55 protein-coding genes and 1 pseudogene (1 of these 56 running past the window's edge) are annotated in these 57,671 nt (G+C 27.2%); 42 read left to right on the top strand and 14 right to left on the bottom strand.

From position 1 onward, the window contains the following. The 3 genes in view from CQA44_RS00275 to CQA44_RS00265 are tightly spaced (at most 40 nt apart) and all read right to left on the bottom strand, a layout consistent with a single transcriptional unit that may run on beyond the window. Positions 1-190: the 5' end (the start) of an LPP20 family lipoprotein gene (locus CQA44_RS00275; RefSeq protein ID WP_115545289.1), read on the bottom strand. It extends 386 nt beyond the left edge of the window; only the first 190 of its 576 coding nucleotides appear in the window; the start codon lies at positions 188-190; its stop codon lies off the left edge, out of view. 40 nt (positions 191-230) lie between these two features. After that, positions 231-842 (bottom strand): penicillin-binding protein activator LpoB, encoded by a 612-nt coding sequence (gene lpoB / locus CQA44_RS00270; protein WP_115545288.1) that lies wholly within the window; start codon positions 840-842, stop codon positions 231-233. A 9-nt stretch (positions 843-851) separates the two neighbouring features. Next, on the bottom strand, positions 852-2,219 hold the full coding sequence (locus CQA44_RS00265; protein WP_115545287.1) for a hypothetical protein: 1,368 nt from the start codon (positions 2,217-2,219) through the stop codon (positions 852-854). A gap of 92 nt (positions 2,220-2,311) precedes the next feature. On the opposite strand from CQA44_RS00265, the gene rplI reads away from it, so the two are divergent. Genes rplI through era form a run of 4 tightly spaced genes read left to right on the top strand, consistent with a single transcriptional unit; the run spans position 2,312 to position 5,488 of the window. Continuing rightward, positions 2,312-2,758 (top strand): 50S ribosomal protein L9, encoded by a 447-nt coding sequence (rplI, locus tag CQA44_RS00260; protein WP_115545286.1) that lies wholly within the window; start codon positions 2,312-2,314, stop codon positions 2,756-2,758. Between the two features lie 10 nt (positions 2,759-2,768). Beyond that, positions 2,769-3,302, top strand: coding sequence for an ATP-dependent protease subunit HslV (gene hslV, locus CQA44_RS00255; protein ID WP_115545285.1), 534 nt, complete (start codon positions 2,769-2,771; stop codon positions 3,300-3,302). Further along, positions 3,299-4,600, top strand: coding sequence for an ATP-dependent protease ATPase subunit HslU (hslU, locus tag CQA44_RS00250; protein ID WP_115545284.1), 1,302 nt, complete (start codon positions 3,299-3,301; stop codon positions 4,598-4,600). Before hslV ends, hslU begins: the two co-directional genes overlap by 4 nt. 6 nt (positions 4,601-4,606) lie before the next feature. After that, on the top strand, positions 4,607-5,488 hold the full coding sequence (gene era / locus CQA44_RS00245; RefSeq protein ID WP_115545283.1) for a GTPase Era: 882 nt from the start codon (positions 4,607-4,609) through the stop codon (positions 5,486-5,488). Here the strand turns inward: era and coaE are convergent. Both coaE and CQA44_RS00235 read right to left on the bottom strand, forming a co-directional pair. Beyond that, positions 5,485-6,078 (bottom strand): dephospho-CoA kinase, encoded by a 594-nt coding sequence (gene coaE, locus CQA44_RS00240; protein WP_115545282.1) that lies wholly within the window; start codon positions 6,076-6,078, stop codon positions 5,485-5,487. The two genes, era and coaE, sit on opposite strands and share 4 nt — an antisense overlap. After that, positions 6,079-6,303: a hypothetical protein gene (locus tag CQA44_RS00235; RefSeq protein ID WP_115545281.1), complete on the bottom strand. Its 225-nt coding sequence runs from the start codon at positions 6,301-6,303 to the stop codon at positions 6,079-6,081. Between the two features lie 144 nt (positions 6,304-6,447). On the opposite strand from CQA44_RS00235, the gene CQA44_RS00230 reads away from it, so the two are divergent. The 10 genes and pseudogenes from CQA44_RS00230 to CQA44_RS00190 form a co-directional block, all read left to right on the top strand. After that, a complete protein-coding gene (locus tag CQA44_RS00230) occupies positions 6,448-8,256 on the top strand; it encodes a menaquinone biosynthesis decarboxylase (RefSeq protein ID WP_115545280.1) in 1,809 nt (602 codons plus the stop codon). Positions 8,257-8,287: 31 nt separating this feature from the next. Continuing rightward, complete coding sequence (locus CQA44_RS00225; RefSeq protein ID WP_258864847.1) at positions 8,288-8,776, top strand: c-type cytochrome; 489 nt, start codon at positions 8,288-8,290, stop codon at positions 8,774-8,776. A 7-nt stretch (positions 8,777-8,783) separates the two neighbouring features. Beyond that, positions 8,784-9,359 carry a YigZ family protein gene (locus CQA44_RS00220; RefSeq protein ID WP_115545279.1) on the top strand — a complete coding sequence of 192 codons (576 nt, stop codon included), beginning with the start codon at positions 8,784-8,786 and terminating at the stop codon, positions 9,357-9,359. A gap of 115 nt (positions 9,360-9,474) precedes the next feature. Beyond that, positions 9,475-9,906, top strand: a complete 432-nt coding sequence (gene hemJ / locus CQA44_RS00215) for a protoporphyrinogen oxidase HemJ (protein WP_115545278.1) — start codon at positions 9,475-9,477, stop codon at positions 9,904-9,906. 13 nt (positions 9,907-9,919) lie between these two features. Next, the gene (argH, locus tag CQA44_RS00210) at positions 9,920-11,305 is read left to right on the top strand and encodes an argininosuccinate lyase (RefSeq protein WP_115545277.1); all 1,386 of its coding nucleotides are present in this window, start codon (positions 9,920-9,922) and stop codon (positions 11,303-11,305) included. Then, the gene (ubiE, locus tag CQA44_RS00205; RefSeq protein ID WP_115545276.1) at positions 11,289-11,987 is read left to right on the top strand and encodes a bifunctional demethylmenaquinone methyltransferase/2-methoxy-6-polyprenyl-1,4-benzoquinol methylase UbiE; all 699 of its coding nucleotides are present in this window, start codon (positions 11,289-11,291) and stop codon (positions 11,985-11,987) included. The genes argH and ubiE overlap by 17 nt, the downstream gene beginning before the upstream one ends. A 7-nt stretch (positions 11,988-11,994) precedes the next feature. Continuing rightward, on the top strand, positions 11,995-13,527 hold the full coding sequence (locus CQA44_RS00200) for a Na+/H+ antiporter NhaC family protein (RefSeq protein ID WP_408941365.1): 1,533 nt from the start codon (positions 11,995-11,997) through the stop codon (positions 13,525-13,527). An 11-nt stretch (positions 13,528-13,538) separates the two neighbouring features. After that, entirely contained in the window at positions 13,539-13,799 is a 261-nt protein-coding gene (locus CQA44_RS13065; RefSeq protein ID WP_258864846.1) for a hypothetical protein, read from the top strand. A gap of 111 nt (positions 13,800-13,910) precedes the next feature. Next, positions 13,911-16,739, top strand: coding sequence for a type ISP restriction/modification enzyme (locus tag CQA44_RS00195; RefSeq protein WP_258864845.1), 2,829 nt, complete (start codon positions 13,911-13,913; stop codon positions 16,737-16,739). Between the two features lie 54 nt (positions 16,740-16,793). Beyond that, positions 16,794-17,666: pseudogene (locus CQA44_RS00190) on the top strand (alpha-1,2-fucosyltransferase); the annotation flags it as partial. Here the strand turns inward: CQA44_RS00190 and CQA44_RS00185 are convergent. Beyond that, entirely contained in the window at positions 17,667-18,641 is a 975-nt protein-coding gene (locus CQA44_RS00185; RefSeq protein ID WP_115545273.1) for a murein L,D-transpeptidase family protein, read from the bottom strand. A gap of 154 nt (positions 18,642-18,795) precedes the next feature. On the opposite strand from CQA44_RS00185, the gene rplU reads away from it, so the two are divergent. The 19 genes from rplU to CQA44_RS00090 are packed head-to-tail and all read left to right on the top strand — an operon-like array spanning position 18,796 to position 39,018. Then, complete coding sequence (rplU, locus tag CQA44_RS00180) at positions 18,796-19,107, top strand: 50S ribosomal protein L21 (protein ID WP_115545272.1); 312 nt, start codon at positions 18,796-18,798, stop codon at positions 19,105-19,107. A gap of 35 nt (positions 19,108-19,142) precedes the next feature. Continuing rightward, on the top strand, positions 19,143-19,397 hold the full coding sequence (gene rpmA / locus CQA44_RS00175; protein WP_115545271.1) for a 50S ribosomal protein L27: 255 nt from the start codon (positions 19,143-19,145) through the stop codon (positions 19,395-19,397). Between the two features lie 56 nt (positions 19,398-19,453). Next, positions 19,454-19,909, top strand: a complete 456-nt coding sequence (locus tag CQA44_RS00170; RefSeq protein WP_115545270.1) for a DUF2059 domain-containing protein — start codon at positions 19,454-19,456, stop codon at positions 19,907-19,909. A 15-nt stretch (positions 19,910-19,924) separates the two neighbouring features. Then, entirely contained in the window at positions 19,925-21,010 is a 1,086-nt protein-coding gene (obgE, locus tag CQA44_RS00165; protein ID WP_115545269.1) for a GTPase ObgE, read from the top strand. After that, complete coding sequence (locus CQA44_RS00160; protein WP_115545268.1) at positions 21,003-23,714, top strand: RecB-like helicase; 2,712 nt, start codon at positions 21,003-21,005, stop codon at positions 23,712-23,714. The genes obgE and CQA44_RS00160 overlap by 8 nt, the downstream gene beginning before the upstream one ends. Before the next feature lie 50 nt (positions 23,715-23,764). Then, entirely contained in the window at positions 23,765-25,081 is a 1,317-nt protein-coding gene (nhaA, locus tag CQA44_RS00155) for a sodium/proton antiporter NhaA (protein ID WP_115545267.1), read from the top strand. Between the two features lie 55 nt (positions 25,082-25,136). Beyond that, positions 25,137-25,412 (top strand): preprotein translocase subunit YajC, encoded by a 276-nt coding sequence (gene yajC, locus CQA44_RS00150; RefSeq protein ID WP_115545266.1) that lies wholly within the window; start codon positions 25,137-25,139, stop codon positions 25,410-25,412. Between the two features lie 5 nt (positions 25,413-25,417). Then, positions 25,418-27,007: a protein translocase subunit SecD gene (gene secD, locus CQA44_RS00145; protein ID WP_115545265.1), complete on the top strand. Its 1,590-nt coding sequence runs from the start codon at positions 25,418-25,420 to the stop codon at positions 27,005-27,007. Next, positions 27,007-27,978: a protein translocase subunit SecF gene (gene secF / locus CQA44_RS00140; RefSeq protein ID WP_115545264.1), complete on the top strand. Its 972-nt coding sequence runs from the start codon at positions 27,007-27,009 to the stop codon at positions 27,976-27,978. Before secD ends, secF begins: the two co-directional genes overlap by 1 nt. Before the next feature lie 9 nt (positions 27,979-27,987). After that, positions 27,988-28,329, top strand: coding sequence for a DUF6394 family protein (locus tag CQA44_RS00135; RefSeq protein ID WP_115545263.1), 342 nt, complete (start codon positions 27,988-27,990; stop codon positions 28,327-28,329). A gap of 8 nt (positions 28,330-28,337) precedes the next feature. Then, a complete protein-coding gene (leuS, locus tag CQA44_RS00130) occupies positions 28,338-30,734 on the top strand; it encodes a leucine--tRNA ligase (RefSeq protein ID WP_115545262.1) in 2,397 nt (798 codons plus the stop codon). Further along, on the top strand, positions 30,731-31,225 hold the full coding sequence (gene lptE, locus CQA44_RS00125; RefSeq protein ID WP_115545261.1) for an LPS assembly lipoprotein LptE: 495 nt from the start codon (positions 30,731-30,733) through the stop codon (positions 31,223-31,225). Before leuS ends, lptE begins: the two co-directional genes overlap by 4 nt. Then, positions 31,222-31,959, top strand: coding sequence for a hypothetical protein (locus tag CQA44_RS00120; RefSeq protein WP_115545260.1), 738 nt, complete (start codon positions 31,222-31,224; stop codon positions 31,957-31,959). The genes lptE and CQA44_RS00120 overlap by 4 nt, the downstream gene beginning before the upstream one ends. Next, complete coding sequence (locus CQA44_RS00115; RefSeq protein ID WP_115545259.1) at positions 31,956-33,092, top strand: bifunctional folylpolyglutamate synthase/dihydrofolate synthase; 1,137 nt, start codon at positions 31,956-31,958, stop codon at positions 33,090-33,092. The genes CQA44_RS00120 and CQA44_RS00115 overlap by 4 nt, the downstream gene beginning before the upstream one ends. Further along, complete coding sequence (locus CQA44_RS00110; protein WP_115545258.1) at positions 33,089-33,988, top strand: M23 family metallopeptidase; 900 nt, start codon at positions 33,089-33,091, stop codon at positions 33,986-33,988. Before CQA44_RS00115 ends, CQA44_RS00110 begins: the two co-directional genes overlap by 4 nt. Positions 33,989-34,014: 26 nt before the next feature. After that, a complete protein-coding gene (locus tag CQA44_RS00105; protein WP_258864844.1) occupies positions 34,015-34,932 on the top strand; it encodes a M23 family metallopeptidase in 918 nt (305 codons plus the stop codon). After that, on the top strand, positions 34,836-35,219 hold the full coding sequence (locus CQA44_RS00100) for a polymer-forming cytoskeletal protein (RefSeq protein WP_115545256.1): 384 nt from the start codon (positions 34,836-34,838) through the stop codon (positions 35,217-35,219). The genes CQA44_RS00105 and CQA44_RS00100 overlap by 97 nt, the downstream gene beginning before the upstream one ends. 17 nt (positions 35,220-35,236) lie before the next feature. After that, a complete protein-coding gene (gene mfd / locus CQA44_RS00095; RefSeq protein WP_115545255.1) occupies positions 35,237-38,218 on the top strand; it encodes a transcription-repair coupling factor in 2,982 nt (993 codons plus the stop codon). Further along, a complete protein-coding gene (locus CQA44_RS00090) occupies positions 38,215-39,018 on the top strand; it encodes a TIGR00282 family metallophosphoesterase (protein ID WP_115545254.1) in 804 nt (267 codons plus the stop codon). Before mfd ends, CQA44_RS00090 begins: the two co-directional genes overlap by 4 nt. Here the strand turns inward: CQA44_RS00090 and CQA44_RS00085 are convergent. From CQA44_RS00085 to tsaD, 5 genes are all read right to left on the bottom strand, one after another. Beyond that, positions 39,013-39,261, bottom strand: coding sequence for an RNA-binding S4 domain-containing protein (locus CQA44_RS00085; RefSeq protein WP_115545253.1), 249 nt, complete (start codon positions 39,259-39,261; stop codon positions 39,013-39,015). The genes CQA44_RS00090 and CQA44_RS00085 overlap by 6 nt on opposite strands. Continuing rightward, positions 39,248-39,685: a hypothetical protein gene (locus CQA44_RS00080; protein ID WP_115545252.1), complete on the bottom strand. Its 438-nt coding sequence runs from the start codon at positions 39,683-39,685 to the stop codon at positions 39,248-39,250. Before CQA44_RS00080 ends, CQA44_RS00085 begins: the two co-directional genes overlap by 14 nt. Beyond that, positions 39,682-40,116, bottom strand: coding sequence for a Sua5/YciO/YrdC/YwlC family protein (locus CQA44_RS00075; protein WP_115545251.1), 435 nt, complete (start codon positions 40,114-40,116; stop codon positions 39,682-39,684). The genes CQA44_RS00080 and CQA44_RS00075 overlap by 4 nt, the downstream gene beginning before the upstream one ends. Beyond that, positions 40,113-43,382 (bottom strand): carbamoyl-phosphate synthase large subunit, encoded by a 3,270-nt coding sequence (carB, locus tag CQA44_RS00070; protein WP_115545250.1) that lies wholly within the window; start codon positions 43,380-43,382, stop codon positions 40,113-40,115. The genes CQA44_RS00075 and carB overlap by 4 nt, the downstream gene beginning before the upstream one ends. Positions 43,383-43,451: 69 nt before the next feature. Further along, positions 43,452-44,447: a tRNA (adenosine(37)-N6)-threonylcarbamoyltransferase complex transferase subunit TsaD gene (gene tsaD / locus CQA44_RS00065; protein WP_115545249.1), complete on the bottom strand. Its 996-nt coding sequence runs from the start codon at positions 44,445-44,447 to the stop codon at positions 43,452-43,454. A 94-nt stretch (positions 44,448-44,541) separates the two neighbouring features. Between tsaD and CQA44_RS00060 the strand changes: the two genes are divergently transcribed. The 7 genes from CQA44_RS00060 to CQA44_RS00030 all read left to right on the top strand — a co-directional run bounded on the left by CQA44_RS00060 (position 44,542) and on the right by CQA44_RS00030 (position 53,263). After that, positions 44,542-45,519, top strand: coding sequence for an agmatine deiminase family protein (locus CQA44_RS00060; protein ID WP_115545248.1), 978 nt, complete (start codon positions 44,542-44,544; stop codon positions 45,517-45,519). Positions 45,520-45,615: 96 nt separating this feature from the next. Next, on the top strand, positions 45,616-46,281 hold the full coding sequence (locus CQA44_RS00055; RefSeq protein WP_115545247.1) for a response regulator transcription factor: 666 nt from the start codon (positions 45,616-45,618) through the stop codon (positions 46,279-46,281). A 56-nt stretch (positions 46,282-46,337) separates the two neighbouring features. After that, positions 46,338-47,471 (top strand): ATP-binding protein, encoded by a 1,134-nt coding sequence (locus tag CQA44_RS00050; protein ID WP_147289735.1) that lies wholly within the window; start codon positions 46,338-46,340, stop codon positions 47,469-47,471. Beyond that, on the top strand, positions 47,468-50,080 hold the full coding sequence (locus CQA44_RS00045; protein ID WP_115545245.1) for an HD domain-containing phosphohydrolase: 2,613 nt from the start codon (positions 47,468-47,470) through the stop codon (positions 50,078-50,080). Before CQA44_RS00050 ends, CQA44_RS00045 begins: the two co-directional genes overlap by 4 nt. A 9-nt stretch (positions 50,081-50,089) precedes the next feature. Then, a complete protein-coding gene (gltX, locus tag CQA44_RS00040; RefSeq protein WP_115545244.1) occupies positions 50,090-51,403 on the top strand; it encodes a glutamate--tRNA ligase in 1,314 nt (437 codons plus the stop codon). A 2-nt stretch (positions 51,404-51,405) separates the two neighbouring features. Next, positions 51,406-51,696, top strand: a complete 291-nt coding sequence (locus CQA44_RS00035) for a YggT family protein (protein WP_115545243.1) — start codon at positions 51,406-51,408, stop codon at positions 51,694-51,696. Beyond that, positions 51,683-53,263: a lytic transglycosylase domain-containing protein gene (locus tag CQA44_RS00030; RefSeq protein ID WP_115545242.1), complete on the top strand. Its 1,581-nt coding sequence runs from the start codon at positions 51,683-51,685 to the stop codon at positions 53,261-53,263. Before CQA44_RS00035 ends, CQA44_RS00030 begins: the two co-directional genes overlap by 14 nt. Positions 53,264-53,265: 2 nt before the next feature. Here the strand turns inward: CQA44_RS00030 and CQA44_RS00025 are convergent, their stop codons facing one another. The 3 genes from CQA44_RS00025 to galE form a co-directional block, all read right to left on the bottom strand. After that, entirely contained in the window at positions 53,266-53,715 is a 450-nt protein-coding gene (locus CQA44_RS00025; RefSeq protein ID WP_115545241.1) for a Spy/CpxP family protein refolding chaperone, read from the bottom strand. 123 nt (positions 53,716-53,838) lie between these two features. Then, positions 53,839-54,882 carry a glycosyltransferase family 4 protein gene (locus CQA44_RS00020; protein WP_115545240.1) on the bottom strand — a complete coding sequence of 348 codons (1,044 nt, stop codon included), beginning with the start codon at positions 54,880-54,882 and terminating at the stop codon, positions 53,839-53,841. Positions 54,883-54,887: 5 nt separating this feature from the next. Continuing rightward, a complete protein-coding gene (galE, locus tag CQA44_RS00015) occupies positions 54,888-55,916 on the bottom strand; it encodes a UDP-glucose 4-epimerase GalE (RefSeq protein ID WP_115545239.1) in 1,029 nt (342 codons plus the stop codon). Positions 55,917-56,027: 111 nt separating this feature from the next. Here galE and CQA44_RS00010 point away from each other — a divergent pair, with 111 nt between their 5' ends. Further along, positions 56,028-56,483: an acyl-CoA thioesterase gene (locus CQA44_RS00010; RefSeq protein WP_115545238.1), complete on the top strand. Its 456-nt coding sequence runs from the start codon at positions 56,028-56,030 to the stop codon at positions 56,481-56,483. 19 nt (positions 56,484-56,502) lie between these two features. Then, the coding region (locus CQA44_RS00005) for a sulfatase-like hydrolase/transferase (RefSeq protein ID WP_147289734.1) at positions 56,503-57,671 on the top strand (1,169 nt) is incomplete at its 3' end.

The following is a 57,671-nucleotide window of genomic DNA, read 5'->3' as shown; positions in this document are numbered from 1 at the left end:
TTGATATATTAGCACTACCAATAGCACTTAATCCATTACTTCCACCATTTAGCACCCAAGATGGTGCTCCTATTAGGTTATTTGCCTCTAGTGCCGAATTTTCAATACTACTTGCCCCTTCATTTAGTCCATTTTTAGATGAACAACCAATTATCAATAATACAACTAGAAATGACAAAAATATTTTCATTTTATTTCTCCTGTTTTTTAATATTAAAATTATAGCTAAATTACCAAGCTACATTATTATTACTGCCTACCTTTATGATATTTATCTCATCATCCCATAAAACTAATCCACTTTTTATATCAGTTAGGGTTAATAAAAAATAGTAATCAATTCTTTGTTTTGAAGATGATAGTTTTGTATTTTTTTGTATGATTTTTCCAGATAATGATAATTCAGGTGAGATTAACTCACCTTTTTCAATAGTGGTGTATTGATTAAATTCATCATTATCTCTAGTATTTCTAGCTTTATTAATCATAGTATCTTCCATAGCGCCATTTCCTGTTATGGCTAGTGTTAGAATGTATTTTCCACTATTCCTCATTTCTCTTGTTACTTTTCTAGTTAATTGTTCTGTATCAATTAGCTGCATAGTGTCATTTATCACATCAGATATTGCCAATACTTTTGGTTTATTAGAATTAATGCTTTTTGTATATTTGCTTGAAAGTAGAGATTCCACACCTTTTTGTGCAGCATCTTCTATATCGTGATAGTCCAATCCAGAGGTTGTGTATTCTTTAGAATCTTTTAAAGATATGTATTCCACCTTATTAGAACAGCCAGCAAAAATACTTAAAATTATACTAAACCATAATAAATAAATTTTCATTCTATTTCCTTACTTGAAGTGATGAATAAGGCTAATTACCTTATTTGTAAATACTCTAATATAAATCATATTATCACTATTTAGGCATAAGTCCTTGCAATCATTATTAATTATGAAATTATATATAATTTTATTATTTGCGTATATGTAAAAATTATTTTTGCTATTTTTTATTCTAAATGCTATAAATTTAAGTGGTAAAATCCTTGAGCTTCTAATATCTGCATTTGTAGTAATTTTACTAAACAATGCTCCACCAATTAGTCCTAAAATACCAATTTTTTCTGATAAAAGATATTGTAAATATGCTTTATATGAAGATGATATAAGCGAAGTTGTGATCATATAAGGTAGTTCAATACTAAATTCATTCTCAACTATCATTTGTAAGCTACTTATCTCAAATCCATTATATTCTATATCTCCCTTTAGATAATAGTTTTTATAAAACTCTTCTCCAGAATCTAGATTTGGCAAGGCTATATTTAAATATATCATATTCTTAGAAAATAAAAATAATGGAAAATCAATTCTAAATTCATATTTCTTAGGACTTCTGCCATCTTCTATAAGAATCCAAGTATAATTTGCTTTATCTCCATTTTTGCGTTTGCTTAGAATCTCCAAGTCTTTCAAAATTTCTTCTTTTTTGCTTATTGAATAGGATTGCCTTAATAAATCATTTGCTTTATTAAAGTCGTTTTGTGTTAAGAAAAATATCCCAGATACATAAGGAATAAGAGGGTTTATATAGCCATCATAAGCTCTAAATGATGATATATTTGTGTAATTTTTAAGTAGTATGGAGTTCATACCTTTTGAAATTTCATTAGAATCAATTCCACTTATTTCATTTTGAAAATCAGCATTATTTTTTTCTATGGATTGTTTTGCTTGATTTATATATGATGAAAAGTAATCAGCAGACCTTCTTTGTCTATCATTTGCACGATTGAATTCTACTCTAGCACTCTTATAGTCATTAATAAATATTGCGCTTAAAGCTTTATAGTAGTTTATAAACACTGCTTCATAATATTTTCCACTATATTCAAAGATATTATTGCTAACTAAAATTGTAGCTAATGTCTTAAATGTAGAATTTATAGCGGTTTCACCGCTAATATTTTCAAAAAATTGCTCACTTATATTAAAGTAATTTATACTTTCTTCAAAATCACCCATTTGATATGCTAAAATCCCACTTTGAAAAGCCCACAGAAAGTCGCTATTGGAGTATTTTTTAACATAATTATATGAGCTTATAATCTCATCATTTTTATAATACATTTCATCTAATTTTTGAATATCACCCATGCTAGAACAGGCACTAAATAATATAGCAAATATTATATTTATAGAAATATTCTTTAGCAACACAAACCTTAAATTAAATTTTATTTTGATAGAATTTTGCAATTATATATTAAAACAATAAATTTTAATTATCTTAATTTTAAGGAATAAAAATGAAAGTTTTATTGCTACAAGATGTAAAATCTTTAGGGAAAGCAGGTCAAATTTGTGAGGTAAAAGACGGCTATGGAAGGAATTTTTTGATAGCTAAAGGCTTTGGGCAATTAGCCACAAATGAAACAATAAATAGATATAAAAGTAAAGAAAAAAAGAGATTAGAAGAGGAAGCAGCTTTAATCCAAGATTTAAAAAATACTGCTAAAACATTGCAGAATCTAACTTTAAAAATAAATAAAAAAGTAGGTGCAAATGGTTCTCTTTATGGTGCAATCACAAAAGAAGAGATTGTGCAAAGCTTTAAAGAAAATCATAATATTGATATTGATAAAAAAGCTCTAGAGCTAAAAACCCCTATTAAAAGCACAGGAATCTATGAGTTAGATTTGAAATTAGGCTTTGGTATTCACGCAGTTTGTAAGATTGACATTCAAGCAGAATAAGGAAATAATTATGTTTGAAGCAACCACAATTCTTGCATATAGGGGAGTAAATAAGTCTGTTATTGGTGGAGATGGGCAGGTTACATTTGGTAATTGTGTATTAAAGTCAAATGCCACAAAGATTCGCTCTTTATATGAAGGGAAAATTTTAAGTGGTTTTGCTGGAAGCACAGCAGATGCTTTTAGTCTATTTGATATGTTTGAAAATATTTTAGAAACTAAAAGAGGTGATTTAGAGAGATCAGTAGTTGATTTTAGCAAGGAGTGGAGAAAGGATAAATATCTTCGCAAATTAGAAGCAATGATGTTAGTTCTTAATCGCTCTAAAATATATATATTAAGTGGGAGTGGTGATGTTGTAGAGCCAGAAGATGGCAAAATTGCTGCTATTGGCAGTGGCGGTAATTTTGCACTTTCTGCTGCTAGAGCACTAGATAGAAATGCTTCATTAGCTGAAGATGTATTAGTGAGGCAATCACTTCAAATAGCAGGCGAACTTTGTATTTACACAAATATGAATATTAAATTATTGGAGATTCAATGACTTATAAAACACCAAAAGAAATTGTAGAATATTTAGATGAATATATAATTGGGCAAGATAAGGCAAAAAAAGCTATTGCTATTGCCCTTAGAAATAGATTTAGAAGAATACAGCTTCCAAAAGAAGTTCAAGATGAAATTGTCCCTAAAAATATTCTAATGATAGGAAATACAGGTGTTGGTAAAACAGAGATTTCTCGTAGAATGGCAAAAATTTTAGGACTTCCATTTATCAAAGTTGAAGCAAGTAAATATACAGAAGTTGGATTTGTTGGAAGAGATGTAGAATCTATGGTTAGAGACTTAGTTAATGCCTCAATGAATCTTATTAAAAGTGATTATAGAAAAAAAAATGCTGATAAAATAGAAGATTATATAATTAGCAAAATTACAAATAGTCTAATTCCACCTCTACCAAACACTGCTAGTGAGACAAAAAAAGAAGAATATAGGATTTCATCAAATAAAATGAAACAAAAAGTAAAAGATGGATTGGTTGATAATTTAGAAATTGAAATTGAAGTAACAGATGCTCCAATTAATCCATTTCCAATTCCGAATATAGGCATAGTTGAGATTTTTCCAAAACAACAAAAAACAAAAAAAATAAAAACAAGCGTTAAAGAAGCAAAAGAGTTGCTAAAAAATGAAGCAATAGAAAATATTACAAATATTGATGAGCTTAAGAGCGAGGCTTTAAAAAGGGCTGAAGAAAGTGGGATAATATTTATTGATGAGATTGATAAAACAGCAAGTGCAGAAAGCAGTCTAAGACAGAATCCAAACAAAGAGGGTGTTCAAAGAGACTTATTGCCTATTGTTGAGGGAAGTATTGTTGATACTAAATACGGACAAATTAAAACTGATTATATTTTATTTATTGCAGCAGGTGCTTTTCAACTCAGTAAGCCTAGTGATTTAATACCGGAATTGCAGGGTAGATTCCCTATTCGTGTGGAACTTGATGCGTTGAGCGAAGAGGATTTATATAAGATTTTAACACAGACTAAAAATTCAATTATTAAGCAATATATTTTATTACTAGGCACAGAGGGCTTAAGATTAGAATTTGATGAAGAAGCTTTAAGGGCAATTGCTAAATTTGCCTATATTGCTAATGAAAAGACAGAAGATATTGGAGCAAGGAGGCTTCATACTATAGTTGAAAAAGTGCTGGAAGATATTAGTTTTAAAGCACCTGAAATGAGTGGAGAGAGCATTATAATAACCAAAAAGGATATAGAAGATAAATTAGATTCTATTATTCAAAGTGCAGATATAACAAGATATATTTTGTAATATTTTATGACTAAAGCTGGATTTGTAGCAATAATAGGGCGCCCAAATGCTGGAAAAAGCACTCTATTAAATGTATTGATAAATGAGCAAATAGCCCTTGTATCACATAAAATCAATGCTACTAGAAAAAGAATGAATATTATTGTAATGCATAATAATGCACAGATTATTTTTATAGACACCCCTGGAATCCATAATAGACAAAAATTATTAAACCAATTTATGTTAAAAGAATCTCTAAAAGCAATAGATGATTGTGATATTGCTATATTTCTGTCTCCATCTACTGATAATCTAAGTTATTATGAGGATTTTTTAGCATTAAGCAAGGGTAAAAAACACATTGTTTTACTTAGTAAAGCTGATTTATTAAGTAAAGATGAGATTCTAGTAAAATTAAGTGAGTATGAAAAATATAAAAATTCTTATGAGGCAATAATCCCAATATCTTCTTTTAAGGGAATAAAAGATATATCAATTATTTTTGATGAGATAGTTAAGTATATTCCACATTCCCCTTATCTTTATGATGTTGACATTATTAGCACACAAAATTTAAAAGAAATTTATAAAGAAAAAATTAGAGAATCTCTCTTTAAATTTGTAAATAAAGAGATTCCATATCAAAGTGATGTGATAGTTAAAAAAATTGATGAATTAGAAGATTTAGATAGGGTTTTTGCACAAATTATTGTTGAAAAAGAAAGCCAAAAGCCAATTTTAATAGGAAAGGATGCAGCCAATATTAAAAATATAGGAATATTTGCTAGAAAAAAAATTGAGCAATTTAGCAACAAAAAGGTATTTTTAAAGTTAGATGTTGTTGTAAAAAAAGGTTGGAGTAAAGATAAGAAATTATTAAAAGAAATTGGATATGAGCTAGATTAGGATATAGTCTTTAAAAAGGTTTCTATATTTGTTTGCAGGGCTGCTAGACTTGCTGTATTTTCTATTGTGTATGTAGCTAACTTCTTTTTTTCTTCAATATCAATTTGATTTTCAATCCTTTTTACTGCATCTTCATAAGATAGATTATCTCTTTTAATTATTCGCTTTATTTGTAAATCTTTTGGGGCGTAAATTAATAAAATATTATAAATATCAAAAGCATTATTTTTAGCTTTCATTTCAAAGAAAATTGGTATATCAATAAAGTATTTTGTATTATTAGATTCTAGTTTTCTTGTTTCTTTATAAATTTCTTCTTTAATCTTTGGGTGTAATATATTTTCTAAGATTTGAAGCTTGTTTTTATCATTAAATACTATTTGTCCTAGCTTTTTTCTATCTATGTTACCATTTTTCAAAATCTCACTGCCAAAATATGCAATTACCTCGTTTTTACTAGCTTCTAGTTGTAAGTGAGATATATTATCTGCATCAATTATAGTATAACCATATAATTTTAAGAGATTACAGACAGTGCTTTTACCACTTCCAATTCCTCCTGTAATAACTATTGCATTTTTAAATGACATTTATTTATTTGTAATTGCTCTCAAAGATGGGTCATCTTGAAGCACAGAGGCATTTTTATCTGCAATTTGAGCTTCGTAGCGTGTTTGATGTTTTATATAATCTTTATTAGCTTTTTTTACAGGATTGCTCCAAAATTGTTCTAATGGGTTTCTTTTTTCTATAAAGGTGTAATAACTAAGAACGCCTACTACTCCTATAACTACTACTTTTCCAATATTACTCATATTTTCTCCTCTTTTTAAATACAAATATATTGTAAAATTCAATTATAAAGATAATGTTAGATTACGATTGTATAATAATTTTACTAAAATTATTATACAATAAGTAACATTTTAATTTAAATCTTTAAATTAAAGGCATTTTTTATGCAAACTATTATAGATATTTTGAAAAAGCATAATGAATTAAAAATTATTAACGAAAGCCTAGATATTGAGCTTGAGATTCCACATATTGCTTATATTGAAGTTAAAAAGCCAGATTCTAAAGCATTATTTTTTACAAATCCAATATGTAAGAAAACTAATACAAAATTTGATATACCAGTTTTGATGAATATTTTTGGCTCTTTTAAGAGGCTTGAAATTCTAGGATTAGATAGTGAGTTTATATCAAAAGAGATTGAAGCTTTTATAAAATTATCAGCACCAAGAAATTTTTTAGATTTATTTTTAAAATTTAAAACACTCTCAAAACTAATATATTTATTTCCTAAGAAAGTAAAATATATTCCACATAAAAGTTTTACTGGGAAAAATGTTGATTTATTTTCTCTACCTATTACTAAAACTTGGGAAAAAGATGGTGGTAGATTTATCACTATGGGTCAGGTTTATACTCAAAGTCTTAACAAAGAGATTAAAAATTTAGGTATGTATAGGTTGCAGGTATATGATAAAAATCATTTAGGAATGCATTGGCAGATACATAAAGATTCTAATCATTTTTTTAGTGATTATAAAAAAGCAGGTATTAAAATGCCTGTATCAATAGCAATAGGAGGTGATCCAATATATACTTGGTGTGGTCAGGCACCGCTTCCTTATGGAATGTATGAGCTTATGTTATATGGTTTTATTAAAAAAAAGCGTCCAAAAGTTAGAAAATGCTTAAGTAATGATTTATTTGTGCCGAGTGATAGTGATATTGTAATTGAAGGGTTTGTAGATGTGGATAGATTGGTAGATGAAGGACCTTTTGGAGACCATACAGGATATTATACACCAATAGAGCCATATCCTATTATGGAAGTTAGTGTAATTAGCCTTAAGAAAAATCCAATTTACTTATCAAGTGTAGTTGGAAAACCTCCATTAGAAGATAAATATATGGGATATGTAACAGAGAGAGTTTTTTTACCTCTTTTAAGGATGACTATACCAGCTTTAATTGATTATTATATGCCAGAAAATGGGGTGTTTCATAATTTAATACTAGCTAAAATTGATACTTTGTATCCTTCACATGCAGAACAAATTATGCATAGTTTTTGGAGTGCTGGACAAATGAGCTTTGTAAAACATGCCATTTTTGTCCCAAAAGATGCTCCAAATTTAAGAGATACTAAAAATATTACAGAATATATATTAAATAACTTAGACATTAATAATTTATTTTTTTCAAGCGGAATCTGTGATGCACTAGATCATTCTTCGCCATATTTTGCAAAGGGTGGTAAATTAGGCATAAATTGCACTAATGGTATTCCTAAATATAAAAATCTTACAATTTTGGATAATGATGTTTTATTGGAGCAAATTAAACAAAAATATAATGAGATTATTGCCCTAAGGCAGTATTTTATTAATACTAAAAATCCTATCACATTAATTACTATTGATAAAAATAGTAGAGTTTTAGAACATATCAATTCCTTTAATCCTAATCACATTAGGATAGTTTTTGTTCTAGATTCTAATAATGACCTAGATAATTTATATATGTGTCTTTGGAGGATTGTAAATAATATTGATGCAAATAGGGATATTTTAGTGCAAAATAATATTGTATTAATTGATGCAACTAAAAAAGGAGAACTAGAAAGTCACAAGAGAGAGTGGCCAGATGATGTTGATTGTAGTATTGATGTGTTAAATTATCTAGTAAAACTTGGTATAATTGACAAAAAACTATGGAGAAAATATCATATTGATAAATCTTATAGCACTATATAGTGAATGAATAACAAATGAAAGGATCTAAATAATGAAAAAAATACTAGTATTAGCTTTAGCATTTATGTTTATTGCTTGTGATAATAAGGATTCTAATGTAGAATCTAATACAAAAGTTGCAGATTCTAATGCAATAAATATAGAACAATCAACTAATGATACCAAATCTATTGTAGATTCTAATGCTTCAAATCCTATATCAAGCACTTTAGAATCTAATAGCACAGTAGCACTTAACAACACAATAGAGCAAACTTCACAGACTAAAACTCCACAAGAATTATATAAAAAATGTATTGCTTGCCACGGAGAAAATGGTGATAAAGTAGCTCCCGGAAGTGTTGGGAATGTTTTGATAGCTAATCTATCAAGAGATAGCATAATTGAGAGTATGAAAGGATATAGAGCAAAGACTTTATCTAAAGGCGGAACTTCGGCGATTATGTATCTACAAGCAAATGGTCTAAGTGATAAGGATATTGAGGTTTTGGGAGAGTATATTTCTACCTTGAAAAAATAATTACATAATGTTTATAGTAGAAGGCATAGTAAATAGTGAGTATAGAAAAGATAATTCATTATTTTTGCCTTACTTAATACCTAAAATAGATATAGAAAAAACATTGATAGAGTTAAAAAAAGAGCATAAAAAAGCGGTGCATTTTGTGAGGGCTAGTAGAATATTTAATAATAATCAGCTTTTAGAATCAAGTAGTGATGATGGTGAGCCTAAAGGTAGCTCGGGCGTGCCTGTTTTAAATGTAATGCGTGGAAATGACTTAGTTGAATGTGGCATTATTGTAGTTAGATATTTTGGAGGTAAATTACTTGGAGTTGGAGGCTTGGTTAGGTCATATACTAATGCTACACTAAATGTTATTAAAACTGCTAAAGAAAATATGATGTTAGTAAAGTATGAGTCAAAAAGTAATGTAGAGTTTATTTTAGATTTTAATCAAACTAATTATGCAAAATATATTGCAAATAAACTTAAAATAAATGTTTTATCTATCAGTTTTGATAATTGCAAGACTAGGATTAACCTAGAGGCTAATTTAAATAAATTAGAAGCTTTTAAAAAGGAATTAGAAAACTTTAAATAAAAGAGCAAAGCTTTATTTCAAACTATAAAAATTAATAGTAAATATTTTGTTTTTATGTGAAATTTTGTAATAATTCTAAATTTTTATAACTTATTTAAAATAAGGTGATTACATTATGGAATATTATAATTATATTAAAGCTTTGCATATAGTTGCTTTTGTTTCTTGGATGGCAGTTTTATTTTATTTACCCAGATTATTTGTATATCATATAGAAAATAAAGATAAAAAAGATTTTGTTGATGTGGTAAAGATTCAAGAAAGTAAGCTTTATTATTTTATTGGAACTCCTTCAGTTATTATTACTGTAATTACGGGGCTTATTATGATATTTAGCAATCTTGCTTTGTTTAGAAGTGGTGGTTGGCTTCATATAAAATTATTATTTGCATTATTTTTAATAATGTATCATATTGATTGTGGGAGGCATTTAAAAAATCTTAAAAACAATATTTATAATAAAAGTAGTAAATTTTTTAGAATCTATAATGAGTTTCCCACAATTTGTTTATTTGTAATTGCTTTTTGTGCAGTGTTGAAATTCTAAAAAGGAGTGTTTCTTGGATAAGCTTTGGAGTGGTAGATTTAGCACTAATAGTGCAAAGATTCTAGAACAATTTAATGCTTCGATATTATTTGATAAAAAGCTTTATAAACAAGATATTATAGGCTCTAAGATTCACGCTGAAATGTTAAGTAATATCGGAGTTATAAGCTTTGAGGAGAAGAACTACATTATAGGTGGTTTAGATAAAATATATCAAGAAATTGAAGATAATGAGTTTAATTTTAAAATTGCTGATGAAGATATACACATGGCAATTGAGAAAAGACTTGTTCAATTAATTGGTGATGTAGGTAAAAAACTCCATACAGCAAGAAGTAGAAATGACCAAGTAGCTCTAGACTTAAAGCTATATGTTAAATGTAGTAATGAAGAAATTAGAGTTTTACTACTAGATTTGATTAATACTTTATTAAGCATTGCAAAAGAGCATATCAATACAATTATGCCTGGAATGACACATTTACAACACGCACAGCCAATTAGTTTAGCATTTCACTTACTTGCATATTGTTTTATGTATAAAAGAGATGTTGAACGTTTAGTTAGTGACAATGATAGAAATGATTATTGTCCTCTTGGCTCGGCAGCTTTAGCTGGAAGTCCATATAAGATTGATAGGATGTTTTGTGCTAATAAACTAGGCTTTAAGTCACCTACATTTAATGCTATGGATAGTGTGAGTGATAGAGATTTTGTTATTGATTTGCTGTATTCTATATCAATGATTATGCTTCATACCTCAAGATTTGCAGAAGAGTTAATTTTATGGAGTAGTAGTGAATTTAATTTTATTACAATAAGCGATTCTTTTGCTACGGGAAGCTCTATTATGCCAAATAAGAAGAATCCAGATGTTGCAGAATTACTTCGCGGTAAAACAGGCAGAGTTTATGGGAATCTAGTCGCTTTATTAACCACAATGAAAGCTATTCCTCTTGCTTATAATAAAGATATGCAAGAAGATAAAGAAGCTATCTTTGATAGTATTGAAAATGTAACTATATGTTTAAAAGTGCTAAATTCAATGTTAAAAGAAATTACAATTAATAAAGATTCTATGTTAAAGAAAGCTAAAATGGGGCATTTAGTCGCTACGGATTTAGCTGATTTTTTAGTGCAGAAAAAAAATATTAGTTTTAGAGATGCTCATCATATAGTTGGTAAGGTTGTAGCTTATGCAGAATCTAGAGGTTGTGATATAAGTGAATTAGATGAGAGTGAATTAATAAAACAAGATTCTAATTTATGTGGTGCTAAAGAAATATTAGATTTAGAAAAATCTATGAATAGTAGAGATTCATTTGGTGGAAGTTCTGTAAATCGTCTGAAAGAACAAATTAAAATTATACAAGATTTTTTAAATGAACAAACAAAATGATATTATAAGTATGTTTAATAGTATAGCATCTAGTTATGATATAGCAAATAGGATTCTTAGCTTAGGCGTTGATACTAGATGGAGAAAAGAGGCTTGCAGTATTGCTTTAAATTTATATACTAAAGATAAACTTAATATATTAGATGTTGCTTGTGGAACAGGTGATATGATATTAAATTGGCTTAAATATACAGATAATATAGATTCTATTATAGGCATTGACCCATCAGAGGAGATGCTTAAGATTGCTAGAAAAAAGCTTCCAAATAATGTTGTTTTGCAAAATTCTGAAGCAAAGGAATTAAAGATTAAAGATAAAAGCATAGATATTTTATCTATTGCTTACGGTCTTAGAAATGTAGTTGAGATAAATCTAGCTTTGAGTGAATTTAAAAGAGTTCTTAAAGATAATGGTATCTTGGTTATCTTGGAATTTAGCAAAAAAGAAAATCAAAATATTTTTGATAAAACAGCTCTATTTTATACTAAAAAGATTTTACCATTTATCGGTGGATTTATCTCTAAAAACTATAAAGCTTATAAATATCTTCCTAATTCTATTGATGATTTTATTACATTAGAAGAGCTAGGAGAAATGCTTATAGAATTAGGATTTTTGGTAGAATTTAAAAAGCGATATGTATGTAATCTTTGTAGCTTGATTATTGCAAGAAATATTTAAGGTGTAAGTGTTGGAAAATTTATCAGATTCTCCTTTAAGTTTATTGGTCCCACTTTGTGTTATTACTTTGGTTTTTATAACAAGAAGAGTTGCTTTATCACTTTTATGTGGAATCTTGCTTGGTGGAATTTTACTTTTTTATAATAAGCCATTAGAGATTTTAATCTATGTTTATAAGAATTTATCTAGTATTTTTTATACTATAGAAGATTCTAAGATAAGCATTAATTTTAGCAATATATATGTATTTGGATTTTTGGTAATTCTTGGTGTATTAAGTCAAATGATTCTTTATTCTGGAGCAGTTAATGCTTTTGTAAGTTGGGCTCATAAGAGAGTAAATAGTGCTCAAGGGTCAGAATTTATTGCTTTTATTGCTGGAATTGTTATTTTTATTGATGATTATTTTAACGCATTAACTGTTGGGCAGATTAGTAAATCTTTAAATGACGCAAATAAATCAAGTAGAGAGCGTTTAGCTTATATTATAGATTCTACTTCAGCACCTGTATGTATCCTAATGCCAATTAGTAGCTGGGGAGCATATATTATAGGAGTTATGGATAAAAATATTCCGAAAGATTTTGGGGATAGTTTATTTTTGCTAACAAATAGCATTTGGAGTAATTATTATGCGTGGTTTGCATTATTTTGTGTGTTTTTGACTATTATTTGGCAAGTTAATCTTCCATCTATGCAAAAAAATGTAAATATTGGTGTTAATGATGTAATACAAAAAGCAAATATAAATGATAAAATTAGCTCCATTTGGTTACTTATCATTCCTATTTTAGTATTAATAATATCTATTTCAAGTATGTTATTTTATAGTGGATATGTAGAATCTAGTGAGCCAACTTTAATGAATATACTAGCAAATACAAATCCTGCTTTTTCACTATTTTATGGAGGTTTATTAACTTTAATTGTAAGTTTTGTAATTTCTTATAAACATCTTAAATATTCATATTATATGCCTATTGTTAAAGCAGGATTTTTAGGAATGCTTCCTGCAATTATCATCTTAATTCTAGCATGGGCAATAGGTCCTGTTATAAGAGATGATATGCAAACAGGAATCTACCTTGCAAATATAAGCAAAGATTTATTTTCATCTAATACTACGGTTTTTATACCTATAGTCTTGTTTGTCATTGCGGCTTTTATAGCCTTTTGCACAGGAACTAGTTGGGGAACTTTTGCAATATTAATTCCAATAGGAGTAGAAGTTGTTGTCCAAAATGGAGGAAATTTAACCCTTTGTTTATCAGCAATTTTAGCTGGAGCCGTGTTTGGTGACCATAGCTCACCAATATCAGATACTACGATTTTGTCTGCTACGGGGGCTGGTTGTTCTGTGCAAAGTCATTTTATAACACAGCTTCCTTATGTAGCTAGTGTAGCACTTGTATCTTTGATTAGTTTTATAATTGCTTCATTTGTAGATAGCGTGTTGCTAGGATATGTTATTGGGTTAATTCTTTTGATAGGGTTGTTTTATTTTTATAAAATCAAAGTTAGTAAGCCACTTAGATTTTAAGGAGCTTAATAGTGAATATTATTACAACACAGGATAAATTAAAAGAATATATTAAAAATATAAGAGATATAAGTAAAGATTTTATTAATGAAAATAGTGAATTTTCATTTCGCACATATTTAGAAAATTTAATAAATAATATTAAACCAAAAGAGGTAAAATTAATTCACGAAGCTAGAGAAGAGCAAGGTATTAGACCTGATTTTAAGGTATATAAACATATAGATTCTAATAATATGCTAAGTTATAATGCCCTACTTGGTTTTATATAGTGCAAGAAATGGGGAGAAGATTTAAAGAGACATATTGATAGTAAGCAAATTGAGAGATATTCAAATATTTCACCAAATATTTTATTAACTAACTATAATCATTTTATTTTATTGTCATACGGAAAGAAAGTTTATGAAATTAAACTAGATTCTAATGATGATTTTATAGATATATCTAATAAGTTTAATGAACTAATAAGTGATTTTTTTAATGTTGATTATGTATTAATAAAATCACGAGATGAATTAGTTGAGATTCTTAGTAAGCAAAGCTTTTATTTTGCTACAAAAGTTAGAGATTTTTATAATAAGCATCATCAAACACCTTTCTATAAGTTTTTAAATAAGACTTATTCTAGTTTTAAAAATATTACAAATTATCAAGGACTTAGTATAGATGATTTTTGTGATATTTTAGGGCAGAGTATAGTTTATGGATTATTTGTATCACATTTGCAAGGTTCTATAAAAAATAGTAATGATTTTATGAGCCTTTTGCCAGAGGGCTTTGAGATATTAAAAGAATTTATACATTTTTCTATCCCACAATTCTATTTGCCATATGAAGTTTTAAATTCGCTTGATATTATTAAACAAACTATTAGTCTTATAGATGGTGAGACGATTTCTAAGTCTTTAAAAAGTGATTTAGATTCTATTACTATATATTTATATGAAGATTTTTTAAAAAAATATGATGATTTAAGAGGAAGTGAAAATAGAAAAGAAGGTGGTGTATTTTATACACCAGAGCCTATTGTTAATGCGATAGTTTCTCTTTTAAATGATATTTTAAAAAATAAGCTAGATAAGAAAAAAGAGTTTTTAGATTCTAGTGTAAAGGTATTAGATTTTGCCACAGGGACAGGTAGCTTTCTAGTTAAAATATTTGAGGTCATTTTAAATGAAGATAATTTAAATCTTACAAATGAAGCTATAAAGCAAAAATTAAAAGATATTTATGGTTTTGAAATAAGCTTTGTTCCTTATATTGTGGCTCATTTAAAGCTTCAAAACTTTTTAATAAATAAAGGCTTTAATGATTTTAGCAAGGTTAATAAAATCCAAATTTTATTAACTAATACCCTTGATTTAAACACTGATAGGGATAATGAAGTTCCTATGCCTTTAATGTTGCTAGAAGAAGAGGATAAGATAGCTAGAAATGTAAAACATACAGATAAGTTACTCGTTATATTAGGTAATCCTCCATATAATGCAAAAAGCAAGAATAATCTTTTAGAGATAAGAAATATTTTGCAGGTTTATAAAGATGGATTAAATGAAGTAAATATAAATTCTATCAATGATGATTATGTTAAATTTATAAGGTTTGCAGAGTGGAGATTATTAGAGAATACTAATCCAAATCAAGATGAGAAGTTACCTAATATATCTAGTGTAATAAAAGATGTGCCAAAATATGGACTTATGGGATTTATTACTAATAATTCATTTATATGGGGTAGAACACATAGGAAAATGAGAGAACATTTATATAATAGCTTTGATGAAATTTATATTATTAACCTTCACGGAGATAATCAAAAAGACCCAAGAGATGATGAAAATGTCTTTAATATTCGTGTAGGAGTTTGTATAAGCCTCTTTGTAAAATATCCACCTAGTAAAGTAAGCCTTTCTCATAAAGTTTTTTACTACTCTACACTTGAAAATAATATATTAAGAAGTAGTGATAAATTTAACTTTCTAAATAAGCTAAGTTATGATGGTCTTAATTCTCTTAAATGGAAAGAGTTGGAGTTAAAAGAGCCATTCTTTTGGTTTATAGATAGGGAGTTTGAAAACTTAGAATATGAAGATTTCATTCCTCTAGTAGAAGATAAAGCCTTTAAGACTAAAGGGCAGAAAGAAATTAAGGCTATATTTGAAAATTATAATAGTGGCATAAAATTTAGAAAAGACAATCTATTGGTTCAAGTAAGCTATGATAAAGTAAAAGAAATGCTACAAGATATGCAAAATTTAGAAGACAATAAAATACTGCAGAAATATCACTTAAAAGAGACTAGTGATTGGAAGTTACAACTACAAAAACAATATTTTATAAACTATAACAATAATGATATTATGAAAGTTGCTTATCGCCCTTTTGATATACAATTTTGTTATTACCCTTTAGAAAAAATTAACAAGATTATTCCTCGTGGAGATAGTAGAAAAAAATTTATGCAACATTTTTTAAATGGCGATAATTTGGGACTTTGTTTTACTAAAGATTATTCAGGTTATTATGATGCACCATTTATCTCAGACTTGCCTATTGATATTAACTATAATGGTGGACAAACATATATTACCCCTCTTTATCGCTATGAAAAAGTAGAAAATGCTGATTATGAAGAAAAGGGTGAAGAGCAATTTATAACTAAGCAAGTTTTAAATTTTAGTCCATTTTTTAAAGAGTATTGTAAAAATCATAAAATTTTAAAATCTAAGACTGAAAGGCAAATCTTAGCCTTTATTTATGCAAATCTTTATAATCCAAATTATAGAATTAAATATGCAGAGTATCTTAAAATAGGCTTTCCAAAAATTAATTTTGAAGTAGATTCTAATATTTTTGATAAGTTAGAAAGTATTGGTCAAAAATTAATAGATTTGCATTTAATGAAAAATATTCCACAAGATAGTAGTATAAGTTTAGAAATAAAAGAAAATCTAGTTATTAAAAAACTTTCTTTTAAAGAGAGATTTAAAGATAATAAATTATTTTTAAATGATGATTTAAAGATAGTTGGTATTAATGAGAGAATCTATAATTATACAATAGGTGGGAGTAAAGTGCTTGAAAAATATCTATCATATCGTAGTAATTATAAATGTGGTTATAATGAAATAGATAATATAATAAATATTTGTAAAGTTATTAAACAAACTATCATTTTACAAGATGAATTAAGAGGAATATTATTTTGAATAAATGCTTTAAAGATAAAAATTATTTGATGGAGGGGGGGGGTAGCAGTCTATTTTGAAGGTGGGCTTGGAAATCAAATATTTCATTATATATTTTGCTTAAAACTTCAAAGCTATATAGATAAAAAAATCTATCTTGATATTTCAGATTATAGAGTGCATTATGGTAGAAATGCGAGGAATTTTGAACTAATAAACTTTAATACAAACTTACCAATAATAAATAATAAAAAGACTCTTTGTAGTGTTATTAAATATAGCTACTTTGCTTTTATGACTAGAAGTTTTATTAATAGAATTACAAATAAATTTTTTAAAATAACATTTTTAAATCCTACAAATAAAACTATATCTTTCCCTCATCAAAAATTTAGAACTATTAGGGAATTAGCAGATAATCTTGGTAATTGTAATTATATTTTTAGAGAGTATATGTGGGATTTTAAGGAATTTATTGACCTTAAAGAGAATGTGCTTAAGTTTTTAACCCCTAGTATTTTATTAAATCATAAGAATCTAGTAATATTAAGGGATATTAAACAAGCAAAAAATTCTTGTTTTATTCATATTCGTAGAGGTGATTATGTTAATATTCCTGCCTATACTCTACTTGATATGAAGTATTATAGAAAAGCTATGGATATTATTAGAAATAAGCTTGGAGATGTGGAATTTTTTGTTTTTGGCAATGATATTAATTTTATTAGAGAAAATTTTAGTAATTGTAGGATTATTAATATTAATGATGAGGATAATGTTAGCTTTGATTTTATATTAATGAGAGCTTGTAAAAATGCTATTTTAGCAAATAGCACACTTTCTATTTGGCTTGGGTTTTTATGTGATGGCATTGTAGTTTATAAGAGAAATACTACTCCAGAGATTCCATTAGTTTTTCAAACAATGCAAAACCATATTTGTATTTAGTTATTTTTCTATGATAATTTTCATTTTATCATTGTTTAATACAATGTATAGCTCTTTTATTCCTTTAAATTTATACCCACCATCTGCCATGTAATCTTCTAAGAAAGTTATTCTATACATATCTTTCTTATCTTCATTTGGATATGGAGATATATTTATCTCTTTAAAATCAATTGTTTTTAGTTCGTCTTTTGTAAATACTCTTTTTTTAAACTCTTTAAAGTCTTTTAATCTCATACCATCAAATCTAATGAAATTATCATCATAGAATGATAAATATAGTCCTAAATCATTATTTATCCACGCATCTCTCCAAATAAATAATGATTGTAAGATACTAGCTAGAGAATCTTTTTTTACTTCTTTAACTTCAGTTGATGATGTAATTAAAATTGTTTTTTTATGGTCTATTATTTTGTCATAGTCTATTAAGATATTATTTTCGATAGCGATGCAACCCTTTGTGTTGTTATCTCTGTTTCCATTTAATGGAAGTCCGTGAATCCAAATGCCATAGCCTGTTTTTTTATTTAATTTATCATGCAGGTTTGGATAAGATGTTGCAAATGCAAGAGGTCCATAATATTGGTCAAGGTTTTGTAACTTTTTAGTTAAATCATATACACCAATAGGTGTAGCTAAATCACCCTCTGTTTTTTTATCTTCTTTATTTGAGCCAAAAATAGCACTTGTTTTATTTACTAACTTTAATTTATCATCTTCAAGTTTATACAATTCTAAACTAGTTTTTAGTTTTGATGCAATAAAAATATAATCTATACTTTCATAATAACCTAATTTTGTATCTTTATTTTTAAGAACATACTGCCAATAGGATTTATCCATTAGATATTTTTCTAATGCATTTTTTATGCTACCAATACCATTTTTCTGGTATATATTAACTATATCATATATCTTTGTATCATTTGCTTGCATAGTAATTGCTAGTAACAATAATGCTAAATATTTCATTATTTTCCTTATCTCAAATTAAATGCTCTATTTATTTAGATTTACAATTATACTTGAAATTTTATTAAATTGGCTTTTTAAGTAAAAAATAAAGTCTTATGTTATAAAATACAAGTTTTTATTTTAAAGTTCAAAATATTTAAAAGGAAAGCTAATGCAAGCAATAATTAAGAATGGAGGCAAACAATACAAGGTAAAAATTGGAGATATTATTCTTCTTGATAAAGTAAACCTTGAGCCAAAGTCAAATATTGAGATAACTGAAGTATTAGCATTAATAGATGGCGAAAAAATTGATTTTGGGACGCCATTTTTAAATAATGCTAAAGTTAAACTAGAAGTTATCAATCACGGAAGAGCAAGAAAAGTCATTACTTTTAAAAAGAGAAGAAGAAAAGATAGTAAGACAAAAAGAGGATTTAGACGAGATTTTACAAGAGTTAGAGTTGTAGAAATCTTTAAATAATTAAGGTTAAATATTTAAAATATAAGGATTAAAATATGGCACACAAGAAAGGTCAAGGTAGCACCCAAAATAATAGAGATTCTGCAGGTCGTAGATTAGGGGTGAAAAGATTTGGTTCAGAGTTTGTTAGGGCTGGTAATATTATTGTTCGCCAAAGAGGAACAAAGATACACCCAGGTAATAATGTAGGATTAGGGAAAGATCATACTATATATTCACTAATTGATGGTATAGTTAGGTTTGAGCGTAAAGATAAGTTTAGAAAAAAAGTATCAGTAGTTCCCAATTAAAATTTATAATATTTTAAGTAATACTAAAAATATTATATTTTAAGAGGTATTATTTTATGAAAAAGATATTTATTTTATTTTTATTGCTTATTTCATTATTGTTTTCTGATTATAAAGATGCTTATGAGGATTTTTTAGAACTATCTGGTTATAATGCTTCATATAAACTTATGTTTGATGATAGAACTATACTTAAAGTTATACATAGTGAATTATCTACTCTTGGAATAAATATTACAGATGAAATGGAAGATGATTTAACTGCTATATTAAAAAATTATATGTTTGATGTAAAAGAAGAGCTCGATAAAGATATGTTTTCTTTTTATAAAGAGAATTATTCAGAAGATGATTTAAAAGCTTTAATAGAATTTTACAAAACAGATATTGGTAAAAAAGTATCTAGTTTAACACCGTTATTTGAAAAAAAATTATTAGATACGCTTGATAAGGTAAAGGCTAAATATTATCCAGAAATGGAACAAGAAATAATAAAGCTTTTTGGTAAATAATTAAAGTAGTTAGTTTTGTTTATAGATAGTGCTGATATTTTTATTTCTTCTGGGAAAGGTGGAGAAGGTGCTATTAGCTTTAGAAGAGAAAAGTTTGTAATTCAAGGTGGACCTGATGGTGGAGATGGTGGAGATGGTGGAGATGTATATTTTGAGGTAGATTTAAATTCAGATACATTATCTAGATTCCGTGGTAAAAAACATTATAAAGCAAAGAATGGCTCCCCTGGTGAGGGTAAAAAAAAGAGTGGTAAAAAAGGTGAAAGTATAATTATAAAAATACCACTTGGCACACAAATTATTGACTTTGATACAAATAATATCCTATATGACTTTAATACCCCTAGGAAAATACTATTTTTGAAAGGTGGCAAGGGAGGATTAGGTAATTTTAGGTTTAAAAACTCTATCAATCAAAAACCAACTTATGCACAAAAGGGTTTAGAAGGAGAATTAAGACATATAAGATTAGAATTAAAAGTTATTGCTGATATTGGATTAGTGGGATTTCCAAATGCAGGTAAATCTACTTTTTTATCAGTAATTTCAAATGCCAAACCTCAAATTGCAGATTATGAATTTACTACTTTAATACCAAATTTAGGCGTTGTTAATATTGATGAAATTAATTCATTTGTTATAGCCGATATTCCTGGAATAATTAATGGTGCTAGCCTTGGTAAAGGTTTGGGATTAGAGTTTTTAAAACATATTGAGCGAACAAAGATATTTTTGTTTATGCTAGATTCTTCTAAAAACATTTTAGAGCAGTTTCTAAACCTCCAAAAAGAGATTAAAAATTTTAATATAGCTCTTGTAGAAAGGAAGTTTGGTATTGCTATTACAAAGGTTGATGTTGAAGCAAAACAAGATTGTAATGATTTATTTAATTACTTTAGTATTATTCAAAAGGATTCTATGTATGTAAATGATGCCTTAGTAAATGATACTTTAGATTGTAAAGATATAAAATCCATAAATACTTTTAATATAGAATCTAGTATTAAAAAACCACTTTTTATTATTCCTATATCATCAATTAGTGGCTTTAATATAGATAAAATAAAATTTCTTTTATTTAAGAATATTAAAAATGAATAATATTCAATGGTTGTCAATCCGCGCTTCAGCTGGTAGCGGAAAGACTTTTGCATTAACTCTGCGTTATATCTCTCTCTTGTTTTTAGGGGCTAGAGTAAATGAGATTTTATGTGTTACTTTTACTAATAAAGCCCAGCAAGAAATGCAAGAGCGAATCTTAAAAACATTACTTGATTTATCAAACGATACTCCTACACCATATTTTGATGAGCTTTTAAAATTAGGAGTTTCAAAAGATATTATTGCTAGTAAAAAAAAAGCTATATATGAAAATTTTATTAGTTCAAATAATCATATTATGACCTTTGATGCTTTCTTTAATATGATATTAAAAAAGTTTAGCTTTTATGCCGGTATTTCTAGTAACTATGAAATAGGAGTTAATTATAATAGCAATGAAGAAGTTTTTAATAAATCTCTTAATTCCCTTATAGATGATGAATTTAATTTGCTTGTAAAATTTTGCTCTTCTAATAACATAATGTCAAAAGATTTACTTAATATGATAAATAAAATAAATATTGATGATTATAGTATTAGAAATATAACCTTAAAAGATGATTTTAAAGAGGATTTAATAGAAACTTTTAATTCTCTTTGTTCTTATATTTTAGAAATTACAGAGGGTAAAAAAGGGGTTGCTTCACTTAGAAAGAGATTTGATAAAACCTATGATGTTGGTAGTATAAATTCAATTATAGATTCTATTAACCTTACAGATAAAATGCAAGAAACCTTAGAAAAAATTAATTATGATAAGGAATTTTATAATCTCAAAATAAATAAAATAAAAGATATTTTTAAGAGTTATTTTATATTTAGAGAAAATGAAATTTTAGGGCAAATTATTAAATTTAATAAGCTATATAAAAGGTTTAAAAATTCTACTTTAGCGACTAAAAATAAGTTAAATTTTAGTGATATAAATATGCTTTGTTATGATTTATTAAATAAGCATATTGATAGAGACTTCTTTTATTTTAGGTTAGATTCTAGGATTAATCATATTTTAGTAGATGAATTTCAAGATACAAATATTAAACAATATGAGATTTTAAAACCACTAATTGATGAGATTAAGAGTGGTATAGGCAGGGTTAGTAATAGGAGCTTATTTTTCGTAGGAGATGAAAAACAAGCAATTTATGCCTTTAGAGGAAGTGATAGTAAGCTTTTTAAAGAGATTAGTAAAGTTTTAGGAATGAATATAGTTTCACTTCCTAAAAATTATCGTAGTTCTAAAAATATTATTCATTTTGTAAATGAGACATTTAAAGATATATTTAGTGATTATGAAACACAACTTCAAAATAGCACAACTGAAGGTTATGTTGAGGTTATAACTAAAGAAGAAAAGGGCGAGATTCTATTTTCAATAAAACATAGAATCTTAAATTTATTGCAAAATAATAGAAAAGATATATGTATTTTAACTAGAAAATCAAGTAGTGCAAAAGAGATATATGATTATTTAATAAATGAAATTAATGGTATTAAAATATCAATTAAAATTAAAGATAGTATTAATAAAGAGTTTTTAATAATCAAAAATGCTCTCTTATATTTGTATAGTAAAAATGAGCTTTATCTTAAAAATTGTTATAAGTTGAATGGCGATAGTTTTTATTCCAATATTAAATTAGAAATTGATATTAATTTATCTCCAAGTAAAATTACTCTAAAAATTATGGAATATTTCAGGTTATATGGAAAAGTTGCTATTTTAATACTAGAAAATGCTGTTTTGTATGATGGTTTAGATGAATTTATAGAGTTTTTAAAAAATGCAGATATTGAGGTTATTGAAGATAATAAATGCAATATAAAAATAATGAATATACATAATTCTAAGGGTTTAGAATTTAGTGATGTTATAGTATGTGAATATAGCAAAGAAAGACATAGTAATGATATTTTTTATTATGATTATAAAGGATTATCGTTAGATAGAATCTATTATTTGAAGGATTCTAAATATAGAAAATATGTAGATGAAGAGTTTAACTTCATCTTAGAAAAAAAACAGCAAGAAGAAAGATTAGATGGTATTAATTTATTATATGTTGCATTCACTAGGGCAAAAGAAAGTCTCTATATTATTAAAACACAAAAAGGGATTTTTGATATTTTAAATTTAAAAGATTTTAAAATTGGTAAAGATATTATTAGCAGTAAAGAAGTTAATAATTTAGATTCTACCGTGCAAAATCTTTTAGTCCAGTCTTCATTTGGAAAACAAGATGATTTTATCAATGATGAAAATATTTCATATACTACAAAATCAAGGCTAAAGGGTGTAGCACTTCACTTAGCTTTAGAATTTTATTTAAAATACAATATGAAAGAAGATGAAATATCACAAGTTTTATTAAATAGATTTGGGTTAATATTAAATGATAGTGAAAGATTAGAAGTTTTAAAAAGTATGCAAAATATTTTAAATAACACTACAATTAGAGATATTTTGGAAAATGCCATTAATATAAAATGTGAAATTTCATATTTGGATTCTTCGCTTAAGCGTATAGATTGTCTTATAGAGACAAAAGATAATATTTTTTTGCTTGATTATAAAAGTAGTGATTTAGACTTAGTTGTTAAAGAAAAACAAGTCAAAGAATATTTGCAATATGTAAGGAAATACTATTCAAATGTAACTGCCTATCTTTGTTTTGCAGATGGGAGAATATCTGAAGTAAAATAAAATTATGCTAGAATCTTGTTTTTAAAATCTCAAAAGAATAGGATTTGATTATGTTTAAAAAAATAAGCAGATTATTCACATCTTTTTTTCATAGTGAAGCAGCAGGTGGAATCTTACTATTTTTATGTGCTTTACTTGCAATGATTGTAGCAAATTCCCGCTTCTCTCATTATTATTTTGAGCTTTGGGAGCTCCCCTTTGGGTTTAAAATAGGGGAACATTTTATTGGTATGAGTTTTCATCATTGGTTAAATGATGTATTTATGTCAATATTTTTTCTGATTGTTGGTTTAGAGATAAAAAGAGAGTTTTTGTTTGGTGAGTTAGTTGGTTTTAAGAAAGCAGCTTTCCCTGTTTTAGCAGCATTAGGAGGTATGATAGCCCCAGGAATTATTTATTTTAGTCTGAATGTTGGAACACCTTCTCAAAGTGGATTTGGAATTCCAATGGCAACAGATATAGCTTTTGCACTTGGTGTTATGATGTTACTTGGCAAGAGAGTTCCTGTTGCATTAAAAGTATTTTTAGTTACACTAGCAGTGGCAGATGACTTAGGTGCTATCATTGTTATTGGTGTTTTTTATACTAGTGATTTTAGTGTAACTTGGTTTATAACTTCTGTAATCTTACTTGGCATCTTAATTGCATTAAATAAATTAGATATAAGGTTTTTATCACCATATTTAATTATTGGGGTATTTTTATGGTTAGCAGTTCATAATACAGGAATTCACGCTACAATTGCAGCTGTTGCATTGGCATTTACAATACCTATTAGACCAAAATTAAATGGTAATGATTTTGCTTCAAAGGTATCTAGTGATTTTATACCATTATTTATGAATAAAGATAAAGAAAGAGAAAATATTTTGCTTCATCAAGACCAATTAAATATTTTAAGTTCCATTATTAAAGGCTCAAAAAATGTTCAAAATCCACTTCTTAGATTAGAACATACACTTGCACCTTGGAGTAATTTTTTAATTATGCCTCTATTTGGATTTGCAAATGCAGGTGTGGCAATAAGCAATGAAATAAGGTTTGATATAGACCATATTATGTTAGGAATAATTTTAGGGCTTGTCATTGGTAAGCCTATTGGTATTTTAGTATTTACATTCCTTTGCGATAAGCTTAAAATTGCACAAAAACCAGAATCTGTTAGTTGGATTAATATACTTGGTGCAGGAATGTTAGCAGGTATAGGTTTTACTATGTCAATTTTTGTATCAAACTTAGCATTTAGCAATCCATTAAGCACAGATTTATCAAAGTTATCTATTTTGATTGGTTCAAGTTTAGCTGGAATCTTAGGCTCGTTGTTTTTAATAATTGAGTATAAAATTGAACACAGAAACAAGAGTTAGAAATTTTAAGTATAAAAAATATAGAATCTAAATTTTATAAAGGAGAATATTGATTATGAATAATGTTTTAGTTCAACTATTGCCTTTAGTAGTTATATTTGCGATTTTTTATTTTGTTATTATAAGACCACAGATAAAACAGCAAAAGGCACATAAAGAAATGTTGGCAAATTTAAAAAAAGGTGATAAGATTGTAATTAATGGTGGATTAATATGTGAAGTGTTAAAAGTTGAAGATAAATTTTTTACTATTAAAATTAATGATGAGACACAAGCAAGATTAGCTAAAGAATTTGTCGCATATAAGTATGAAGAAAAAACTAATAGCTAATACTTATGAAAAAATTTTTTAATTTTAGAACTATAATTTTTATTGCTATATTTTTATTTGGAATTATTTTTTCTATACCATCACTTTTTAATACATCCGGACCAAGGATAACTCTAGGTCTAGATTTACAAGGCGGGATTAATATCTTATTAGGTATTAATACTGATGAGGCAATAAAAAGCAGATATTCTTATATTGCTACACAAATTAATTATGAAACTCATGATAAATCAATTTTAATAGATTCATTAAAAACTAAGGATAATGGAATTACCTTTGAGTTAATAGACTACTCTCAAAAAGAAGCACTTGGTAATCTTTTAAAATCTATTAATGGAATCTTAATAGATGAAAATAATGGAAAATATAATATCTATTTTAGTAAAGAAGAAATGATTTTAATAAAAAATTCTGCCCTAGATCAAGCAATAGATACAATAAGGAATAGACTTGATATTTATGGATTAACAGAACCTAGCATTACAAGACAAGGTGAGGAAAATATCTTAGTTCAATTACCGGGGATTAAAACCAAAGAAGAAGAACAGAAAGCTTTAGATTTAATTATTCGTCCAGCTCAATTAAAAATGATGGCAGTTGATGAAGATAGAGATTCTAGAGTAAATTCTATGAGCGATGCAGAAGCTGCTAGTTATGGCGATGTAATATTAAATTTTATTAATTCTACAGGGAAAGATGTTCAATCTAAAATACTATTAAAAGAAATACCTATATTAGATGGTAGCATGATAACTGATGCTAGAGTAGCTTATGATGAGAGGGGGCAGCCTGTAATTGCTTTTAGCCTTAATTCAATAGGAGCAAAGATTTTTGGCGATTTTTCTGGAAATAATATAAAAAAGAGGATGGCAGTTGTGCTTGATAATAAGGTTTATTCTGCACCTGTTATAAGAGAGAGAATTGGTGGTGGAAGTGGTCAAATTAGTGGAAATTTCAGTGCTGATGAAGCAAAAAATATTGCCATAGCTCTTCGTAGTGGAGCTTTGAGTGCCCCTCTTGAGTTACTAGAAAAAAGAAGCATAGGTCCATCGCTTGGAGCAGATAGTATAAAGTCATCTTTAATTGCGTTATTTGGTGCATTTTTTGTGATTATTTTATTTATGATTTTTTATTATGGATTTGCTGGAGTTATTGCTGTTAGTGCATTATTTGTAAATATATTGGCTATTATTGCTATAATGAGTCTTTTTGGAGCCACCCTTACTCTTCCAGGAATGGCTGGAATTGTTCTAACAGTTGGTATGGCAATAGATGCAAATATTATTATTAATGAACGCATTAGAGAGGCTTTGCGTAGTGGTAAAAATATAGTTCAGTCAATTTCTTTTGGTTATGTGAATGCAACTAGAGCAATTTTTGATGCAAATAATACTACTTTAATCATAGCAGTATTGTTATATGTTTATGGCACAGGTCCTATTAAGGGCTTTGCTGTTACTATGGGTATTGGAATCTTAGCTTCCATTATAACAGCTATTATAGGAACACATGGTATTTATTTATGGCTTGGTGAAAAAATAAATCATACAAAAAAAGTTAATTTTTGGTTTGGAATTAAATTAGGGGAAAAATAGTGGATTTTTTTAGACACGATAAAGTTTATGACTTTGTTAAATATAGTAATTATGGTTTTATGGTTGTGTTAATACTTATCATTGCAATAGTTATTCTATTTTTTACTAAAGGTATTAATCTTGGCATTGACTTTGCAGGTGGAAGTGTAGCTCAAATACAATATAATTCTAAAGAAGCACCAATATCAGATATAAGAAAATTGCTCAATCAAAATACATTTTTTAAAGACTCTCAAATTACAGAATTTGGCTCTAAAAATGAAATAATTATAAAATTTCCTTTTATTAAAGATGCAAATATAGATATTTCAGATGAGATTAAAAATACTTTAAATAAAACAGGAGATTTTGAAATTCGCAGAATTGAGAATGTAGGTCCAAAGGCTGGAAGTGAACTTGCTAAAAATGGAATAATTGCTATTGTTTTAGCAATTATTGCGATGATGATTTATGTATCATTTAGATATGAGTGGAGATTTGCTCTTGCTAGTATTGTTGCCCTAATTCACGATGTTATTATCTCTGGTGCAGCTATTATGGTGTTTAATATAGACTTAAGTCTTGATGTTATAGCAGCACTTTTAACACTAATTGGATATTCTATAAATGATACTATAATTATTTTTGATAGGATTAGAGAGCAAATGCTTTCAAAAAAATTTAATAGTGTTGAATTTGTTATAAATGATGCTATATCAAAGACACTTTCAAGGACACTTCTTACATCTTTAACTGTATTTTTTGTAATAGCAATCTTATTTTTCTTTGGAAGTGAAATATTAAAAGGCTTTACTTTGCCTATGCTTATTGGTTCTATCGTTGGGACTTATAGCTCTATGTTTGTAGCACCTAAATTAGCCATATTGTTTGGTTTTAATATTGAAGAATATTATGCAAAAGAAGCAAAAAAGCAACAAAAAAGACAAGAAAAAGAAAGATTAAGAAAAATGTATGAAACTGGTAGAATCTAGGAGTGTATAATGGATTGGGGAAGAATTATATTTATATTTTTTACTTTAATGAGCTTAACTTCTACAGTTGGTTTTTTGTTTGAATCAAATATTGTATTACTATTTTTAGCAACTGCTATAAATTTTATATCTACCACATTAAGAATTGGGACAAGGAAGATATTATCTTCAGAATTATTTGCAAGTTCTATCGTAGCAGATTTTCACTTAATACCTGCATTTTTATGGTATCAAATATTGGGTGATTTAAATGTAGCTTATGCTCTTACTATAGGTGCATTAATAGCAAATATCTTTTCTATATGCATTATTTTAATTGAGAGCATAAAGGCTCAAGATACTGATTATTAGGATAAGATATGACATATAATCCAAAAGAGATAGAACAAAAATGGCAAAATATTTGGCTAAATTCTTTTGAACCAAAAGATGACTTTAATTTGCCTAAAAAATATATTTTAAGTATGTTGCCATACCCAAGTGGTAATATTCATATGGGACACGTTAGAAACTATACCATAGGTGATGCTATTGCTAGGCATTTTAGAAAGCAAGGTTTTAATGTACTTCACCCGATAGGTTGGGATTCTTTTGGACTTCCAGCAGAAAATGCCGCGATTAAACATAACTACCATCCAAAAACTTGGACTTATGAAAATATATCTAGTATGCAAAAAGTATTGCAGAGTCTAGGTTTTTCTTTCTCTAAAGAAAGAGAATTTGCTACAAGTGATAATATATATACAAAATGGGAGCAAGAATTCTTTACTAAAATGTGGGATAGTGGGCTTGTATATCGTAAAAAAGCATATCTTAATTGGTGTCCACAGGATATGACTGTTTTAGCAAATGAACAAGTGATAGAAGGTAAATGTTGGCGGTGTGATACTTGTGTAGAGCAAAAAGAGATGTATCAATATTATCTAAAGATTACTGCATACGCAGAGGAGCTTTTAAATGAGCTAGATAAGCTTGATTGGCCGCAACAAGTAATAACTATGCAAAAAAATTGGATTGGAAAGTCTAGTGGATTAGAGTTTAGTTTTAAACTAGATGGAAATTTTGGTGAATTTAGCAAAATTGATGTTTTTACAACTAGGGCAGATACAATTTATGGGGTTACATATTGTGCCTTAGCACCAGAACACCCACTTATAAGCTATCTAATAGAAAATAATTTAATTTCTAAGGATAAAATAGATTCTATTATTGCTATGCGGAATATGAGCTCTAAAGATAGGGCTGTGAAAGAAAAAAATGGACTTAGCCTTGAAATATTTGTAATACATCCATTAACAAATGCGAAATTAGAAATATTTGTAGCAAATTTTGTATTAATGGATTATGGTAATGGTGCAATAATGTGTGTTCCTGCACACGATGAGAGAGATTTTGAATTTGCTAAAAAGTATAATTTAGATATTAAATATGTATTTGATGGCGATGAACAATTTTCTTCTAATGGTAAGCTTATCAATAGTAATGAGCTTAATGGTTTAACATCAAGTGAAGCAAAAGAAGCGGTAATTAAATACTTTGAAGATAATAATTTAGGCAAAAGAGTTATTAACTATAAATTAAGAGATTGGGGAATTTCAAGGCAGAGATATTGGGGGGCTCCTATACCTCTTATTTCTTGTGATCATTGTGGAATAGTAAAAGAAGAAAAACTTCCTGTTATTTTGCCTGATGATATATCTTTTGATAAAGAGGGTAATCCACTTTTAAATCACCCAACTTGGAAGATAACTAAATGTCCAAAATGTGGAAGAGATGCAGTAAGAGAATGTGATACTATGGATACATTTATGGAATCTAGTTGGTATTTTCTAAGATACACTACACCAAGGAGTATGTGGGAAGATAAAGCATTTGATGAGGTTTCATTAAAATATTGGTTAAATATAGATGAATATATTGGTGGTATAGAACACGCAGTATTGCATTTGCTTTATGCTAGATTTTTTACTAAAGTATTAAGAGATTTAGGGTATATTAATATCAATGAACCATTTGCAAGGCTTTTAACTCAAGGAATGGTATTAAAAAATGGTTCTAAAATGAGTAAATCAAAAGGCAATGTAGTTGAGCCAAAGTCAATTATTAATTCATTTGGTGCGGATAGTGCTAGATTATTTATTTTATTTGCAGCACCACCTACAAAGGAATTAGAATGGAATGATGATGCACTAAAAGGTTCTTATAATTTTTTAAATAGATTATATGCAAACTCTAAAAATATTAAGAATCTCAATTTTAATACTTTAAAATTTAGTAATTTAAATGGGAGTGAAAAATATGCCAGAAAAAAGGTTTATGAAGCATTATTAAAAAGTAATAGCGTATTTACCAATAAAGAATATCCTTTTAATACTTTAATTGCTGCTTGTATGGAGGCATTAAACTCCTTAATTGCACAAAATAATGATGAAGTATGGTTTGAGGGATATTATATTTTATTAAATGTTTTAGAGCCAATAGTTCCTCATATCTGTTATGAATTAAGTCAAAAATATTTTAATTTAGAGAATTTTAGAGTTATTGATATAGATTCTAATGCTCTAAAAAGTGAGAAAATAACATTAGCTATTTCGATTAATGGTAAAAGAAGGGCAGAGATTGATGTAGGGCTTAATTGTAGTAATGAAGAAATAATTGTTCTTGCAAAAGAAAGTGCTAAAAAATGGATAGAAAATAAAACTATATTTAAAGAAATTATAGTTCCAAATAAACTTATTAATTTTGTTATTAAATGAATATTTTTAATTTATTATTTATTATTTTTTTTACTGCTGGATGTGGTTATTACCCTATATCATATTATAGTAAGAAAGCTATTGGAGAAGATATATATGTAGAATCTATTGTAAATCTTTCAGACCCAGAGAATTCTGTAATTGCAAAAGATGCTCTAAACCAAGCAATTACAACAAGATTTCATTCAAATCTTGTATCAAAAGATATGGCTAAGACAATTATTACCATAGAGATAGTAAATGTAGATTTATATTCTATTGCTGATAATAAAGAGGGTTTTGCTAATTTCTATCGCGCTTCTGTCAATTTATCATTTACTTATACTGATAAAAAGGGAAATTTAAAGAAATTTAAAAATTATGGTTATTATGATTTTACAGTGGATACATTATCTACAATTACTGATGAACGACGTTTTGTTGCATTAAGAGAGGCTTCACTTTCTGCTATTGATAAGTTTGTCTCACAAGTAGCTTATAATTGGCAATGAATGAAAAAATCAAACTTGCTATAAAAAATGCAATTATTAATATTAATTATAATGTAGATTTTACGCCAGAATATTTTTTGCAAATTTTATGTAAAGAGCTTAAGGCTTTAGGTTTAGAATTTGATGAGTGTCAATGGTATAATCTTTGGAGCTCCAAGTTTAATGAAGATATAAGAAAAGAGTTAAATAATTATCCTATAAAAACTCGTAATGACTTTATAAATACACTCTCTCATATCTATAAAAATAAGCTAGAAAGTCAATCTAGTGATACAAATAAAATTTTACAAAAGGCATTAAAACTTTTAAGAGAATCCAATTTAATTGATGTTGATGAAAAAACCCCTCTAAACATTATAGATTCTAAATTAAACCAATTGTTAAATAGTTCATCAAAATTATCAAGTTCTATATTAAATATTGAGGCATTGAAGTTTAAAAAATTAGATGATGATGCTTTGCTTTATGAAATTGATGAATATATTGTTTTAAATCTTCCTGATGAGGCATTAAGGAGACTATGTAAAGCACTTTATGAAATACTAATATCAGAAGGAAAAGATAATGTTTTAATTTATGGAAAAAACTCAATTCTTGTAATTCCAAATAATACTATTGAAATTTCAATGAAATTGCTTGATTCTATTTTAGAGACTAAAACTTTTATTTATAAAAATCAAAAAATACACCTAAAAGTTAATGTTAAGAAATTAAAAATTAAAGATTTAATATGAATTTAGTAGAAAAATATATGTTTAATAAAGGGCAGGAATATGCAAAGTTTGATAAAAATAGAGCAAAAATTATTTATTCTTTATTAAAACCCAAATTAAAGCATAACTTTAAAACCATTCAAGTTTTAGGGACTAATGGAAAAGGAAGCACAGGTAGATTCTTAAGCCTTGCTTTAATACAAAATAATTTTAATGTTTTGCATTTTACAAGCCCTCATATCTTTAGCTTTAATGAGAGATTTTATAAAAATGGGGAGATTGTAAATTATAAGGAGCTAAAAAAAGCTCATTTTTTTTTACAAAACTTTGATTTTATTAATAAATGTAGCTATTTTGAATATGCCACATTTTTAGCACTGACTCTTGCACAAGATGTTGATTATTTAATTTTAGAAGCAGGGATTGGTGGAGAGTTTGATTCTACAAGTGTATTGCATAGAGATATGTGCATTTTTAGTGTGATTGATTTTGATCATTGCGAAATGCTAGGAAATAGTATTGAAGAAATTGCTACAACAAAACTTAATGCTATGGTAAATCCTAGTATTATTGGTATTCAAAAACATAATGTAATAAAAAATATTGCTACAAAAATTGCACAACATAAGAGCGTAAGTTTGTATTTTTTAGACTTTAGAGAAGATTCTAGTATAGATAATTACTTTAAAAAACATCAATTAGCTTCATTTTTAAAACCTAATTTACTTCTTGCCCTAAAGGCTGCTGATATTTTAGGTTTAAAATATGATTTAACTACATTAAAAAAATTAGACTTAAGAGGGAGGTTTGAGAGGATTGCAAACAATATAATTATTGATGTTGGACATAATCAAAATGCAGCTTTAGCTATAAAAGAAAGTTTAAAAAATAAAAAAGTTATATTAGTGTATAATAGCTATTTTCAAAAAAATATTAAAGAAATACTAAGTATCTTAAAAGATAATATTTTAAGATTAGAAATTATTGAAATTAGAAATAATAAAAGAATTATCAAAAAAAGAGATTTAATAGAAATATTAGAATCTTTAAATATCTCCTATGATAAATTTAGAGGAATAAAAAAGGATTATGATTATCTCGTGTTTGGGTCATTTAGCGTTGTTGAAAAATTTATGCAAAAGAGATTGAAATGAAGAATATTAGAGATAAATTTATTATTTCAATAATTGATAATAATGGAATTAGACAATTTAATATTCATAGATTCGTAAAGAAATTTTTATTTTATTGTTCTATTTTTATTATAATATTTGCTTTTGTGCTTTTTTTTGCTATTAAAATTTTAGCAAGTGAGCTAAAATCTATGCAAAACCATAAAGATGATACAATAGATAAGTATGTTGTTGTTTATAATGATAATGCGAATTTACAGCAAGAGATAGAGCAAAGTCAGCATAAGCTAAATGAGATAAACCAAAAAATACTTGATTTAGAAGATGTAATAAGTCTTAGAAACTCTAGTGTTGAGGTGGAACCTATAAATCAGTTTGACTTAAAGTCTCTTAATTTAAATCAAAAAAATTTAATTTTAAAGCTTTTGCCAAATTCAAAACCATTTAATTCTAGTATTGAGGCTAAGAATAGCTTGTTAAAATCAGGTATTGTTTTTATCCTCCCTCCAAATACGCCAATTTATGCAACTGCAGATGGAATTGTAGATTTAACTAGAAGTGAAGATACAAAAGGGATAGGAAAGTTTGTTAAATTAGTCCATTCATTTGGATTTAGTTCAATATATGGACATCTTTCAAAAGTAAGTGTGAATAGAGGCGATGTGGTTAAAAAAGGTGATATTATCGGATATAGCGGAAAGAATAGTGAAGCAGATAATTTATATTATGATATTAGATTCTTAGGTAGTGAAGTTGATTTAAAAAATTTTATAAATTGGGATATTGATAGTTTTGAGATTGTGATGAATAGTAATAGTATAGTAAATTGGAATAGTTTGTTATGGACTTTTAATGATATGATGCAAATTAGTAATCATAAAGTTTTAAGTCAAGAACATATAAAGTCTCAAATATGAAATATAGTAAAGAAAGATTAATACTAATGGTTTCTAGTCCATATGGGCATAAATACTATAATATTAATCTTTTATTTAAGCATATTATTTTTTATTTTGTAACCTTTGTTGGAGCAGTAATATTTTTTATACTTGTAGTTTTACATACTTTTGCTTCAGAGATTTCTGATATTGAATATAAGTATAATTACATACAAAATCAATATCAAAATTTAATTAATAAGCATATTGATTTATCAGCTCAAATCTCAAATAAAAAAGAAGAGACAATGCTTGTTGCAGATAAGATAGAGGAGCTAGAAGGAGTTATTGGTATTAGTAATAACAATAATAACTATGGATTAAAAAGTAGGGTAGAAATTGCTAGCATTACAGGCTTGCAAAAGCTCTTTATTATGAAATTTTTTCCAAATGGTTATCCTTTAAATACATATAAGAGAATTTCATCTCCATATGGTTATAGGATTCATCCATTATCTAATACAAAAGAAATGCACACAGGAACAGACTTAGCAGCTGATGTTGATACCCCTGTATATGCTACTGCTGATGGTGTTGTTGATTTTGCTAAAAGTGGATGGAATGGTGGTTATGGAACTATAGTGAAGTTAGATCATTTCTTTGGATTTAAAACATATTACGCACATTTAAATTCTATTGTAGTAAATAGAGGTGATTTTGTTAGAAAAGGACAATTAGTAGCGTATGTTGGTAATACAGGTGCTAGCTCTGGCTATCACCTGCATTATGAGGTTAGGTTTTTAGGAAGCCATATTGATTCTAAGAATTTTATGGATTGGAATATGAGTAATTTTGATAAAATTTTTGATAAGGAGAAAAATGTAGCATGGCAATCTTTACTAATGACAATAAACAATTTGATGCAGCAAACACCAATGGAGCAACAATTATTGCTGCTGGGACAAGGTTTAAGGGTGAATTAAAATCTGAATGTCATATTCATATAGATGGTGAATTTGATGGCAATATTAATTCTAATAATACGGTTATGATTGGTAAAAATGGTGTTGTAAATGGAGATATTTTTGCACAAAGGGTAATAGTTAGCGGTATTTTTAAAGGCACTATGGATTCTGATTGTATTGAGATTCTTCCAAATGGCAAGATTGAAGGAACTATAATTTGCAATGAATTATATATAGAGAAAAAGGGAATTTTTATTGGTGAGAGTAAAATAAAAACTAAAACCTCTGAAGAGATTAATGATTAATTTAGGATTAATGTATTTTGATAAATTCTAATTTTTATAGAGAATTAAATCAAAATAATGGTTATAGAATTTTTATCTTCAAAGATTATAATGAAGCTAGAGGGGCTTTTGAGGTTTGTAAATATAAAAAGTTTATCGACCCAAAATTTCCTAATTTTTATCTTTTAAATGAATTTAGGGCAAAAAGAGGAGATGACTTAAGAAGCTATTCATTTGAGCTTGGAGAAATGCTTTATAATCTCTCAAAATTTTATCATAATAGCAATTCACTGCTTTTAGCTCCCCTACATTCTATACTTCACCCACTTCCAAAGCTAAAATGGCTAGAATCTATACATTTAGAGCTAAATAAAGAATGTAATTTTTCAAACTTAATTGATAAATTAATATATTATGGATATGAAAGACTAGACTTAATTCACGCACCAAAGGAAATGGCAATACACGGTGATATTATTGATATTTTTTCTCATAATTTTGATAATCCTCTTAGAATCTCATTTTTTGATAATGAAATTGAGAGTATTAAATTTTTTGATGTTGTTACGCAGAAATGTTTTGGTAATAATATAACAAATATTGACATTTTTCCTGCATTATTTTCTTTAGATAGTGATGAATTTGATAGTTTAGAAGAAGAGGTTAAAAATAGCTCGTTTGATGCTTTTATTAAAGATATACATAGTCTTGGATTTTGGTTTATAGATGAACCTTTAATTAGCAAGCAATTTAAGAGTTTGATTAGTCCAACTGCTTTTAATGAATTAAAAGAATTAGAAGCTTTAGAAACTTTATCATATCTTGATTTCGATTTTTTAAAAAGCATTAATAAATTAGAATTAGTTAATACCTATACTGATATAGAATCTAGCAATTCTTTATCAAGCATAATCTCTCTTCATAAAAATAAATCTCTTACTATTTTAAGTAAAAATGAATTATTATTAAATAACTTAGAGATTCCAGCAAATGCAAAAATAATAAAAGAATATATTAGTTTAAATATTATAACTCCAAATGAGTTAATCTTATCGCTTAATAAAATATCAAAATTAAAAGCAAGACAAAATAAAACCATTAGATTAAATGAATTAAATAATGGTGATTATATTGTTCATAGTGATTATGGTATAGGGATATTTAATGGTATTGTGCAAACTAGTGTATTAGGCAATACTAGTGATTTTATTGAGATTTTATATCTAAATAATGACAAACTTCTCATTCCAACACATAATTTGAATTTAATTGATAAATATATTGCAAACACTTCATCAATCCCTGTGTTAGATAAATTAGGTAAGGGTAGTTTTGCAAAGATTAAAGAAAAGGTTCGTCCAAAGTTATTAGAGATTGCAAAAGAAATTATAGATATTGCAGCTCAAAGGGAGTTAATTAAAGGTAAAGTAATAGATACTAATAATGTAGAGAATCTTATATTTAAACAAAGTAGTAATTTTGAGCTTACCACAGACCAAGATAAAAGTATTAATGAAATTTTTAATGATTTATCTAGTGGTAGAGTTATGGATAGGCTTTTAATTGGTGATGTTGGATTTGGTAAGACAGAAGTGGCTATGAATGCAATTTTTGCAGTTGTAAAGAGTGGATTTCAGGCTTCTCTTATAGTTCCCACCACACTTTTATCAAATCAGCACTTTAAAAGTTTAAAAACTAGATTTGAAAAATTTAATATCAAAATTGCAAAATTAGATAGATTTGCTAAATCTAAAAAAACAATACTAGATGGTTTAAAAAATGGAGATATTGAAGTTATTGTAGGCACTCATAGTTTATTAAATGCTAGTTTTAAAAATCTTGGTTTAGTTGTGCTTGATGAAGAGCATAAATTTGGAGTAAAGCAAAAAGAAAAGCTAAAAAATCTAACAAAAGATGTTCATATTTTATCAATGTCAGCTACACCAATACCAAGAACATTAAATTTAGCACTCTCTCATATTAAAACGCAATCAAGCTTAAACACCCCACCAAGTATTAGAGTTCCTCCCAAGACTTTTGTTAAAAATTATAATGATATGGTTTTAAAAGATGCAATTTTAAGAGAGCTTAGACGAAATGGACAGATATTTTATATTCATAATAATATTACAAGTATTACTAGCAGAAAAAATGAGATTTTAAAAATACTACCAAAATTAAAGATTGCAATTTTGCATTCAAAGATAAATGAGAGCGAAACTGAAAGCATTATGATAGGTTTTGCAAATGGTGAATTTGATGTATTACTCTCAACCTCTATTGTAGAATCAGGCATTCATCTTCCAAATGCAAATACTATTATTGTAGATTCTGCTGATTGCTTTGGTATGGCAGATTTACATCAGCTTCGTGGTAGGATTGGAAGGGGAGACAAGGAGGGGTATTGCTATTTTTTTGTAGATGATAAAGATAATATTACAAGTGAAGCAAAAAAGAGATTACTTTCATTAGAATCTAATTCTTTTTTAGGTTCTGGTGGGATTTTATCATATACTGATTTAGAAATTAGAGGTGGTGGTAATATATTAGGTGAGGCACAAAGTGGGCATATAAATAATATTGGTTATAGTCTGTATTTAAAAATGCTAGAAGATAGTATAAATTATCTAAGTGGAAAAGAGATTTTAAATAAGCGAAGTGTAGATGTAAAGTTAAATATTAGTGCGTTTTTAAACTCTAGCATAATACCTTCAGACAGAATAAGGCTTGATTTATATAGAAGGCTCTCAAATATAGAATCTAAAAATGATATATATGATATAGAAGAAGAGATAAATGATAGGTTTGGTAAGTTAGATAGCTTTAGTATGCGATTTTTAAGGCTTATTTTGATTAAATTTATTGCAAATACCTTAAATATCAAAGCTATCTTAAACTATAATCAGCATATAACCATAATATTAAAAAATGATGAAAAAGTTATGTTTGATGCTAGTGATATTGATGATGATTCTATATTAGATGCAGTGCTAGAGTATTTAAGGAAGCAAGAGAAATGATTAAAGTTGGAATAATTGGCGATATTGTTGGAAGAATAGGGAGAAGAATGCTTATAACCAACCTAGCAAAGATAAAAGAGGAATATAATATTGATTTTATAGTTGCAAATACAGAAAATGCTAGTGGAGGCTTTGGTATAAGTTATAAAAATGCAAATGAGATTTTAAAGAGTGGTGTAGATGTTTTAACAGGTGGGAATCATTCTTTTGATAAGACGGATATTATACCATTTATGGATACTTTGCCCATACTGCGTCCTTTAAACTTCCCAAATGAAGTTCCTGGTAGGGGAATTTATATTAAAGATAATATTGCAGTTATTAATGCTATGGGTCATTATGGCATAAATATTAATTTAGATAATGTATTTTTTGCCTTAGAAAATGCAATACAATCTTTACAAAAACAAGGTATTAAAAATATTATTGTTGATTTTCACGCAGAAGCAAGTAGCGAGAAAAGAATGGCTTTTTGTATGTTAAGAGGAAGAATATCTGCATTATTTGGGACGCATACGCATATTGGTAGTGATGATTTACATATTCAAAATGATAGCTTTTATGTTAGTGATTTGGGGCTTTGTGGTGCTTATGATGGCGTTATCGGTATGGATTATGAAGCACCACTTTATAAAGCCAAGATGGGTTATGGAAAATCTTGCTATAAGGTATTAGACAATGGAAATAATATCTTTCAAATGGTAATTTTAAGCATTGAAGATGGAAAATGTAAAGAAGCTTTTAAACTTAGAATCTTAAATAATAGGAGGTTAGATGATATAAGGGCAGTTATTTTATGAAAGTTCTTCTATATAGATATTTTTTGTATTTTTTGGGATATTTTTAATCTCTGGTAGCTTTAAAATTTTGTATTTTTTAGTATATTCTAAAAATTGTATTTCAATTATATCGCCTACTTTTACAAATTTGCTTGATTTTGCTGTAATATTATTTATTTTTATTAATTGATGTTCTATCATATCCTGTGCGATTTTACGCCTCTTTATTAAATTTATGGTGTTTAAAAATTTATCTATTCGCATTTAATGGCACCATTATTATTTTTGGTTCTTTTTTTGTGTTGTAATATAGTTTGTATTTATCTTTATAAATTATCCTTATTCGTTGAGTTTCTCCATTTATTACCATTTTTGCATTTTCTTTTAAAAATATTTTTTCACCCACCTTTACACCTACTTTTGGAATAAAACTTAAAGATAATATTAAGGCAAAAATAAGATATAAATATTTTAAAAAATTACCATTTGCAGTAAATGCAAATCCAGTAAATAATGAAAAAATACCATAAAAAATTAAGTTTAGATTTTGCATAAAGAAGCTATTAAAGTATTCCCTAATACCATAATATGTAAAATAATTTGTGTAGATTCCACCATAAAATAGACATATAGGAAATATTGCAAATATAACACCAAATCCTATTATAGAAAATATTTTATTAATCATCTAATTTTCTTTATTCTATGCTTTGCTTGAAATATTTTAGATGGGGTAGCTTCATATATACCTCTTTTGTCTAAAATAATTATATCTGCTTTGTTTTTTGCAAAAGAATAGCAAAAATTCTCTTTATTTAAATTAGCTGATGAGGAATAAAGCATTCCTCCTAGATTATTTAAAAAATCTAAATGTAAGGAATTTCTAATAACTCTAAATGCTTTTTTATTTGGAAAAATAAAAGTAGTTTTATTAGCTCTTCTTATTGCTTTATTTAAGACATTTGGTATTCTATTTTTTTGCTTAATTAGTGCAATATTGCTAACTTCTATTAATAGCCTTTTGTTTTTTGGACTATTCTTAGCCTTTAAGATGGTGTTTTTGTCTTTGCTTAAGAATCCTGCCGTTGTATCACTTTGTGCTAGAAAGAGTTTTTTCATAGTAGATAATCTTGCAAGGCTTTTGATTTGTATGGGGAGTTTTTCTTTATTTCTCTTATTGCTTTCAACGCTCCTTTTGTTCCAGCAATAGTAGTAAAATAAGGAAGTGATAATCTAACAACTTGCTCTCTAATAATTTTTGCATCATCTTTGCTTGATTTATTATCACTAGTGTTTATTACCATATTAATTTCTTTATTGGTAATTAAGTCATAAATATTTGGTCTCCCCTCGCTTATTTTTAGGACTTTTGTAGCATCTATATTAGCTTCTATTAATGATTTGTAGGTTCCACTTGTGGCAAATATATTAAATCCTAGCTCAAGAAAGCTTTTTGCAAGGCTGGGTAAATGTTTTTTGTCTTTATCCATTAGTGATAATAGCACATTTCCGCTTGTAGGAAGAGGGTAATTTGATGCTATTTGACCCTTTGCAAAACTAACTCCAAATGAATTGCTTATTCCCATAACCTCTCCTGTACTTTTCATTTCAGGACCCAAAAGCACATCAGCACCGCTTAATTTGCTAAAAGGAAATACAGATACTTTTACAGAAGTATGTTCTTTTAAATTTGGTTTATAAATATCATTTTCTTTTATTATTATATTTGATTTATCATAAAAGTTTAGAGCTTCTTTTAAGCTTTTGCCACACATTACTCTAGTTGCAACCTTTGCAAGCGGGATTCCGCTAGTTTTGCTTACAAATGGTGTAGTTCTTGATGCTCTAGGATTAACTTCAATAATATAAATTTGATTATTATGTATAGCATATTGTATATTCATTAATCCTACCACTCCTAGATTTAAACCAACTGTTTTAGTTATATTTTCTATTTCTTTAAGATTTTTATCACTAATGTTTATTGTAGGTATTACACAAGTAGAATCTCCACTATGAATACCTGCTTCTTCTATGTGCTGCATTATTCCAGCTATATATATCTCTTTACCATCACAAATAGCATCTACATCAAGCTCTATTGCACCATCTAAGAATTTATCAATTAAAATAGGATTCTTGTTTCCAATGCTTATTGCCTCATCTATATATAACTTTAATTCATCTTCATTATAAATTATCTTCATAGCTCTCCCACCTAGCACATAGCTGGGGCGAACTAGGATAGGAAAGCCTATCTTAAATGCTATTTTATAGGCATCATCTTTATTAAATGCTATTCCATTTTTAGGTTGTAGTAGATTATTTTCTTCTATAAAATTTGCAAATTTTTCTCTATCTTCAGCTATGTCTATTACTTTTGCACTGCTTCCTATGATATTTACATTTAACAAAGATAGCATTTTTGAGAGTTTTAGAGGTGTCTGCCCACCAAAATGAACTATCACCCCATCTGGCTTTTCTTCTTCAATTATAGAACGCACATACTCAAAAGTTATTGGTTCAAAATATAATACATCACTTGTGTCATAATCTGTGCTAACGGTTTCTGGATTACAATTATACATAATACTTTTAATACCCATATCTGCTAAGGCAAAGCTAGAATGCACACAGCAATAATCAAATTCAATTCCTTGTCCTATACGGTTAGGACCACTGCCTATTATTAGAATCTTACTTTGTTTGTTATTTTTAGTATGATATTTATTATCTTCTACTATATTTTGATTAAAAGGAATGTTTGAGTAAAAATAAGGCGTAATACTTGGAAATTCTCCTGCACAAGTATCAACTTCATTGTAAATATGATTGATATTTAGTTTTTTTCTTGCTTGATATATATCATTTTCATTTAAATCTAAATTATCATTTTTGTTTATAAGATATGTAATCATCTCATCACTAAAACCATTAATTTTTAGCATTCTAAGGCTTTTTTCATTTGTTAAAACTTCGCTAGAAATATTATTTTCACACTTAACCAAATAAGATATTTTTTCCAAAAACCACTTATCAATAAAGCAAATATCATATATTTCATCAATATTTAGACCAAGCCTAAAAGCATCAGCAATATATAAGATTCTATTTGCATTTGGACGACGAATTTCTTTTTTAATAAATTCTATATCATTTGAGATTGAATTAAGACCAAAAAGCCCATTTTCAAGACTACATAAAGCTTTTTGTAAGCTTTGTGTAAAGCTACTGCCAATAGCCATTACTTCACCAATACTTTTCATTGCTGTGCTAAGAGTAGAATCTGCTTTTGGGAACTTTTCAAATGCAAATCTTGGAATCTTAGTAACAATATAATCAATACTAGGCTCAAAACTAGCTGGTGTGCCTGTTATATCATTTTTAATCTCATCAAGCGAAAATCCTACTGCGAGCATTGTAGCTACTTTTGCTATAGGGTATCCTGTAGCTTTAGAGGCAAGAGCAGAGCTTCTAGAAACTCTAGGATTCATTTCAATAACAGTCATTCTGCCATTTTTAGGGCTTATTGCAAATTGGACATTACTTCCACCTGTATCTACACCAATTTCACGTAGGATTTTAAAACTTGCATCACGCATTCGCTGGTATTCTTTGTCTGTAAGTGTAAGTGCTGGAGCAATAGTGATAGAATCTCCAGTATGCACACCCATAGGGTCGAGATTTTCAATACTGCATACAATAATACAATTATCAAATTTATCTCTAATTACTTCCATTTCATATTCTTTCCAGCCAAGTAAAGATTCCTCAATTAGTATTTCATTAATAGGGGAAATATTAAGCCCTTTTTGTGCTAGAGTTTTAAACTCATCAATATTATATGCAACCCCACTTCCACTTCCTGCTAGTGTAAAACTAGCCCTTATAATTAATGGAAATCCAATATCTTTTGCTATCTCTACTGCTTGGTCTAAATTGTAAGCATAGCCACTTTTTGGAACATCTATGCCAATTTTAATCATAGCTTCTTTAAAAATTTTTCTATCCTCACCTTTTTGTATAGCTTTTGGATTTGCACCTAGGAATTTAATATTTTCTAGCATTCCTTTATTATACATACTCATAGCAATGTTTAATGCAGTTTGTCCTCCCATTGTAGGCAAAATTGCATCTATTTTTTCTTTTTGTATTATATCTTTGATGATTTCTTCATTAATAGGCTCTATATATGTTCTATGGGCAAATTCTGGGTCTGTCATAATAGTAGCTGGGTTTGAGTTGATTAAAATTACTCTATAACCTAAATCTTTTAGTGTTTTTGCAGCCTGTGTTCCTGAATAATCAAATTCACAAGCCTGTCCAATTATAATAGGACCTGAACCGATAAGTAGAATGCTATTTATATCTTGTCTTTTTGGCATATTTCCTCGATTTTTAAGTCTTAATAAAAGAGATTCTACTAAACACCACTTAAAACTAGCATTAATTTTTTAAATAAAAATTCTTGAATTAGGCGATATGTCTAGCTTGTCTAAGCCTATAAATTCCTCCATATTATATGCCTCAATAGCACATCTACCAATCATTGCAGCATTATCAGAGCAAAATTCCAATGGAGCAAATAAAATTTCTTTATTAAAATCTTTAGCTAGTGATATTAACTCTTCTCTTAAGGCTAGATTGGCACTAGCCCCTCCAACTACGCCAAAATATTTAATAGATGAATTTTGTAAATAAAGCTTTACTTTTTGAGATATATGAGTAATAGCACTTTTTTGGAAGGCATAGCATATTTCACTGTAATTTAGCACATTAGAATCTCTTTTAAACTCTTTTTCTATTTCAAGTCTTGCAGCATTTTTTAGTCCAGAAAAACTAAATGCTAATTTTTTATTTAAAAGTGGAATTGGAAGATTTATGTTTTTTTTCTTTGCTTGCTTTGCATATTTCTCTATTATAGGACCCCCTGGATAGCCTAAATTTAGCATTTTTGCAACTTTATCAAAAGATTCTCCAAAACTATCATCTAACGTGCTTGCAATAATTTTAATTTCTTTATCATTTTTTGCCTCAAGTAGCAAACTATGTCCGCCTGATAAAAGTAATATTGATATTGGAAAAATAGCATTAGTTTCTAAGAATAGCGAATAAATATGCCCTTTTAGGTGATTTATTGCAATTAATGGGATATTTAGACTTAAGCTTAGAGCTTTTGCCATCATTACACCCTCAATTAATGATACACTTAGACCGGGTTCATTTGTAACTGCTATTGCCTTGATTTTTTTAAAATCATAATCAATGCTAGATAGGATTTTTGGCAAACTTATAGAATGAAGTCTAGAGGCTATTTCAGGAACTATACCACCATATTTTGAATGCTCATTGTCTTGAGATATTTTTCTATGAAATAATAGTTTATAGTTATTAATTTGGTTTAATGCAATACTACTATCATCACAACTACTTTCTATGCTTAAAATCAAAGTCTAATTTTTCCTAAATTTTATTATTTAAATGTTAATTATAGTATTTTAGTTTAGTTAAAATTATAGCTTAAAAATAATAAGGAATATTAAAATGAGTAAAGCTAAATTTAAAGCAGAGTGGGAGAAGCAACAGGCAATAATATTGGCTATGCCTCATAAAAATAGTGATTGGAAGCCATATCTTAAACAAGCACAAAATAAGGTAATAGAATTAATTAAACATATATCAAGATTTGAGAAAGTGATAGTGATATATGAATTTGATAATGATATAAAAAACATACAAAATTTAGCTAATGTAGTTTTTATAAAACTAAAAACTAATGATACTTGGTGTAGGGATTTTGCTCCTCTTAGCTTAGTAAAAAATAATAAGTTAATTTTATTAGATTTTATTTTTAATTCTTGGGGTATGAAATATAGTGCTAATTTTGATAACTTAGTTTCAAAAGAGATTTTTAAAGCAAATATATTTAAAAATGCTACCTTTAAACAAAAAAATTTTATTTTAGAAGGCGGTAGTATAGATAGCAATGGAGAGGTAATATTAACTACTAGTAAATGCCTCTTAGATTATAATAGAAATAAATTAAGCAAAAAAAAGATAGAAAAAAAAATAAAAAAATACCTAAATGTTAGTGAAATATTTTGGCTTGATAATGGTGAGATTATTGGTGATGATACAGATTGTCATATCGATAATCTTGCTAGATTTATTTCAAAAGACACAATAGTTTATTTAAAATGTAATGACAAAAAAGACTATCATTATAAGCCGCTTTGTGCTATGGAGAATGAGTTGAAAAAGCTCCCTTTTAAAATTATTCCAATCCCTATGCCAAAACCTATTTTTTATAAAAATAAGAGGCTTCCAGCTAGTTATATCAATTTTTTATTTATCAATAATGCAATTTTACTTCCAATTTTTAATGATAAGATGGATAAAGAAGTTATTGCTATTTTTAAAGGATTTTTAAAAGACAGAGAAATTATTCCTGTGGATTCTAGAGTGTTTCTTAGGCAAGGTGGTGGTATTCACTGCCTTTCAATGCAGTTTCCATCATTATAATATTAATTTAATTAAGGATATTTAAGAAAAGCCTTATAGTCTTATAATTTATAAAATAAGTAGTATAATTATTAAATTTTATTTTAAAGAGGGAAAATGCACAAATTATTATTAATAGAAGATGATTTAGAAATGCAAAGCCTTATAGTTGCTTATCTAACACAATCTAAATATAATGTAATAGCTACCCATTTGCCTTCAAAAGCATTAGAAATACTACAAGGAAAAGATAATATTGATTTAATTATATTAGATTTAACATTACCTGAAATGGATGGTTTTAAGTTATGCAAAAAGATTCGTAAAATTACTCAAGTGCCAATAATTATCTCAAGTGCTAGAGGCGATGTGTATAATAAAGTTGAAGGTTTTGATAAAGGAGCTGATGACTATTTAGCAAAGCCTTATGAGCCTGTGGAGCTTTTAGTGCGTGTTAATGCTTTACTTAGACGATTAAAGCCAAAAAATATAGAATTTGATAATATGTCAATAAATATTGAGACAAGAAATGTTGTTGTAGATGGAATGAATATTGATTTGACCCCTACAGAATTTGATATATTATTATTTTTAATTGAAAATAGACAAAAGCCAATGAGTAGGGAACAAATAGCAAATAGTATAACAGCAATGAGTGAAGATACTACTTTAAGAAGTATTGATACGCATATTAGAAATATTAGAAGTAAGATTAATGATAACGCAAAAGAGCCCAAATTCATCCAGTCTGTTTGGGGAATAGGCTATAAATTTTGCATTTAAAGCATAAGTTTATATTATTGTCAATTGTGCTTTTTATTGCAAATATAGGCTTTTTTATGAGAACTAATCAAATAATTAGCGAGAGTGAAACTAAGCGAATGCAAAATGAAATAACTGTGTTTGCACAAACACTAATTCCATATTATTTAAATGGAAATTTAAATTTAATTTATAAAATGGGATATAACTTTGGCTATAAAAACATCGATAATATTCCTAGAAACGCACAAATATTAAAAGAAGAATCAAATGGAATCTTATATTTTAAAATTTTTTCTTATGATTCATTTATTGGATTTAGTATATCTTTTTTAGAGGATAGTATTAATTTTGTAAAACAAAAAGATAATAATGCTTGGAATAACTATAAGATTTTAATATTATTATTTCAGCTTGGGCTTATATTTTTATTATTATTTTTCTTGTTTTATCAAATTATGCGTCCATTAAATAAATTGAAAGATAGTATCAATGAATTAAAAAATGGAATCTATGCAAAGAAACTAAAGATTAATCAATATGATGAAATTGGTTTATTGTTTAGAGATTTTAATGAGATGAATGAAAAGATAAGCAGGATGCTAAAGGCTCGCGAGCTAATAACTAGAAATATTGCACATGAGCTTAGAATGCCGCTTGCTAAAATTAAGCTTGCAATTTCTCTGAAAGATGGTGTGGAATTAAAAGAGGATTTAAAAAAATATATAGATTCTCTAAATAGAATAAGCCAAAATATGCTTGAGTTTGAGAGAATCCAATCAGAAGGTTTTGAGTTAAAAAATGATGAGTTTTTAAGTGAAAGTGTTGTTTTTGAAGCACTAAAAGATTTAGGTGGTAATAAAATTAGTCTAAATATAATTAAAAGTATAAAGATAAAAGGTGATTTACATCTATTATCTGTTGCAATAAAAAATCTAATTGAAAATGCGATAAAATATAGTGATGATGGAGTTGTAGATATAGAGTTAAATGAAGAAGGAATAGTTTTTATAAATAAAGGAAAAGAGTTACAAAATGATATTTCATATTATTTTGAGCCATTTTATAGAGGAGATATTACAAAGAGTGGTTATGGGCTTGGTTTATCCATAGTAAAAGAAATAATTTCTTTACATAAGATGAATATTATCTATAAGTATGATTGTGGCAGACATATTTTTATATTATGTTTTAAAAGGAATATTTTTTGAGAGTTGTAAATTTTACTTATGAAGATGGAGAATCACTAAAGAATAAATTAATTCTACTAAAAGAAGAATCTAATATCTTTATACAAATTTTTTGTGGAGCAAGAGAGAAAGATGAGGCTAATTCATTAGTTAAATCTATTTTATCTCATCTTCCACAAGCAAAGATATTAGTTAGTTCTTCTTTTGCAGAAATTTCTGATGGAAATTTTTATAAGAATAAAACTTCTATCTGTGTGTCTATATTTAAAAAAACCACAATAAAAACAATGTCTTTTAAAGAAAATAATCCCCTTAGTGTTGCCGATGAAATTACAAGTAAATTAATTAGCCCAAATACCAAGCTTTTGATTGTTTTTGGTAATACTATGCAGTTTAATACAAATAAGTTACTATATTATTTAACCAAAAATATACCACACATTATTGTTGCAGGAGGTAATGCCTCTGATGACTTAGCATTTAAAAATACTTTTGTTGGCACAAATGAAGGCATAAGTGATGTATTATTGGCGTGTGCTGTTCTTGATAGTGATGTATTGCAAGTATTTCAAGATTATATTTTTGAGTATGTTAGAATTGGGCTTGATATGGTTGTTACTGAATGTGAGGAGGGTGGTATTATTAAAAAGATTAATAATACCCCAATAATAGATATTTATAAAAGATATTTAGGAAAATATATTGCTGATACTTTGCCTGAAAATGGATATGAATTTCCTCTTACATTTTATGATGGCGATTTATTAGTTGGAAGGTCTGCATTTATTAGAAATCAAGATGGTTCACTTAGATATGGAGGAGATGTTAAAAAAGGCACAAAGGTAAAGTTTGGAGTTGCTTCATCACTGGATGTTGTAAATGGAGTAAGTAAGAAGTTAGCTAAATTAGCTACTAAAAATATCGATGCTTTTTATGTGTATTCTTGCGTTTCTAGGTATTTATATTCTAAAGATACGGTTTTGGATTATAATATAAAGGCTTTTAATAATATTGCACCTATGAGTGGATTTTTTACATATGGCGAGATTTATCATACTAATGATAAAAATTATATCTTAAATAATACAAATACATATATTGCATTAAGTGAGGGTATCAATGAACCAAAGACAAATACAATCCATGAATTAGAGCCTAAATCAGGTATATTTGATGTAATTATCTATGGACTTAGGAATCTTAGTTTTGTATCAAATAATGATTATTTAGAGGTTATGAGTATTTTCAAGCAATATAAAGACTTGCTTGAAAAGAGTTTAATATTAGTTTATTTTAATAATAATGGTGAGATTATAGATGCAAATAATTTATTTTTAAAGATATCTAAATATAAAAGAGAAGAAATTATTGGCAAAAAATTTTCTTCATTAATCAGTAAAGATTCTATTAATAATATAGATAATATTTGGAATGTAATAAAATCTAGAGAGACTTTTCAAGGAGTTTTAAAAAATAAGTCAGCAGATTCTAGTAGTTTTTATACAAAGACTATTATAAAGCCAATAATAAACTCTAAAGATGAGGTTATGCTATATGTTTGTACTATGGATGATATAACAGAGCTTGAGATTAATAAACAGAACTTACAAAATAGTGTAAATATTTTGACTGAAGTATCTCTTCAAAAAGATAATGTAATTGAAAATTATCAAACATTATTAGATAGAAGTACTGCTATGGTTAGAATAAAAGGTGAGAGGTTTATTGATGTAAATAAGAGCTGTGAAGACATGTTTGGATACACTAAGATTCAGATGCTAGATAAGCATATTTCTCTTATTTTTAAACCAAGTAAGGATATACCAAATATTTTAAATACTATTAAAAATGTGCTTAGGGAAAAGGGCTATGCGAAGTTTTATCTAAATTGTATAGATAGTAAAAATAACCCATTATATGTTCAAATTTACCTTATGGCGATAAAAAGCTCTCCAAACTCATCTACTTATGATGAGGCTATTGCAATTTTGCATAATGTAACAGAACTTTTTAAAATGCAACAAGAATTAGAAGATGTGCAAAAAGAAGTTTTATATGCTATGGGAACTATTAGCGAGGGTAGAAGCAGAGAAACAGGAAATCATATAAAAAGAGTAGCAGAATATACATATTTATTAGCTAATCTTTATGGTTTAGATAAAAAACAAGCAGAATTGCTAAAAATAGCCTCTCCAATGCATGATATAGGCAAACTTGCAATTCCTGATGCTATTCTTAATAAGCCAGGCAAATTAACTGATGAAGAGTTTGATATTATGAAAACTCACGCACAAAAAGGCTATGATATGCTTTGTTGGTCTAATAGAGCAATCTTAAAAACTGCTGCAGAAATAGCCTTAACTCACCACGAATGGTGGAATGGCAAAGGTTACCCTAGAGGTTTAAGGGGAGAGGAAATACCGTTATGTGGTAGGATAGTTGCTGTTGCAGATGTATTTGATGCTCTAAGTCAGGATAGATGTTATAAAAAAGCTTGGCCTATTAATGAAGTAATTGAGCATATGGTAAAGAATAAAGATATTCAGTTTGATGGAAGAATTATTGATTTGTTAGTAAAAAATATTGATGATTTCTTAAATATCAAAACTATATATGAAGATAAATTTTAAAGGATAATAATGCTTCGTTTTGCCCCAAGTCCAACAGGAGATATGCACATAGGAAATCTTCGTGTTGCGATATTAAACTATATTATTGCAAAACAATTAAAACAAGATTTTTTAATTAGGATTGAAGATACCGATAAAAATAGAAATATTAAAGGTAAGGATAAGGAAATATTATCTTTATTAAACTTATTTGGTTTATTTTGGGATAGACTTGTTTATCAAAGTGATAATTTTAAGCAGCATAATATAATCGCAAATGAGCTTATTAAAAATAATAAGGCATTTTATTGCTATGCAACTAAAGAGTTTTTAGAGCAAAAAAAGCAAGAGGCAATAGAGCAAAAAAAAGCTTTTAGATATAAGGATTCTTGGGCTTTAGTATGTAGAGATGAGAATCTAAACCCTAGTATTCGTCTAAAAGGTGCTAGTAGTAATATAAAATTTTATGATGAAATTAAGGGTGAATGTGAATTTAATCAAAATGAAATTGATAGTTTTGTAATTATTAGAGATGATGGAGTTCCAACTTATAATTTTGCTTGTAGTGTAGATGATATGCTTTATGATATAAACTTTATTATAAGAGGAGAAGATCACACTTCAAACACTCCAAAACAGATTTTAATTAGAAAATTTATTGGTTATGATAAGAAAATAAAATATGCTCATCTTCCTATAATATTAAATAAAGATGGCAAAAAAATGAGTAAAAGAGATAATGAATCAAGTGTCAAATGGCTATTAGAGCAAGGATATTTGCCAAAGGCAATATTAAATTATTTGCTTTTAATGGGTAATAAGACAAAAGAAGAAATTTTCACATTAAATGAAGCGATAAAATGGTTTGATTTATCAAAACTTTCAAAATCACCAGTTAGATTTGATATAGACCAACTTAGATACATAAATAGGGAACATTTAAAGAGACTAAATGAAAAAGATATGGCATTATTATTAGAATCTAATGATTTAAGCATTGGTGCGTTAGGTAAGATTTATTTAGAAGAGTCTAGCACTTTAAATGAAATTAGAGATAAAATAGAAAAGATAATATCAAAGAAAGTAATTATAGATGAGGTAAAAATATATGAGGATAAAATCTTACTTTTAAGAGGTATTATCATAGGTTTAATAGAAAATAATAGTGATGTATTAAATGATTTTAATACTTTTAAAAAAGAGGTTTCAAAAATTTCTAATCTTAAAGGAAAAGAATTGTTTATGCCATTAAGATTCCTTCTTACAGGAGCATTAAATGGACCTCATTTAAATGATTTGTATCCATATTTAAGGTTTTATTTAAAAGATATTATAGGGGATTAAATTTGATTTTTACTACATTTTTAGAAGCAATTGCAACAATATTGCATTATTTGATTAGCATTTATATTTGGGTTATTATAGTTTCTGCATTACTTAATTTAGTTCAAGCGAATCCATATAATGTTATTGTAGATTTTTTATATCGCATTACAGAGCCACTTTATATTCAAGTTAGAAAGATTATACCAACAGCATTTGGCGGGATTGATATTGCACCTTTTGTTATTATCGTATTATTAAAATTTATAGACTTATTTTTTGTAAGGGTCTTGTTTAATTATGCAAACTTATAAATTACTTATTATTGCTTTAAGTTTTAATTTTTTATTTAGCATTGATATAGGTTTTATAGAATCTAAGCCAAAAGCTATTCCTAGAGATTTTTATATATATCAATATTTACAAAATGATATTAGTAAAGAAGATGCTTTAAAGTTATATGATTTAATAGACCATCAAAACTCAAAAATTATTAATATACTAAAAAGTAAGATTCCAAATGAAATGTTGCCAAAAGAACTATTATGCAAGTCTATGAGTTATAAAGAGTTGGTTAAAAGCGATGATGAATGTTTTAATATTGGATTTAAGTTAGATTATGCAAAAGAAATAGATTCTAAGAATTTGAAGCGTTTGAGTAATGAAAAGACTTTGCGATACATTAATATTTTAAAATCAAAAAATACTTTAGAGATTCTTTTAAAAAATAGTGGAGAAGATTTTAGTGTAATTTATAATTCCATAAAATCTAAAGCGAATATTTTTAATATTGCTCCAAAAAATATAGTAGAAATTTCTAATAAAAATTACTTAAAATCTCTCTATCATCTAATAATCAGTAAGCAATATCCAAAATTTACACAAGCTTTATTAAAGATAAATGTTGTTGGAGTAGATGATTGGAGTTTTTATGCACTTGGATTAAATGAATTAGAATTTGGTAGCAAACAAAAAGCAATGAAGTATTTTAGTCTAGTTCAAAAGGATACTAAAATCAAACTTTTGCGTGATAAAGCCCTATTTTGGCAATATAAAATTAGCTCAAAAATTGAATTTTTAAAGTCTCTATCTCAAAGTGATAATTTTAACTTATATTCACTATATGCAGTAAAAAAACTAAATGTAGAACCAAAATATTATCTTATCTTTGATAATAATAAATTATTTAAAAATATTAATAAATCAAAAGCACCTTTTAACATACAAAATCCGTTTGAATGGCAGATTATTAGTTCAAATATATCGCAAGTAAAGGATAAAGAAGCTTTGGTTGGCATTTCAAAATTATTTTATTATAAGGATACTTTGCCACATTTAATCTATGTGCTAAATAGGTATTTTAATTTTTCTAAAAGTTTTTTTGTAATGCCATATAAAGATGATTTAATATGTGATGATATTAATTTAGTATATGCTGTTGCAAGGCAAGAGAGTGGGTTTATACCATCTGCTATATCTAAGTCTTATGCACTTGGCATTATGCAAATCATATCATCTAATGTAGATAATTTTGCCAAAGAACAAAATATCTCAAATATAACATTTGATAACATGTTTGAGCCAAAAATATCATTACAATTTGGTGCTTATTATTTAACTCATCTTAAAAAAGAATTTAAACACCCACTTTTTGTTGCCTATGCTTATAATGGCGGACCTACATTTATAAGAAATTATCTAAAAAATAAAAATGTTTTTGATGCTAAAAATAAACTTGACCCTTGGCTAAGTATGGAATTTATCCCTTATGAAGAGAGCAGATTCTATGCTTTAAATGTGATAGCAAATTATATTGTCTATAATGAAATTAACGGTAATATTATTGATATAGAGAGTTTTTTAAAAGAAGTATTAAGGTAGTATTAAAAATCAATATTTTGTTGTTTGAATTCTCCAAAAGTTTTATTGTTATTTTCTAGGGTGTTTATATTTCTATTTTGTTTATTTATACTTGTGCTAAATTTCTTTCTTTGTTCTTTATTTAATATATCATATACATTCATTATAAATTCTTGCTCAACCCTAACCCTTTCTGATGACAATATATTATCTTGCATGAGTTCTATTGAATGTCTCTCTAATGATGAGTTTGCAAAATTTTTCATAATTTCATCACTATTTTTTTTAACATCAATATACCATTGCTTTAAGAATGTATGGTGTTTTTTTATGATATTCCTTAATTCTTTCTCTTGTTCTTTATTTAAATCTAACTCACGAATTTCGTCATAAATATTTTCTAAAAAACCATTTAAATGATCTGCTTTTACACAAACTAACAAAACAATACATAGGATATGCAAAATCTTCATTTAATACCTTTTAAAATTTTACATTATTCTAAATCAGAATTATTAATTTTTTATTAATATAATTAAATTGATAATTTATTAATTTGTTATAGGGCATTAATTTCTCATATAAATTTCTAAAAATTATATTTTTAATTTTTTAAATCTAATAATTCTAAAATAAATATATAAATAAAGCATTATAAATATACATATTAATGTAATTAAAATTACAATATTGTCAAAAAATATAATACCTAAAAATAAAAATGGTAAGTTAAGTAGCCATATTAGAATTGAAGTTTTGTAATTTGAGCGAGTGATTCTTTTGTATAAGAGCATATGAAAGTGTATACCATCAGGTTCCATTGCAGACATATCGCGTAAAATCTTTTTTCTCCACATAGAAAATAATACCTCAAATACAGGATATATCATTATACATAGACCAAACCACGCACTAACTTTGTATTCACTAGCATTTATATTTTGAGTAAGCTTTATTAATAAAAATGATAATAAAAAACCTATTAAATATGCCCCACCATCACCTAAAAAAATCTTACCATTTGGGAAGTTTAACATCATAAATCCAAGTATAGAACCAATAGTTATAATACATATATATAAAATTTCTATATTACCAACAATATAACTAACAATTGCAATGCTAATTAATGCTAATATGCTATATCCACCTGCCAAGCCATTAAATCCATCAATAATATTAACTGCATTAATTATTCCTACAATACAAAATATGCTAAATATTATGCCTGCATAATAAGGTATATTAAATCCAATATCAATAATCACACAATCAAATAAAATAATTGCACTACTAGCTCCTGCAATTTGAAGTAAGAGCCTTTTCTTTGGACTTAATGAGTTATGAAAATCTTCCAAGATTCCACTTAAAAATACTAAAGTAGTAGGTATTAAAAGCCCCAAATATTTATATTTTATTCCAAGCAAAAGCCCAATAATGATAGCTATAAATATACCAACACCTCCTGCACGAGGTATGTCTCCATAGTGCATTTTTTGAGGCTTTGATATAGAATCTTTATCAAGTAATATGCCTCTTTGTTTTGAATATTTGATAATAAACATACATAGCAACATTGCACAAAAAAAACATACAAGAAAGACTTCTGTTAAAAAAACAACTTCATATGTTTTTAGCATAATTATTATTTTCCTAAATTAATTTCCCAGTCATATGCACTTTTTATGATATAGTTAATATCATTATATTTTGGCTTCCAAGATGTTAAAGATAATATCTTGCTATTATCTGCTACTAGATTTGCTGGATCTCCACTCCTTCTACTAGCATTTAATACTTTAAAATCAATATTGCTAATTTCTTTAACTTTATTAATTATTTCTTTTACACTATAACCATTGTTATACCCAACATTAAAAACCTCACTTTGCTTGTTATTTTGCAAAAATTCATAAGAGCTAAGATGAGCTAATGCTAAGTCATCAATATGAATATAGTCTCTAATGCAAGTTCCATCTTTAGTGTTATAATCATCTCCAAAAATACTCATAACCTCTCTTTTGTTGGTAGCACATTCACAGGCAATTTTAATTAAATGTGTGGCATTTTTACTTCTTTGTCCTAAGCCATATTTTGTATTTCTAAATTCATTTTGGCTTAAAGCGCCTGCTACATTGAAATATCTAAGTGCTACATAATTAAAGTTTTTATATGCTTTTGAAGTATCTTTTAGGATTATTTCACTCATCATTTTTGAGTTTCCATAAGGATTGATTGGCATAAGTTGCGTACCTTCACTAACAGGAATCTTTTTTGGTTCTCCATAAACTGCCGCAGTAGAGCTAAAAATAAATTTATTTACTCCAAATTCTATACATAAATTTATTAAAGCAAGAGTATTTTTTGTATTATTTAAATAGTATAAAAGAGGCTTGATTGTAGATTCTTCAACTATTAGTGAGGCTGCAAAATGAACCACTGCATCAAAGATATTATTTTTGAATAAATCTTTCATTTCATTTTCGTTTGATAAATCTAGTTTTATAAAGGAGATTCTATCTTTAAACTTATATTTCAAGAATTCAATATTTTCTATAAAACCACTGCTTAAGTTATCAATAACAGTAATATTAGAATCTAAATTTGAAAGAAATGTAAAAGCGGTATGTGAGCCTATATAACCGCCAGCACCAGTGAATAATATGTTTTTCAAAAGTAACCTTTAATGAAAATTTATAAAATTATACAATAAAGTTTAATATATTTTAAAGCCTTAATAATTAAAAATATATTCATTAAAATGAAGTTAATTTAAGGATAAATTATGGAAAATATTTTTGATAGAAAGTCTCTCACAATGACTATTTTAATGACACCAGAGTTGTCAAACTTTAGTGGTGTAGTTCATGGTGGGCATTTAATGAGAATGTTAGATCAAGTGGCTTATGCGTGTGCTACAAGGTATTGTGGTGTTGATGTGGTAACTGTGTATGTAGATGATATAAGTTTTAAACAGCCAATTCCTATTGGGAATCTTGTAACTTTTCTTGCAAGGGTTAATTATACAGGCAAATCATCTATGGAAGTAGGCATTAAAGTAATAGCTGAAGATATTAAAAATCGCACAGCAACACATACCAATAGTTGCTATTTTACTATGGTAGCACTTGATCCAGATGGTATTCCTCTTGAGATTGATAAATTAACTCCAGAAACAGAAGATGAAATAAGGAGATATGAAGCAGCTTTAGAGCGTAAAAAAACGCGTAAAGCTAAATAGTATTTTCTAAGGCTATATTTTGAAAAATAAAATATTGTTATTTTTAATTTTTACTATAAGTTTTTTTTCATCAGTATTTCTTTTTGGTTCTTTTTATTATAAGTATGGAATTTCAATAGAGCAAATTATTTTTCTATTGTCTTTTCCTATGACAGGTTTAGATGATGCTGTTAGTAAAATAATATTTGTAGATACTTTGATTTATATAGTTATTCCAAGTTTTATACTTTCATTATTTATTACATTTTTGCCAAATATCTTTTCTTTTCTTAAAAATAATAGCTTAATTACTAAACTAGCTAATGATATTAAAAATCACAACATTGCCCTTAGGATTAGCATATCAATTTGTTTTTTGATTGTATCACTTAATATTTTAGAAAATAAATTTCAAGTCTTTAATTACCTATATAGTTATTTTTTCAAAGAATATTCTAACTTTTATGAGCAAAATTATATTACTCCTAATGTAAGTAAGCTAAATAAGCCTAGAAATTTAATAATAATATTTGCAGAATCTATGGAATCTACCTATTCATCTAAAAATATACCTTCTAATATTTTAATGCAAAACAGAGGTGGTGATATAATAGGTAATAGTATTTCCAAAGAGTATTCACCCTTTGATGAGTTGATACCAAATTTAAGTAGATTTGCTAGTGATTGGATAAACTTTAGTAATACGGATGTAGTAGGAGGTATTATCCAAAATCCGGGTAGTTCTGTAACAATAGCAGGTCTTATATCTTATTTATGCGGGATTCCATTAAATTTACCTAAAGGCGGTGTTCAAAGTAGGAAGAAAACTTATTTAGAGAATGTTATTTGCATTGGTGAAGTATTAAGTAGTTATGGTTATAATCAAGCAGCAATTCAGGGTGCAGATTCTATCTTTAGCGGACATAATAGCTTTTTTGCAAAGCAGAATATAAAAATGTTAGATGTTAATTATTTTAAACAAAATGGTTTTATTTCTAAAAACTATACTAAAAACTGGGGAATGGAAGATGCCAAGGTTTTTGCAGGAGCAAAGAATTACCTCTCGTCATATAAAGAAAATATTCCTTTTGCATTATATATATCTACTCTTGATACCCACTTTCCAAATGGTTATGTTGATAAAGATTTTTGTAGTGATTTAGAGTTTGGTTACTCTAGTGCTATAAAGTGTTCTGATAGAATTATAAG

It is taken from the genome of Helicobacter sp. MIT 14-3879 (assembly GCF_003364125.1).
The sequence above is the reverse complement of the archived record's forward strand: the minus strand, read 5'-3'. Positions and strand labels throughout refer to the sequence as shown.

Coding starts and splice junctions, on each gene's coding strand:
- CQA44_RS00030 (WP_115545242.1), top strand. CDS start 51,683: ATGCAAACTTATAAATTACTTATTATTGCTTTAAGTTTTAATTTTTTA.
- CQA44_RS00080 (WP_115545252.1), bottom strand. CDS start 39,685: ATGATTAATAAAATATTTTCTATAATAGGATTTGGTGTTATATTTGCA.
- CQA44_RS00185 (WP_115545273.1), bottom strand. CDS start 18,641: ATGAAATATTTAGCATTATTGTTACTAGCAATTACTATGCAAGCAAAT.
- carB (WP_115545250.1), bottom strand. CDS start 43,382: ATGCCAAAAAGACAAGATATAAATAGCATTCTACTTATCGGTTCAGGT.
- CQA44_RS00025 (WP_115545241.1), bottom strand. CDS start 53,715: ATGAAGATTTTGCATATCCTATGTATTGTTTTGTTAGTTTGTGTAAAA.
- CQA44_RS00085 (WP_115545253.1), bottom strand. CDS start 39,261: ATGCGAATAGATAAATTTTTAAACACCATAAATTTAATAAAGAGGCGT.
- CQA44_RS00100 (WP_115545256.1), top strand. CDS start 34,836: ATGGCAATCTTTACTAATGACAATAAACAATTTGATGCAGCAAACACC.
- CQA44_RS00160 (WP_115545268.1), top strand. CDS start 21,003: ATGAATAATATTCAATGGTTGTCAATCCGCGCTTCAGCTGGTAGCGGA.
- CQA44_RS00115 (WP_115545259.1), top strand. CDS start 31,956: ATGAATTTAGTAGAAAAATATATGTTTAATAAAGGGCAGGAATATGCA.
- CQA44_RS00105 (WP_258864844.1), top strand. CDS start 34,015: ATGGTTTCTAGTCCATATGGGCATAAATACTATAATATTAATCTTTTA.
- CQA44_RS00075 (WP_115545251.1), bottom strand. CDS start 40,116: ATGAAAAAACTCTTTCTAGCACAAAGTGATACAACGGCAGGATTCTTA.
- era (WP_115545283.1), top strand. CDS start 4,607: ATGACTAAAGCTGGATTTGTAGCAATAATAGGGCGCCCAAATGCTGGA.
- leuS (WP_115545262.1), top strand. CDS start 28,338: ATGACATATAATCCAAAAGAGATAGAACAAAAATGGCAAAATATTTGG.
- gltX (WP_115545244.1), top strand. CDS start 50,090: ATGCTTCGTTTTGCCCCAAGTCCAACAGGAGATATGCACATAGGAAAT.
- hslU (WP_115545284.1), top strand. CDS start 3,299: ATGACTTATAAAACACCAAAAGAAATTGTAGAATATTTAGATGAATAT.
- nhaA (WP_115545267.1), top strand. CDS start 23,765: ATGTTTAAAAAAATAAGCAGATTATTCACATCTTTTTTTCATAGTGAA.
- CQA44_RS00020 (WP_115545240.1), bottom strand. CDS start 54,882: ATGCTAAAAACATATGAAGTTGTTTTTTTAACAGAAGTCTTTCTTGTA.
- CQA44_RS00235 (WP_115545281.1), bottom strand. CDS start 6,303: ATGAGTAATATTGGAAAAGTAGTAGTTATAGGAGTAGTAGGCGTTCTT.
- CQA44_RS00010 (WP_115545238.1), top strand. CDS start 56,028: ATGGAAAATATTTTTGATAGAAAGTCTCTCACAATGACTATTTTAATG.
- CQA44_RS00120 (WP_115545260.1), top strand. CDS start 31,222: ATGAATGAAAAAATCAAACTTGCTATAAAAAATGCAATTATTAATATT.
- coaE (WP_115545282.1), bottom strand. CDS start 6,078: ATGTCATTTAAAAATGCAATAGTTATTACAGGAGGAATTGGAAGTGGT.
- CQA44_RS00050 (WP_147289735.1), top strand. CDS start 46,338: ATGAGAACTAATCAAATAATTAGCGAGAGTGAAACTAAGCGAATGCAA.
- rplI (WP_115545286.1), top strand. CDS start 2,312: ATGAAAGTTTTATTGCTACAAGATGTAAAATCTTTAGGGAAAGCAGGT.
- hemJ (WP_115545278.1), top strand. CDS start 9,475: ATGGAATATTATAATTATATTAAAGCTTTGCATATAGTTGCTTTTGTT.
- CQA44_RS00055 (WP_115545247.1), top strand. CDS start 45,616: ATGCACAAATTATTATTAATAGAAGATGATTTAGAAATGCAAAGCCTT.
- CQA44_RS00060 (WP_115545248.1), top strand. CDS start 44,542: ATGAGTAAAGCTAAATTTAAAGCAGAGTGGGAGAAGCAACAGGCAATA.
- lpoB (WP_115545288.1), bottom strand. CDS start 842: ATGAAAATTTATTTATTATGGTTTAGTATAATTTTAAGTATTTTTGCT.
- CQA44_RS00135 (WP_115545263.1), top strand. CDS start 27,988: ATGGATTGGGGAAGAATTATATTTATATTTTTTACTTTAATGAGCTTA.
- CQA44_RS00170 (WP_115545270.1), top strand. CDS start 19,454: ATGAAAAAGATATTTATTTTATTTTTATTGCTTATTTCATTATTGTTT.
- CQA44_RS00090 (WP_115545254.1), top strand. CDS start 38,215: ATGATTAAAGTTGGAATAATTGGCGATATTGTTGGAAGAATAGGGAGA.
- lptE (WP_115545261.1), top strand. CDS start 30,731: ATGAATATTTTTAATTTATTATTTATTATTTTTTTTACTGCTGGATGT.
- rplU (WP_115545272.1), top strand. CDS start 18,796: ATGCAAGCAATAATTAAGAATGGAGGCAAACAATACAAGGTAAAAATT.
- CQA44_RS00225 (WP_258864847.1), top strand. CDS start 8,288: ATGAAAAAAATACTAGTATTAGCTTTAGCATTTATGTTTATTGCTTGT.
- CQA44_RS00110 (WP_115545258.1), top strand. CDS start 33,089: ATGAAGAATATTAGAGATAAATTTATTATTTCAATAATTGATAATAAT.
- yajC (WP_115545266.1), top strand. CDS start 25,137: ATGAATAATGTTTTAGTTCAACTATTGCCTTTAGTAGTTATATTTGCG.
- CQA44_RS00230 (WP_115545280.1), top strand. CDS start 6,448: ATGCAAACTATTATAGATATTTTGAAAAAGCATAATGAATTAAAAATT.
- CQA44_RS00220 (WP_115545279.1), top strand. CDS start 8,784: ATGTTTATAGTAGAAGGCATAGTAAATAGTGAGTATAGAAAAGATAAT.
- hslV (WP_115545285.1), top strand. CDS start 2,769: ATGTTTGAAGCAACCACAATTCTTGCATATAGGGGAGTAAATAAGTCT.
- ubiE (WP_115545276.1), top strand. CDS start 11,289: ATGAACAAACAAAATGATATTATAAGTATGTTTAATAGTATAGCATCT.
- rpmA (WP_115545271.1), top strand. CDS start 19,143: ATGGCACACAAGAAAGGTCAAGGTAGCACCCAAAATAATAGAGATTCT.
- secD (WP_115545265.1), top strand. CDS start 25,418: ATGAAAAAATTTTTTAATTTTAGAACTATAATTTTTATTGCTATATTT.